Origin of the sequence: Phenylobacterium sp. (assembly GCF_035276905.1) — a bacterium.
Classification (GTDB): domain Bacteria; phylum Pseudomonadota; class Alphaproteobacteria; order Caulobacterales; family Caulobacteraceae; genus Phenylobacterium.
In genome coordinates, this window is the sequence record NZ_DATELG010000246.1 from 1 (window position 1) to 52530 (window position 52530).

53 protein-coding genes and 1 tRNA gene are annotated in these 52530 nt (G+C 68.8%); 19 read left to right on the top strand and 35 right to left on the bottom strand.

Translation table 11 applies throughout. The features are described from left to right. The 6 genes from glf to VJS38_RS11405 all read left to right on the top strand — a co-directional run bounded on the left by glf (position 1) and on the right by VJS38_RS11405 (position 3663). Positions 1-1239, top strand: a complete 1239-nt coding sequence (gene glf / locus VJS38_RS11380) for a UDP-galactopyranose mutase (RefSeq protein ID WP_324088263.1) — start codon at positions 1-3, stop codon at positions 1237-1239. Between the two features lie 93 nt (positions 1240-1332). Further along, positions 1333-1545: a hypothetical protein gene (locus VJS38_RS11385; protein WP_324088264.1), complete on the top strand. Its 213-nt coding sequence runs from the start codon at positions 1333-1335 to the stop codon at positions 1543-1545. A gap of 27 nt (positions 1546-1572) precedes the next feature. After that, positions 1573-1965, top strand: coding sequence for a helix-turn-helix transcriptional regulator (locus VJS38_RS11390; RefSeq protein ID WP_324088265.1), 393 nt, complete (start codon positions 1573-1575; stop codon positions 1963-1965). Positions 1966-2060: 95 nt separating this feature from the next. Beyond that, positions 2061-2480: a hypothetical protein gene (locus tag VJS38_RS11395; protein WP_324088266.1), complete on the top strand. Its 420-nt coding sequence runs from the start codon at positions 2061-2063 to the stop codon at positions 2478-2480. A gap of 135 nt (positions 2481-2615) precedes the next feature. Continuing rightward, entirely contained in the window at positions 2616-2876 is a 261-nt protein-coding gene (locus VJS38_RS11400; RefSeq protein ID WP_324088267.1) for an SWIB/MDM2 domain-containing protein, read from the top strand. 235 nt (positions 2877-3111) lie between these two features. Then, positions 3112-3663, top strand: a complete 552-nt coding sequence (locus VJS38_RS11405) for a DUF882 domain-containing protein (RefSeq protein WP_324088268.1) — start codon at positions 3112-3114, stop codon at positions 3661-3663. A 132-nt stretch (positions 3664-3795) separates the two neighbouring features. On the opposite strand, the gene VJS38_RS11410 is transcribed toward VJS38_RS11405, so the two are convergent. Beyond that, positions 3796-4170, bottom strand: coding sequence for a hypothetical protein (locus VJS38_RS11410; RefSeq protein WP_324088269.1), 375 nt, complete (start codon positions 4168-4170; stop codon positions 3796-3798). A gap of 12 nt (positions 4171-4182) precedes the next feature. Continuing rightward, positions 4183-5652, bottom strand: a complete 1470-nt coding sequence (locus VJS38_RS11415) for a L,D-transpeptidase family protein (RefSeq protein ID WP_324088270.1) — start codon at positions 5650-5652, stop codon at positions 4183-4185. Positions 5653-5900: 248 nt separating this feature from the next. On the opposite strand from VJS38_RS11415, the gene VJS38_RS11420 reads away from it, so the two are divergent. From VJS38_RS11420 to VJS38_RS11430, 3 genes are all read left to right on the top strand, one after another. Next, on the top strand, positions 5901-6491 hold the full coding sequence (locus VJS38_RS11420; RefSeq protein WP_324088271.1) for a malonic semialdehyde reductase: 591 nt from the start codon (positions 5901-5903) through the stop codon (positions 6489-6491). 93 nt (positions 6492-6584) lie between these two features. Next, entirely contained in the window at positions 6585-7109 is a 525-nt protein-coding gene (locus tag VJS38_RS11425; protein WP_324088272.1) for a sigma-70 family RNA polymerase sigma factor, read from the top strand. Further along, complete coding sequence (locus tag VJS38_RS11430) at positions 7096-7854, top strand: anti-sigma factor family protein (RefSeq protein WP_324088273.1); 759 nt, start codon at positions 7096-7098, stop codon at positions 7852-7854. Before VJS38_RS11425 ends, VJS38_RS11430 begins: the two co-directional genes overlap by 14 nt. Positions 7855-7862: 8 nt before the next feature. Here the strand turns inward: VJS38_RS11430 and VJS38_RS11435 are convergent, their stop codons facing one another. Genes VJS38_RS11435 through VJS38_RS11475 form a run of 9 tightly spaced genes read right to left on the bottom strand, consistent with a single transcriptional unit; the run spans position 7863 to position 16928 of the window. Beyond that, positions 7863-8813: a glycosyltransferase family 2 protein gene (locus tag VJS38_RS11435; protein ID WP_324088274.1), complete on the bottom strand. Its 951-nt coding sequence runs from the start codon at positions 8811-8813 to the stop codon at positions 7863-7865. Between the two features lie 30 nt (positions 8814-8843). Further along, complete coding sequence (locus VJS38_RS11440; protein WP_324088275.1) at positions 8844-9983, bottom strand: glycosyltransferase family A protein; 1140 nt, start codon at positions 9981-9983, stop codon at positions 8844-8846. Beyond that, positions 9980-11221, bottom strand: coding sequence for an ABC transporter ATP-binding protein (locus tag VJS38_RS11445; protein ID WP_324088276.1), 1242 nt, complete (start codon positions 11219-11221; stop codon positions 9980-9982). Before VJS38_RS11445 ends, VJS38_RS11440 begins: the two co-directional genes overlap by 4 nt. Then, entirely contained in the window at positions 11221-12096 is an 876-nt protein-coding gene (locus tag VJS38_RS11450; RefSeq protein ID WP_324088277.1) for an ABC transporter permease, read from the bottom strand. Before VJS38_RS11450 ends, VJS38_RS11445 begins: the two co-directional genes overlap by 1 nt. Beyond that, positions 12093-13235 (bottom strand): DegT/DnrJ/EryC1/StrS family aminotransferase, encoded by a 1143-nt coding sequence (locus VJS38_RS11455; RefSeq protein ID WP_324088278.1) that lies wholly within the window; start codon positions 13233-13235, stop codon positions 12093-12095. Before VJS38_RS11455 ends, VJS38_RS11450 begins: the two co-directional genes overlap by 4 nt. After that, on the bottom strand, positions 13232-14203 hold the full coding sequence (locus tag VJS38_RS11460; RefSeq protein WP_324088279.1) for an NAD-dependent epimerase/dehydratase family protein: 972 nt from the start codon (positions 14201-14203) through the stop codon (positions 13232-13234). Before VJS38_RS11460 ends, VJS38_RS11455 begins: the two co-directional genes overlap by 4 nt. Positions 14204-14207: 4 nt before the next feature. After that, positions 14208-15353 carry a DegT/DnrJ/EryC1/StrS family aminotransferase gene (locus VJS38_RS11465; RefSeq protein WP_324088280.1) on the bottom strand — a complete coding sequence of 382 codons (1146 nt, stop codon included), beginning with the start codon at positions 15351-15353 and terminating at the stop codon, positions 14208-14210. Next, positions 15350-16378 (bottom strand): Gfo/Idh/MocA family oxidoreductase, encoded by a 1029-nt coding sequence (locus tag VJS38_RS11470; RefSeq protein ID WP_324088281.1) that lies wholly within the window; start codon positions 16376-16378, stop codon positions 15350-15352. Before VJS38_RS11470 ends, VJS38_RS11465 begins: the two co-directional genes overlap by 4 nt. Before the next feature lie 58 nt (positions 16379-16436). After that, positions 16437-16928 (bottom strand): acyltransferase, encoded by a 492-nt coding sequence (locus VJS38_RS11475; RefSeq protein WP_324088282.1) that lies wholly within the window; start codon positions 16926-16928, stop codon positions 16437-16439. Positions 16929-17034: 106 nt separating this feature from the next. Here VJS38_RS11475 and VJS38_RS11480 point away from each other — a divergent pair, with 106 nt between their 5' ends. Beyond that, positions 17035-18192, top strand: a complete 1158-nt coding sequence (locus VJS38_RS11480; RefSeq protein ID WP_324088283.1) for an acyltransferase — start codon at positions 17035-17037, stop codon at positions 18190-18192. 27 nt (positions 18193-18219) lie between these two features. Here VJS38_RS11480 and VJS38_RS11485 read toward each other — a convergent pair whose 3' ends face one another. From VJS38_RS11485 to VJS38_RS11525, 9 genes are all read right to left on the bottom strand, one after another. After that, positions 18220-18642, bottom strand: a complete 423-nt coding sequence (locus VJS38_RS11485) for an SRPBCC family protein (RefSeq protein WP_324088284.1) — start codon at positions 18640-18642, stop codon at positions 18220-18222. 104 nt (positions 18643-18746) lie between these two features. Next, positions 18747-21983 (bottom strand): CusA/CzcA family heavy metal efflux RND transporter, encoded by a 3237-nt coding sequence (locus VJS38_RS11490; RefSeq protein WP_324088285.1) that lies wholly within the window; start codon positions 21981-21983, stop codon positions 18747-18749. Positions 21984-21985: 2 nt separating this feature from the next. Next, on the bottom strand, positions 21986-23143 hold the full coding sequence (locus VJS38_RS11495; protein ID WP_324088286.1) for an efflux RND transporter periplasmic adaptor subunit: 1158 nt from the start codon (positions 23141-23143) through the stop codon (positions 21986-21988). After that, entirely contained in the window at positions 23140-24399 is a 1260-nt protein-coding gene (locus VJS38_RS11500; protein ID WP_324088287.1) for a TolC family protein, read from the bottom strand. Before VJS38_RS11500 ends, VJS38_RS11495 begins: the two co-directional genes overlap by 4 nt. A gap of 51 nt (positions 24400-24450) precedes the next feature. Continuing rightward, positions 24451-24819: a hypothetical protein gene (locus VJS38_RS11505; RefSeq protein WP_324088288.1), complete on the bottom strand. Its 369-nt coding sequence runs from the start codon at positions 24817-24819 to the stop codon at positions 24451-24453. A gap of 48 nt (positions 24820-24867) precedes the next feature. Continuing rightward, a complete protein-coding gene (locus VJS38_RS11510; RefSeq protein ID WP_324088289.1) occupies positions 24868-27894 on the bottom strand; it encodes an AAA family ATPase in 3027 nt (1008 codons plus the stop codon). Next, positions 27891-29171: a cytochrome P450 gene (locus VJS38_RS11515; RefSeq protein WP_324088290.1), complete on the bottom strand. Its 1281-nt coding sequence runs from the start codon at positions 29169-29171 to the stop codon at positions 27891-27893. The genes VJS38_RS11510 and VJS38_RS11515 overlap by 4 nt, the downstream gene beginning before the upstream one ends. Beyond that, the gene (locus VJS38_RS11520; protein WP_324088291.1) at positions 29168-30829 is read right to left on the bottom strand and encodes a peroxidase family protein; all 1662 of its coding nucleotides are present in this window, start codon (positions 30827-30829) and stop codon (positions 29168-29170) included. Before VJS38_RS11520 ends, VJS38_RS11515 begins: the two co-directional genes overlap by 4 nt. Beyond that, positions 30829-31521: a Crp/Fnr family transcriptional regulator gene (locus VJS38_RS11525; protein ID WP_324088292.1), complete on the bottom strand. Its 693-nt coding sequence runs from the start codon at positions 31519-31521 to the stop codon at positions 30829-30831. The genes VJS38_RS11520 and VJS38_RS11525 overlap by 1 nt, the downstream gene beginning before the upstream one ends. Before the next feature lie 498 nt (positions 31522-32019). Between VJS38_RS11525 and VJS38_RS11530 the strand changes: the two genes are divergently transcribed. Beyond that, positions 32020-32223 (top strand): hypothetical protein, encoded by a 204-nt coding sequence (locus VJS38_RS11530; protein WP_324088293.1) that lies wholly within the window; start codon positions 32020-32022, stop codon positions 32221-32223. Positions 32224-32240: 17 nt separating this feature from the next. Here the strand turns inward: VJS38_RS11530 and VJS38_RS11535 are convergent, their stop codons facing one another. The 4 genes from VJS38_RS11535 to VJS38_RS11550 all read right to left on the bottom strand — a co-directional run bounded on the left by VJS38_RS11535 (position 32241) and on the right by VJS38_RS11550 (position 34798). Beyond that, entirely contained in the window at positions 32241-32810 is a 570-nt protein-coding gene (locus VJS38_RS11535; protein ID WP_324088294.1) for a YceI family protein, read from the bottom strand. A 2-nt stretch (positions 32811-32812) separates the two neighbouring features. Further along, positions 32813-33394 (bottom strand): cytochrome b, encoded by a 582-nt coding sequence (locus tag VJS38_RS11540; RefSeq protein ID WP_324088295.1) that lies wholly within the window; start codon positions 33392-33394, stop codon positions 32813-32815. Between the two features lie 54 nt (positions 33395-33448). Continuing rightward, positions 33449-34066: a YceI family protein gene (locus VJS38_RS11545; protein ID WP_324088296.1), complete on the bottom strand. Its 618-nt coding sequence runs from the start codon at positions 34064-34066 to the stop codon at positions 33449-33451. A 120-nt stretch (positions 34067-34186) separates the two neighbouring features. After that, positions 34187-34798 (bottom strand): FMN-dependent NADH-azoreductase, encoded by a 612-nt coding sequence (locus VJS38_RS11550; protein ID WP_324088297.1) that lies wholly within the window; start codon positions 34796-34798, stop codon positions 34187-34189. 85 nt (positions 34799-34883) lie between these two features. Between VJS38_RS11550 and VJS38_RS11555 the strand changes: the two genes are divergently transcribed. Further along, positions 34884-35276 carry a helix-turn-helix domain-containing protein gene (locus tag VJS38_RS11555; RefSeq protein ID WP_324088298.1) on the top strand — a complete coding sequence of 131 codons (393 nt, stop codon included), beginning with the start codon at positions 34884-34886 and terminating at the stop codon, positions 35274-35276. On the opposite strand, the gene VJS38_RS11560 is transcribed toward VJS38_RS11555, so the two are convergent. The 3 genes from VJS38_RS11560 to VJS38_RS11570 all read right to left on the bottom strand — a co-directional run bounded on the left by VJS38_RS11560 (position 35267) and on the right by VJS38_RS11570 (position 36986). Further along, entirely contained in the window at positions 35267-35692 is a 426-nt protein-coding gene (locus VJS38_RS11560; RefSeq protein ID WP_324088299.1) for a DUF1636 domain-containing protein, read from the bottom strand. The two genes, VJS38_RS11555 and VJS38_RS11560, sit on opposite strands and share 10 nt — an antisense overlap. Then, positions 35689-36327, bottom strand: a complete 639-nt coding sequence (gene cobO, locus VJS38_RS11565) for a cob(I)yrinic acid a,c-diamide adenosyltransferase (protein WP_324088300.1) — start codon at positions 36325-36327, stop codon at positions 35689-35691. Before cobO ends, VJS38_RS11560 begins: the two co-directional genes overlap by 4 nt. 80 nt (positions 36328-36407) lie before the next feature. Next, a complete protein-coding gene (locus VJS38_RS11570) occupies positions 36408-36986 on the bottom strand; it encodes a MucR family transcriptional regulator (RefSeq protein ID WP_324088301.1) in 579 nt (192 codons plus the stop codon). Between the two features lie 711 nt (positions 36987-37697). Between VJS38_RS11570 and VJS38_RS11575 the strand changes: the two genes are divergently transcribed. The 7 genes from VJS38_RS11575 to VJS38_RS11605 all read left to right on the top strand — a co-directional run bounded on the left by VJS38_RS11575 (position 37698) and on the right by VJS38_RS11605 (position 44780). Beyond that, positions 37698-40028, top strand: coding sequence for a TonB-dependent receptor (locus tag VJS38_RS11575; RefSeq protein WP_324088302.1), 2331 nt, complete (start codon positions 37698-37700; stop codon positions 40026-40028). Between the two features lie 11 nt (positions 40029-40039). Further along, on the top strand, positions 40040-41257 hold the full coding sequence (locus VJS38_RS11580; protein ID WP_324088303.1) for a serine hydrolase: 1218 nt from the start codon (positions 40040-40042) through the stop codon (positions 41255-41257). Between the two features lie 65 nt (positions 41258-41322). Then, a complete protein-coding gene (locus VJS38_RS11585; RefSeq protein WP_324088304.1) occupies positions 41323-41745 on the top strand; it encodes a nuclear transport factor 2 family protein in 423 nt (140 codons plus the stop codon). 4 nt (positions 41746-41749) lie between these two features. Beyond that, positions 41750-42199 carry a nuclear transport factor 2 family protein gene (locus VJS38_RS11590; protein WP_324088305.1) on the top strand — a complete coding sequence of 150 codons (450 nt, stop codon included), beginning with the start codon at positions 41750-41752 and terminating at the stop codon, positions 42197-42199. A 67-nt stretch (positions 42200-42266) separates the two neighbouring features. After that, entirely contained in the window at positions 42267-42677 is a 411-nt protein-coding gene (locus VJS38_RS11595; RefSeq protein WP_324088306.1) for a nuclear transport factor 2 family protein, read from the top strand. After that, positions 42674-43756, top strand: a complete 1083-nt coding sequence (locus VJS38_RS11600; protein WP_324088307.1) for an NAD/NADP-dependent octopine/nopaline dehydrogenase family protein — start codon at positions 42674-42676, stop codon at positions 43754-43756. Before VJS38_RS11595 ends, VJS38_RS11600 begins: the two co-directional genes overlap by 4 nt. Continuing rightward, complete coding sequence (locus VJS38_RS11605) at positions 43746-44780, top strand: 3-hydroxybutyryl-CoA dehydrogenase (protein ID WP_324088308.1); 1035 nt, start codon at positions 43746-43748, stop codon at positions 44778-44780. Before VJS38_RS11600 ends, VJS38_RS11605 begins: the two co-directional genes overlap by 11 nt. Before the next feature lie 84 nt (positions 44781-44864). Here the strand turns inward: VJS38_RS11605 and VJS38_RS11610 are convergent, their stop codons facing one another. The 8 genes from VJS38_RS11610 to VJS38_RS11645 all read right to left on the bottom strand — a co-directional run bounded on the left by VJS38_RS11610 (position 44865) and on the right by VJS38_RS11645 (position 52437). Next, positions 44865-45608, bottom strand: a complete 744-nt coding sequence (locus VJS38_RS11610; protein ID WP_324088309.1) for a CatB-related O-acetyltransferase — start codon at positions 45606-45608, stop codon at positions 44865-44867. A gap of 101 nt (positions 45609-45709) precedes the next feature. Further along, positions 45710-46198, bottom strand: coding sequence for a VOC family protein (locus VJS38_RS11615; protein ID WP_324088310.1), 489 nt, complete (start codon positions 46196-46198; stop codon positions 45710-45712). 384 nt (positions 46199-46582) lie between these two features. Continuing rightward, positions 46583-47881: a nitrate/sulfonate/bicarbonate ABC transporter ATP-binding protein gene (locus tag VJS38_RS11620; RefSeq protein ID WP_324088311.1), complete on the bottom strand. Its 1299-nt coding sequence runs from the start codon at positions 47879-47881 to the stop codon at positions 46583-46585. Positions 47882-47892: 11 nt separating this feature from the next. Next, positions 47893-49644 (bottom strand): ABC transporter permease, encoded by a 1752-nt coding sequence (locus VJS38_RS11625; RefSeq protein ID WP_414692438.1) that lies wholly within the window; start codon positions 49642-49644, stop codon positions 47893-47895. 291 nt (positions 49645-49935) lie between these two features. Next, entirely contained in the window at positions 49936-50583 is a 648-nt protein-coding gene (locus VJS38_RS11630; RefSeq protein ID WP_324088313.1) for a response regulator transcription factor, read from the bottom strand. Beyond that, positions 50570-51646: a sensor histidine kinase gene (locus VJS38_RS11635; RefSeq protein ID WP_324088314.1), complete on the bottom strand. Its 1077-nt coding sequence runs from the start codon at positions 51644-51646 to the stop codon at positions 50570-50572. Before VJS38_RS11635 ends, VJS38_RS11630 begins: the two co-directional genes overlap by 14 nt. A gap of 164 nt (positions 51647-51810) precedes the next feature. Continuing rightward, complete coding sequence (locus VJS38_RS11640) at positions 51811-52146, bottom strand: hypothetical protein (protein WP_324088315.1); 336 nt, start codon at positions 52144-52146, stop codon at positions 51811-51813. A gap of 215 nt (positions 52147-52361) precedes the next feature. Beyond that, positions 52362-52437: transfer RNA gene (locus VJS38_RS11645), tRNA-Lys, on the bottom strand. Positions 52438-52530: the final 93 nt, after the last annotated feature.

Sequence of the window (52530 nt, forward strand, 5' to 3'; positions counted from 1 at the left end):
ATCCCGGCGCGGACCAGGCTGGCCGGGGCCGGTCCCGCGAGCGGAGTCGCCGGCCCGGCGGTGCGCCCGGCGTCGCGCAACAAGCCGTTCGACTATCTGATCGTGGGGGCCGGCTTCGCGGGCTCGGTGCTGGCGGAGCGACTTGCGAGCCAGCTCGGCAAGCGGGTGCTGGTGATCGACCGGCGCCTGCACATCGGCGGCAACGCCTACGACGAGAAGGACGCGGCGGGCGTGCTGATGCACCGCTACGGGCCGCATATCTTTCACACAAATTCCGACGAGGTGGCCGGCTATCTGTCGCAGTTCACGCGCTGGCGGCCTTACGAGCATCGGGTGCTGGCGGCGCTGAAGAGCGGCCTGCACGTGCCGATCCCGATCAACCGCACGACGCTCAACACCCTCTACGGCCTCGAGCTGGCCGGCGACGACGACGCCCGGGCCTGGCTCGCCAGCCGCGCCGAGCCGGTGGAGCGGATCAGAAGCTCCGAGGACGTGGTCGTGTCGGCCGTCGGTCGCGAGCTCTACGAGACCTTCTTCCGCGGCTACAGCCGCAAGCAGTGGGGCATGGACCCCACCGAGCTCGACAAGTCGGTCACCGCGCGCGTGCCCACGCGGACCAACACCGACGACCGCTACTTCACCGACAAGTTCCAGAACATGCCGGCGGACGGCTATACGCGGATGTTCGAGAACATGCTCGACCAGAATGGCGTCCAGCTGGAGCTTGGCGTCGACTTCGATGACGCTCGCGAGGAGAAGGTCTACGACCGGCTGATCTTCACCGGCCCCGTCGACGAATATTTCGACTACCGCTACGGCAAGCTGCCCTACCGCAGCCTGAAGTTTCGCCACCAGACCCTGGACCAGGAGTGGTTCCAGCCGGTCGGCACGGTCAACTACCCCGACGAGGCCACGCCGCACACCCGGATCAGCGAATACAAGCACATGACCGGTCAGTCGGCGCGCAGGACGACCATCACCCACGAATATCCGAGCGCCGAGGGCGACCCCTACTATCCGGTGCCGCGTCCCGAGAACCAGGCGCTCTACAAGCGCTACGAGGCGCTGGCGCTCGAGACGCCCAATGTCCACTTCGTCGGCCGGCTGGCGACCTATCGCTACTACAACATGGACCAGGTGGTCGGGCAGGCGCTGGCGACGTTCCGACGCATCGCCGAGCGGGAGGGGCGCGCCGCCATCTCCGCCCAGAGCGCGGGCCGGGCGATCGCCGCCAACTGAACCGGCGCATTCGCCTGCGGCCGACGCGCGCCGGTTGTTCCGCAACCGGACCAGTGATATGCGGCCGACCGAGCTTCGCGGCGAGCGGGTCCGATGAGCGATTCCGACACTTCGCGCGCGAGGGAAGCCGCCGAGGACCTCGTCGACCTCCTGAGCGCCTACGAAATGGAGTTGAGCGCGCTGGAGCAGGAGGCTCCCGGCGTGGCGCCCCTGCGCGAGGCGGTTGGCCTGGCGCTTGCACGTGTGACGTTCTGGATCTCAGATCGGGACGCCGAGGATGGCTCGGCCTCCGAGACGAGGCATTAGAGCAGAACGTCAGGACAGGACGACACCATGACTCGCAATCCGGAGGCGCTCGCCGATCCGATCGACGTGGCCGTGGGCGCGCGCATCCGCCTGCTGCGCAAGCTGCGGGGCCTGTCGCAGCAGGCCCTGGCGGAGGCCGCAGGCGTGACCTTCCAGCAAATCCAGAAATATGAGCGCGGCGCCAACCGGGTGAGCGCCTCGATGCTCTCGCGCATCGCCGGCGCCCTCGATACGCCGGTGGCCGAGATGTTCGGCGAGACCAGCTCGGCCAGCGGGGCGATCGACGAGGTCGCTGCGCTGCTCGCCGAGCCGGGCGCCCTGGAGCTGCTGCGCGCCTACACGATTCTGCCGCGAGGCCCCGCGCGGGCCGCCCTGGTCGACTTCGTCCGGGCGCTGAACGCGCCGACCGTCGAGGCCTGACGGCAGCGCCGCAAGGAACCTCGCTCTTTTCGGAGGGTTGCTCCCCTAAGGGCGCCCGGCGTCGCCGGCGCGAAAAAATCACGGGAGAAACCCTTATGGCCACGACGCCGCGAGACGGCCGCACCCACGCTGACGCCCACCACCGGCCCGCCGCGCGAGAGCGCAGCCTGGGCGAGCACATTTTCATCTGGATCGCCTGGGCGCTGGCCGCCGCCTTCTGGGGCGCGACCCTGACGACGATGGTGGAGATCTTCCGGACGGCCGCTCAGCCAGGGCCCGCTGTCGCCGCCGCGCCCGGCGCGCCTGGCGGTTCGGCCTATCTGGTCTTCGTGATCGTGGCCTTCCTGGTGATGGCGGTGGCCCTGGCCTGGGCCGAGATCCGCGCGGCGAGCGGCTCCGGCGGCCGCGGCGAGCGCGCGACCGCGGCGCTCTACAACTCCATCGAACGTCAGGGCGGAGAGGAATTGACCGCTCATGCGTCCGACCGACGGCGCGCGGACCGCGAAAACCGCTGATTCCGCCCGTTCCGAGGGGAAAAGCTCTCTCGTCGCTGTGGCGTGCCGCGCAGGAGGCGCCTAGGATGTCCCAGCGACTCAGCCCTGCTTGCAACTTGAAGGGGCGGACGCCTCATTTCCAGCTGGGGGAACACCATGGCCGACACCAAGAAGACCAACGCCCTGCAAAAGCCGCTCACCCCGTCGTCGGAACTCGCCGCCGTCGTCGGTTCGGCGCAGCTTTCGCGCGGTGAAGTGGTCTCGAAGATCTGGGACTACATCAAGAAGAACAACCTCCAGAACCCGGAGAACAAGCGCGAGATCGTCGCGGACGCGAAGCTGAAGCCCGTGTTCGGCGGCAAGGACCGCGTCTCCATGTTCGAGATGAACAAGCATCTCGCGCAGCACCTGAAGTAGGGTTCGCGCGTCCGTTCGGGCGCACTCGCAGACCGCGGATATGAAACCCCGCAGGCCGCCGGCCTCGCGGGGTTTCTTATGGCCCGCATCTTGCAGCGATTGGTCGCACCGGCGCGCGGCCGAGCGTGGCCAGACGTCGCAGTGACCATTTGATTAGGTTGACCTTAAGCGTTTCAGGCCAAATCTTTGCCGCGGCCTGGGGCCTAGTCAGTCAGAGTCGGGGTTGCAGCTGCCGATGCGGACCAATCTGGGACGGCGTGGAGTGTTGGCGGGCGCGTGCGCCCTGATGGCGAGCGTCGCCGCCCCGGCGGTCGTGTGTGCGCAAGGTCTTCCCGGCGTCAGGCGCGCGGTGCTGTACAACCTGCATACCGGCGACAGCTTCAACGAGGTGTTCTACGCCAATGGCCAGTACATGCCCGACGCCCTGGCCGAGGCCATGCGCGTGCTGAGGGACTGGCGCAACGGCGAGGAACACCCGATGGATCCGCGCCTGTTCGACGCGCTCCATGAGATCAGCGCGCGGCTCGACACCGGCAAGGCCTTCCAGGTGATCTCCGGCTACCGCTCGCCCAGCACCAACGCGATGCTCCACGCCCGCAGTTCGGGCGTCGCCGAGCATAGCCAGCACATGCTGGGCAAGGCTTGCGACGTGCGCGTCGAAGGCGTCTCGCTGCGCGACCTGCGCAACGCCGCGCTGGATGTCGGCGCCGGCGGCGTCGGCTTCTATCCCGTCTCGAACTTCGTGCACGTCGACGTGGCCCGCGTCCGCCAGTGGACGGGGGTCTAGAGCGTTCGGCGGTTCGAACGAACCGCCAATGCTCATAAGTCTTTGAAGTAAGACCATTCGCTACGCCGAACCGGCATCCACTTCGGCTGCGAATGGTCTAGCCTAGCGATCAGGCGTCGGGGTTCTTCGCGCTCAGTTCGCCTGCGGCTGACTGTCGCCGGCGGCCGCCGAGGCGGTCTTTGACACCGGCGAGACGGGAGCGGCCGCCGGACCCGCCTCGGCCGGGCTTTGGTCGGCCCCGTCGCGGGTGGTCATGCCGACGGCCGCGGCGTCCTCCTGGACCTGCAGATCGGGGGCGAGCTTCTTCACGGCGACGGGCTGCGGCGGCTGCACCGGCGCCGGCAGCGGCGTGGGAGCAGGCGCCATCGGCGCGGTGGTGGTGATCTGCACCGCCGCGGCGTTGCCCTCGGTGGGCGTGACGCGCTGGCCGCGACCGATCAGCAGGCCGACAAGCAGCGCAAGCACCAGCGCGCCGACCAGCAGCAAGGTGCGGCTCAGTTTGTTCATCGCGAAGCCTCCTCAGGCCTTGGGCGCGTCCAGCACCCCGATTCGCTGCAGCAGCAGCCGGTCCCAATTATAAGGGTCCGACCGGAAATTCATCGAGCCGTCCGGCGAGGCGAAGGCGGTCCAGTAGAAGATGAATACCGGGATCTGGTCTGTGAGGCGTACGCGCAAAGTGTCGCCCTTGTCGATCGCCGCGGCGATCGCGTCCGGCGTCCACTTCGGGTCTGTGGCCAGCAGGGCCTCGGCCAGCGCCTTGGGCTTCTCCAGCCGCACGCAGCCGTGGCTCGCCTGGCGGCCGTAGCGGTTGAAGGTGCTCTGGGTCGGGGTGTCGTGCAGATAGACGCCGTAGGGGTTGTCGAAGTCGAACTTGTAGTGGCCCAGCGCGCTCTTCGACGGCTTCTGCTGCAGCCGCACGCCGCCTTCGGTCTTGATCACCACGAAGCCGTTTCGCGCGAGGTAGCCGGGACTCTTCTTCTCCTTCGGCCACAACTCCTTGGTGGCGATGGTGGTCGGCACGTTCCACGGCGGATTGAGCACCACCGAGTGGATCTTGGAAAACAGCATAGGAGTCTCGTCGCCGGGCTTGCCGGAGACGGCTTTCATCGACAGCACCGGCCGGTCGTCCTGGAACAGGGTGACGATGGCCGCGCCGGAGTTCACCTGCACGCGGGTGGAGGGCATGGTCGGCGGCAGCCAGCGCCAGCGCTCGAGGTTGGCGATGATCTGCAGCACGCGCTGTCCGACGGGCTGGTTGAGCGCGGCGAGGGTCTCGGCGGTGACCAGGGCGTCCGGCTTCAGGCCGAGGCGACGCTGGGCGCGGGCGATCGCCTGCTGCAGGTCGGCGTCGACGACCGCCGGTCCGGCGGCGTCGACGGCCGGATCCTCGGCCGCCAGCCGCGCGCGCAGCGCCGCCGCCCGTGGACCCTTTTCGCCGAGACCGAAGTCGGGGCCTGCGGGAATGGGCTTCCAGCCGCCCTTGGCGGCGATCTCCCGGTAGGCGCCGAGCCCGCGGCGCAGGGCGGCGTAGCCGGAGTAGGGCGGCGGCAGGCTGTCCAGCCAGGCGCCGAGCCGGTCGCTGGCGACCGCCGCGGCCATGTCGGGCCGCGGGTCGTAGGGCGGCGGGCGCACGCCCCACTCGTTGAGGAAGTCGCCGTTCGCCAGGCGCCCGACGTGCACCATGCGGGCATAGCGCAGCAGGGCCTCCGTCACCCGGTCGGAGCCGTCCTCCACGCCGAAGTGCTGCTTGGGCAGGCCGTGGGTGTCGGCGGCGTTCAGGATCCGCACCGCCAGCGCCAGCTGGGAGGCGCTGAGCGGCGGGATCGGAACCGGCGGCGGAGGTGGGGGCGCCGGGGCGATCGGCGGCAGCAGCGGCGCCGTCTGAGCGAGCGCGGAACGGGCGAAGACGGAGCCGGCGGCGGCGAGGGCGGAAACAGCGGTCAGCAGCGCCCGGCGGTGAACGGTCGGGCGGGCGGCAGGGGAGGACATCGGAAGCTTCACGCCCAAACAACGCGGCCAAAATGAGTCCGCGTGCTTGAGATATGGCATTCGCCCACAGCTCTTCCAGCGTCCCGCGGCGGAACTGTGCAACTGTGGCCGAATGGCCGCGGGCGGTTGAAACGCCGACGCGTTGGCCGCAAGGACGCGGCAGGCTTTTTCCCGCCTCCGGGCCCGCTTGCGGGGCGCGTGCGAAAGGCCTAGGTGCGTGTGATCCTTCGCACCCCGAGGCTTTCGCCATGCGCCAGAGATTCTCCGACGCCGAGCTTGACCAGCTGTTTCGCACGGCGCGCACGCGCAACGCCTGGAAGCCGGAGCCCGTGCCACAGAGCCTGCTGCGCGAGCTCTACGACCTGGCGAAATGGGGGCCGACCTCGGCGAACCTCTCGCCGGGGCGCTTCGTCTTCCTGACGACGGAAGCGGCCAAGCAGCGGATCGGGCCCTACCTGTCGGCCAACAACCGTGCGAAGTCGATGGCGGCGCCGGTGGTGGCGATCGTCGCCTACGACCTGGCCTTCGCCGAGCACGCGCCGCACCTGTTCCCGCACAATCCCGGCGTCGGCGCCTGGTTCGCCGATCCGGCGACGGCTCAGGAGACGGCGTTCCGCAACGGCAGCCTGCAGGGCGCCTATCTGATGCTGGCCGCCCGGGCGCTAGGCCTCGACTGCGGGCCGATGTCCGGCTTCGACGCCAAGGGCGTGGACGCGGAGTTCTTCGCCGGCACGACCTGGAGGTCGAACTTCGTCTGCAACCTGGGCTACGGATCCGACGAGAACCTGTTCGAGCGCCTGCCCAGGCTCCCGTTCGAAGAGGCGTGCAAGGTCCTCTGAGGCCACGGCCGCCAGGCCCATCGAACCGCGATCTTGGGCGGACAGGTCACTGGCGGGGGGAATAAGATCGCCCCGCCGAAGGTCTGATGATCGATGGACGATCACCGTCAGAGGTTCGAGGCGCTGGCGCTGCCGCACCTGGATGCGGCCTACAACCTTGCCCGCTGGCTGACGCGCTCGCCCGTGGAGGCCGACGACGTGGTGCAGGACGCCATGCTGCGTGCGTTTCGCGCTTTCGACGGCTTTCGCGGCGACAGCGTCCGGCCCTGGCTGCTGGCGATCGTGCGCAACTGCTGGCGCACGCGGGCCGCCGACGTCCGCCGCCGCGGCCACACGGCCCTCCCGTCGGACGAGGAGTGGCCAATCGCCTGCGACGGCCCCGATCCGGAAGCCGAGGCCGCGCGCGCCAGCGACCGGCGGCGCTTGGACGCGGTGATCGCCGCCCTGCCGGAGGACTTCCGTGAGGTGCTGATCCTGCGCGAGATGGAGGACATGAGCTACCGAGAGATCGCCGAGACGACGGGGGCGCCGATCGGCACCGTGATGTCGAGGCTGGCCCGGGCCCGGGCGATGCTGAAGGACCAATGGCTGGCGGAGGCGCGCGATGTCGTGCCCTGACCGCCTCCGCACCCAAGCCTTCATCGACGGCGAGGTCCCCGAGGCCGAGGCGGCGGCGGTCGAGCGTCACATCGACGCTTGCGCGGACTGCCAGGCCTTCGTCGAGGACGCCGCCGAGGCGAGCGATGCGATCCGCACCAGGGCGAGCCGGTACGCGGCCCCGCCTGAGCTGCGCCGGCGTGTGAGCGCCATGCTCGACGCCGAAGCGACCAGGCCGCGGGATCTCGGCGAGGCGCGGGCCCGGCGCAGTTTCTGGCGCGGGGCGTTCAGCGGCGCTGGGATCACCGGCCTCGCCGCCAGCCTCGCCATCCTGGCCGTCCAACCGCCGTCGCCCGCCACCCTCGTCGACCAGGTGACGACGGCCCACACCCGCGCGCTGATCGACGGTCGGACCATCGCCGTGGCCTCCAGCGACCACCACACGGTCAAGCCCTGGTTCGCCGGTAAGATCGATCTGTCGCCGCCGGTCCGCGACTTCGCCGCCCAAGGGTTCAAGCTGACGGGCGGCCGGCTCGACAAGGTCGGCCGTACGCCCGCGGCGGTGCTGGTCTATCAGCACGGCCGCCACGAGGTGGCGCTGTTCGTCTGGAGCGACCGCGGCGCAAGCCTGCCGGGCGAGGGCGTGCGCCACGGCTACCACGCGATGTTCTGGAGGTCGGGCGACCTGGACTTCGCCGCCGTCTCCGACACCGCGCCTGGGGAACTCGCCAATTTCGTGCAGCTGGTCCGCGCGGGACCGGAATAGCTTATCCGTCAGGCCACCCGGGCCGGCGTCTTGACCAGCTCGACATCGACCGGCTCGCGCCACGGCGACGCCCGGCGGGCCTTGGCCAGCAGGAAGAGGCAGGCGCCGACGATGTTGTACGCAATGATCGGCGCATGCGACATGCCGAGTTCGGGAGCGAACGGGGGGCCGCCGAACATCTCCTTCATGGCGTTGCGCAGGGTCCAATAGCGCGTGCGCCACAGCCACGGGGCGCTGAAGGTATGCTTCATGGCGAGCGCGCCGTTGCCGATGCAATAGTTGTGATGAACGCGTCCGACCTGCTGGGCGGTGCGTCGGCCGTGGTGGTGGTAGACGGTCATGTCGGGCACGTACTCGACGCGGAAGCCGGCGAGACTGGCGCGGAGCATGTAGTCGGTGTCCTCCGCCGATTTCAGCGGGGCGCCGGCGCCGAACCGCTCGTCGAACAGGCCCACCTTGGCGAGCACCACGCGCGGCATCGCCATGTTGCAGCCGAGGATGAAGCCGCCGGGATCGGCGCGGTCGGCCAGCCGCTCCATGTAGGGCGAGGTCTTGATGGTCAGCGGCGCGTCGGCCGGATCACCGAGGACCACGCGCCCGCCGCGGAACACCGGCTGGTCGTCGGCCGCGAAACGGGCCGTCAGCTCGCGGAAATAGTTCGGCGAGACCACGCAGTCGTCGTCGAGGAAAACGATCAGGTCGCCGCGGACCTCGCGCAGGCCGCGGTTGCGGGCGGCGGCCAGGCCGCGGCCGGGCTGCTGCACCAGCAGGTGGACCGGAAAGTCGACGCAGGCGGCGAAGCGCTTGACGGTGACGCCGGTGGCGTCCTTCGAACCGTCATCGACGACCACCAACTCCAGGTCCATGCCCGCGACCGGCTTGGCCGCGGCCACGGACGCCAGCAGCGCCTCGAGCCGGGCGCATCGATCGCGTGTGCACACAATGACGCTGGCTTTCACCGCAAACTCCCCCGCGTGCGCGTGAATCCACTAGGCATGGGTTGAGGAGGCCAGTTCCGCGTCTCGCGTACCTGAGCTTTTGATAATCGGCGAGGTGTCTGCTGCGGCACATTCGGGCTCCGGTTGCCAGCCCCACAGTTGACCCGGCTTCAGTTCGATCCCGGGCACCAGCTGGTCGGCGTCGACGGGGGGCGCCGGGCGTCCCGCCAGCCGCCGCATCTGCTTGATCGCGCCTGCCCCTAACGCCCGCTTGGCCGAAGCGCTCCAGAAACCAGGCGCCGAATGCGGCGAAGGGTCGGTCGCCGCGGCGAAGCGCAGATAGACGTCGCCGAGCGCCTGTTCTCCCGCTTCAAAGGCGAGGCCGGCGCGCCAGAAGGCCCGGTCCGCCTCGATCCGCCGCATCGTCTGCAGGATCTGCGGAAACTCCGGCACGCGTGAACCCACCGCCGCGAGAGCCTCTTCCGCCGCCTTGAGCCGTTGCTCGGCGTCGCGCGTGGCCTGGGCGAAGTAGAGACCGCTCATGTTCGAGCCATGCACTCGGTAATAGCCCTGGGCCGCCTGGATCACGCCGACCTTGGCGTAGGCCGCAATCCGCAGCCACATTTCCATATCGCTGGCATGCGGCGTCGCCGGGTTGTAGCCGCCGACGCGCTTCTGCAACTCGGTGCGGACCACGGCGGTGGGCGTCGGCACGTCGTTGGTGTGGTGGCAGATGTGCTCGATCAGCCACGGCCCGTCCACGATCGCGTGCCGCACCGGCCCGGGCGCGGCGGGAACCGCGGGCGGCGGATCGTCGTCGAACACCACCGCCGGGCCGAAGACGAATCCGGCCTCGGGATGGCGCTCGAGGACGTCGGCGGCACGCGCCAGAGCGCCCGGGGTCAGCGCGTCGTCGGCTGAGATCAGCAGGGCATAGGGCGCCTGGGCCCACTCCAGCAGGCCGCGGTTGGCGGTGCCGATCAGGCCCAGGTTGACCTCGTTGCGAACGACGGCGACCCGGCTGTCCTGCGCGGCCAAGGCCGCGGCCGCCTGGGGCGTGTCGTCGGTCGAGCAGTCGTCGACGATCAGCACCCGGACCTCGACCCCGGTCTGGCCGAGGATGCTCGACACGCAGGTCCCCAGGTAGTGGGCATAGTTGTAGCAGGGGACCACAACGTCGACCGCGGTCATGCGCGCGCCCTTTCGTCGTTGACGGCGGCGACGGCGTGGTGGCGCCAGTCCGCCGGGTCGTGGAAGACCCCGAAACCGACCCGCTCGTAGATCGGATGGCGCACGTGGAAACGCCCGGCGACCTGCGCCTGCAGGATCTCGTCGAAGCGGTTCTCCCGCACCAGGATGGTGATCCAGTAGTTGTCGGCGGTCAGCCGCAGCGGCGGCGTGGTCATCTCCAGCACGCCGTAGCCCTCGACGCCCGGCAGATCGACGTCGTCGGCCATGGTGGAAAAGTTGCAGCAGACCACGTTGTCGGCGCGGGTCACGCAGACCATGAAGTTCGGCCGCCGGATCGAACGCCGGGCGTGGTAGGCGATCCGCACCTTCATCCGCTCTTCGAAGTCGTACATGCCGCGCGGCGCGCCGTCGGCGGACAGAAGCTCGACGTTGGTGAATTCGATCGCCGCCTCGCCGCCCTGGTTGAACCAGGCCGGCGCCTGCAGGTGCTGGTCGTCCTCGTAGAGCTTGAGGCCCTGGTCGGTGGCGCCGTCGAAGGCCACCGCGCCCTTGCGCAGGTAGATCACCCGCTCGCACAGGCTCTTGATGGAGAACATGTTGTGCGACACGAAGAGGGTCGTCGCGCCGCGGCCCTCCAGCGAGCGGGCGAACTCCATGCACTTGTTCTGGAAGCTGAAGTCGCCGACCGCCAGCACCTCGTCCAGCAGCAGGATGTCCGGGTCGAGGTGGGCGGCGACGGCGAACGCCAGCCGCACGTACATGCCGCTGGAGTAGCGCTTCACCGGCGTGTCGATGAAGCTCTCGATCTCGGCGAAGGCGACGATCGCGTCGAACTTTTCGGCGACCTCGGCCTGGGTCATGCCGAGGATCGAGCCGTAGAGGAAGACGTTCTCGCGACCGGTGAGCTCCTGGTGGAAGCCGGTGCCGACCTCCAGCAGCGCCCCCAGCCGGCCGGCGACCGTCGCGTGGCCTTCCGTCGGGGTGACGATCTGCGACAGCACCTTCAAGAGCGTCGACTTGCCGGCTCCGTTCAGGCCGATGATCCCGACGTTCTCGCCGCGCCGGATCTCGAAACTGGCGTCCCGGAGCGCCCAGAACTCCCGCGGCGCGCCGTGGCGCTGGCCGAGCCTCCTCAGCGCGCCGTCGAGGGCGTCCCGCAGGGAGTTGCTTCGACCTGTCCGCGCGCCCAATCGGTAGCGCTTGCCCAGCCCCACGGCCTTGATCGCGATGTCGTTCATCAGATCAGGTCCGCGAAGGAGCGTTCCATGCGCTTGAAGAAGACGAGGCCGCCGAACAGCAGAACGCAGATGATCACGGCGCCGATGGCCATGGCGCCCAGGTCGGGCTGGCCCTGGCCGAGCACCGCCCAGCGGAAGCCCTCGATCACGCCGACCATCGGGTTCAGCGCGTAGAGCGGCTTCCACCGGTCGGGGATCATGCTGAAGGCGTAGACGACCGGGGAGGCGTACATCCAGATCTGCAGCAGGAAGGGCAGGGTGTGCTTGACATCCCGGAAGCGGACGTTCACCGGCCCGAACCACAGCGACACCGCCAGGCCCATCAGACCCGCGATCAGGCTCAGCGGAACCACCGCGAGCAGCCGCCAGGTCGGGGTCACGCCGTAGATCAGCATCGCGACCAGCAGCACCCCGAAGCCGATCGCCAGGTCCACCAGCGGGGCGATCGCCGCGGAGAGCGGCAGGAGGATCCGCGGGAAGTAGACCTTGCGGATCAGCTCCGCCTCGGTGACCAGGCCCAGGCCCCCGCGCCGCACGCACTCGGCGAAGTAATTCCACGGCAGGACCGCGGCGAAGGCGAAGACGGGATAGGGCGCCCCGCCCGTCGGGAACTTGGCGATGCGCCCGAAGATGAAGGTGAAGATGGCGATCGCGAACACCGGCTGGATCACCGCCCAGGCGGCGCCCAGCGCGGCCTGGCGGTAGAGCACCATCACGTCGCGCTTCACCAGCGTCGCCAGCAGGTCGCGGTAGCGCCAGACCGCCTCGAGCTCGAGGTCGAACAGGCCCCGTTCCGGGCGGATCTGCGTGACCCGCTCGCTGGTGCGCGGCGGCATGGCGCGGCCGCCGCCGGACTCGGCGCCGGCGAGGTTCATGACGCCACCGCCGCCGCGAGCGCGGCCGTGACCCGGGCGAGCTCCGCCTCGGCCATCTGCGGGTAGAGCGGAAGGATGATGCAGTTGTCCTGGGCGGCCTCCGACTCCGGCAGCGGGAAGCGCCGCTCGGCTTCAATGTAAGGTCTTTCGCGGTGCGCGCACATCACGCCGCGCCGGGTGGCGACGCCTGCGTCGAGCATGGCCTGCATGACGGTGCGCTGGTCGCGGCCCTCGGGCAGCCGCACGCAGTAGCTCTGCCAGTTGCTGCGGGCGTAGCCCGGCTCCTCGGGCAGGCGAAGGCCCGGCACGGTGTTCGACAGCACCGCGCGGTAACGGTCGGCCAGGGCGCGCCGGGCGCCGATGATCTGCGGCAGGCGCTTCAGCTGTTCGCGCCCGACGGCCGCCTGGATGTCGGTCATCCGGTAGTTGAAGCCGATCACCGGATGGCTCTCGAAGATCACCTGCGGCGAGGCGTGGCGCACCGTGTCGGGGACGCTCATGCCGTGCTGGCGCAAGAGGCGGAACCGGGCGTCCCAGTCGGCGTGGCGCGTCGTCAACATGCCGCCGTCGCCGGTGCTCATGACCTTGCGCGGGTGGAACGAGAAGCAGGCGACGTCGCCGTGCGGAGCGCCGATCCGCTCCCAGCGGCCGTCCCAGAGGAGCTCGCTGCCGCTGGCGCAGGCGGCGTCCTCGATCAGCGGCACGCCGCGGCGGCGACCGATCTCGACCAGGGCCGCCAGATCGCAGGGCATGCCCAGCTGATGGACGGCCAGGATCGCCCGCGTCCGCGGGGTGATCGCGGCCTCGACCAGGGCCGGGTCGATGTTGAACGTGCCCGGCTCCACGTCGACGAACACCGGCTTCGCGCCGCAGTAGGTCACCACATTGGCGGTGGCGATGTAGGAGTGGCTGACCGTCACCACCTCGTCCCCGGCGCCGACGCCGGCGGTCAGCAGGGCCAGGTGCAGGGCGGTCGTGCAGTTGGAGACCGCGCACGCATAGGGCGCGCCGACGAAGGCGGCGAACTCCTGTTCGAAGGCGGCGACCTCCGGCCCCTGCGTGACCCAGCCGCTCAGGATGACGCGGCGCGCGGCGTCGGCCTCGCGCTCGTCCATCACCGGGCGGGTGATCGGGATCATCGGATCACCCCGCGGTTGTCGCGCCACCAGTCGACCAGCCGATGCAGTCCTTCCTCCAGGTCGACGCTGGCGCGGAAGCCCAGCAACTGCTCGGCCTTGGCGGTGTCGGCGAGCCGGCGCCGCACCGGATTGACGTTGCGCTCGGGGCCGTACTCGGGCTGCAGCTTGGAGTTCATCACCCGCAGCAGGGTCGCGGCGAGCTCGTTCAGGTTGGTCTCCACGCCGCTCGCGACATTGAACGCCTCGTCGCTGACGTCGGAGGCCAGCGCCAGGACGTTCGCCCGCGCGATGTCCTCGACATAGACGAAGTCCATGCTGGTCAGGCCGTCGCCGAGGATCAGCGGCGGCTCGCCCGCGGCGATGCGGTCCATCCAGCGGATCAGGACCTCGGTGTACTTGCCATGCAGGTCCATCCGCGGGCCATAGACGTTGAAGTAGCGCAGGACGACGTAGGGCAGGCCGTACATGTCGTTGAACGACCTGAGCAGGCCCTCCAGCATCACCTTGCTCGCGCCGTACCAGGTGCGGTTGTTGTAGGGGTGGTGGTCCTCCCGCGTCGGGAAGACGTCGGCGAGGCCGTAGACCGAGGCCGAGGAGGCGGTGACGACCTTCTTCACGCCGCAGGCCTGGGCGGCCTCGAGCACGTTGTAGCTGCCGTCGCACATCACCTCGAGGGCTTCGCGCGGCTCGGCGGCGCAGGCGGTGATCCGCAAGGTGGCCATGTGGATCACCGCATCCATGCCCTCGGTCACCCGGTGCGTGGCGGCGACGTCGCGGATGTCGCCCTCGACCAGCCTGACCCGAGGGTCCTTCAGCGCCGCCTGGACATTGTGCAGCGTGCCGCGCACCAGGTTGTCGAAGATGACGATCTCCTTCGGCGCGTGCTCGCGCAGCAGGAGGTCGATGGTGGTGGAGCCGATGAGCCCGCACCCGCCGGTGACGAGGATTCGGGAGCCCGCAATGTCCATGGCGTCAGGCCCTCTGCGGCGTGGCGGGGGAAGCGTGGCCGTTGCGACTCAGGTCCGCCGTGATTTCGCCAAGCGCGTCGGCGACCTGGGCCTGCGCTTCGCTGGTAAGCTCGGGATACATCGGCAAGGAAAGCTCCTGGGCGGCGGCGAGTTCCGCGTGGGGGAAGGCGCCGGCCGCGTAGCCGAGGTCGGCGTAGGCGGGCAGCAGGTGGATCGGGAAGGGGTAATGCACCCCGGTGTGGATCCCCCGCGCCGCCAGCGCGGCCTGCACCTGGGCGCGGGCGTCGGTGCGGATGGCGTAAACGTGATAGACGTGGCGTCCGTCGCTGCGTTCGAGGGGGGGCGTGATCGGGCCGCCGGCGAACAGCTCGGCGTAGCGGCGGGCCGCCTGGCGCCGCGCCTCCGTCCAGGCCTCCAGCCGCTTGAGCTTGACCCGCAGCACCGCCGCCTGCAGGGCCTCGAGCCGATAGTTGTAGCCCTTCAGGACGTGGTGGTACTTCGTCTCGGCGCCCCAGTCGCGGTACATGCGTAAGGATCGGGCCAGGTCCGGGTCGTCGGTCACCACCATCCCGCCTTCGCCATAGGCCCCGAGGTTCTTGCCGGGGTAGAAGCTGAAGCAGCCCATCTCGCCCATGGCGCCGGCTCGGGCGCCGCGATATTCCGCGCCGTGCGCCTGGCAGGCGTCCTCGATCACCGCCAGCCCACGGCGCCGGGCGATCTCCAGGATCGGCGCCATGTCGGCGGTCTGGCCGTAGAGGTGGATGGGGATGACGGCCTTCGTCCGCGGCGTGATCGCCGCTTCCAGGCGCGCCGGATCGAGCGTGTAGAGCTCCGGGTCGATGTCGACGAACACCGTCCGCGCGCCGGCGTAGTGGATGGCCGCCACGGTCGCCACGAAGGTGAAGGGCGAGGTGATCACCTCGTCGCCAGGGCCGATCCCTGCGGCCAGCAGCGACAGATGCAGGGCGCTGGTCCCGGTGTTGACGCCGATCCCGTAGCGGCGGCCGCAGAAGGCCGCGAACTCGTTCTCGAAGGCCTCGACCTCCGGGCCAAGGGTGAACTGGCACGAGTCCAGCACCCGGTGGACGGCTTCGTCCACCTCGGCCTTGATCGACTGATACTGCGCGCGCAGGTCCACGAAGGGGATCACGCGTGCACCTCGACGGGCTCGATCCGCACCGCGCGGCCGCGGCCGCGCATGGAGAGGGTCGCCGCCTCGATGATCTCGACGATCCTCAGGCCCGCCTCGCCGGACGTCAGCGTAGGTCGTCGGCTGGTCGCGCACTCGACGAAGTGCTGGGCCGCGAAGCTCAGCGCCTCGCCGCCGTCGAGCTTCGGGGCGCACATGTCGCCGGTGCGGTAGCCGACCCGCATCTGGTGGATCTGGGTCGGGTCGGTGGCGAAGCTGACGCCGGTGTCGTAGACCTTGACCTTCTCGCTGGGCTGCAGGTCGTCGTAGACGATCATCTTCTTGCTGCCGCCCACCAGCACCTGGCGGACCTTCACCGGCGCCAGCCAGTTGACGCCGATGTGCGCGATGGCCCCGGAGTCGTAATAGAGCGTGATATGGGCGAGGTTCTCCGGCGTGCCCGGATAATGGCTCGTGCCGCTCGCGGTCACCGAAGCCGGCGCTTCGTCCAGCAGGTAGTCGAGGATCGCGAAGTCGTGGACCGCCAGGTCCGAGATGACGTTCACGTCGTGCTGGAAGAGGCCCAGATTCACGCGCGTGGCGTCGTAGTAGAGCATCTGGCCGAGATCGCCGCCGGCGATGATCTCGCGCATCTTCCTGACCGCGCCGGTGTAGACGAAGGTGTGGTCGACGTGCAGCAGCCGCCCGCGGCGCTCGGCCTCGTCGACCAGACGGCGGGCCTGGTCGGCGGTCTCGGTCATCGGCTTCTCGAGCCAGACGTCCTTGCCATGCCGCAGGGCCTGCATCGCCAGCGAATAGTGGGTCCGGACCGGGGTGGCGATCACCACGGCGTCGATGTCGGGCGCGGCCAGCACCTCCTCGATGTCGGTCGTGGCGTGGAGGGTGGGATAGCGCCGCTTGACGAGGGCGATCTTCGCCGGATCCAGATCTGCGACCGCCGTCACCTGGCAGCCGTCCAACTCCGAAAAGTTCCGAACCAGGTTCGGGCCCCAGTAGCCATAACCGATTACGCCGATATTCAGCATCTATGCTCTGTCCGCGACCGACCTGCCGCCCCTCGGCAAGGTCCGATCCCTTAATCGCTCAAGGTGGCGAATGGTTTCGCTGTTCGAGCATGCGAACGACGCGGGCTGGCGATCCGGCCACAACCGCATAGGGCGGAACATCGCGCGTGACGACGGCGCCTGCGCCCACCAGCGCGCCCTCGCCGACGGTGAGGCCCGAGAGGATGGTGGCGTTGGATCCGATCGAGGCGCGCCGGCAGATCCGCGTCGGCTCGACGGTCCAGTCCTCTTCGCCCTGGGGGGAGCCGTCCGGGTTGGTCGCCCGCGGCATGCGGTCGTTGACGAACATCACTCCGTGGCCGACGAACACCTCGTCCTCGATGACCACGCCTTCGCAGATGAAGCTGTGGGACGAGATCTTGCAGCGCGCGCCGACCGTCGCGTTCTTCTGGATCTCTACGAAGGCGCCCACGCGCGAGCCGTCGCCGATGATGCATCCGTAGAGGTTGACGAGTTCGGGGTGATGGATCCGGACGTCGCCGTCGAGGATGACGCTGTCGGCGATGGGCATGGGTGAAAGCTCCGGTCTGATCGCGCTGGCTACACCGAAGCGGAACAATTCAGCGCGTCAAACGATCATTCCCCCAGGCGCAAACAAGGTGCTGCAGGCGATGACGTTGACCGAAGCGGCACGGCCGCGCACCGCCAGCCGAAAGCCGCCTGCGCCGTCGCCGGCGCGCATCGCGGGGTTCGACGGCCTGCGGGCGCTGGCCTTCCTGGCCGTCTTCGCCAATCACAAGCTCACCGTTCCACAGCGCGACGCGCTCGGGTCCGTGGGCGTCTGGACCTTCTTCGTCCTGAGCGGCTTTCTGATCACCCGCATCCTGGCGCAGTCGCGCGCGCAGGTGGAGGCCAGGGGCGCGCCGGTCGGTCCGGCGCTGAGGCGCTTCTACCTACGGCGTACGGCCCGCATCTTTCCCGTCTATTACGCCCTGCTCAGCGGGGCGCTGATCCTGTCGGCGTTCATCTATGTGGACGACTTCTGGGCGCGGGAAAAGTTCGCCTACATCTTCTACGTCACCAACTTCCTGGTCGGCGCGCGCGACGGCTGGATCGGCGACTTCGGCCATCTCTGGAGCCTGGCCGTCGAGGAGCAGTACTACCTGCTGTTCGCGCCGTTGGTCCTGATGCTGCCGCGCGGGCGCACGGCGGCGGTCTGCCTGGCCATGGTCGGAGCCGCGGTGGTCGTCGACCTTGCCCTGCACGCCATGCGCGCGCCGCCATTGACGATCTACGTCAATTCGCTGGTCAACTTCGGCATGCTGGGCTTCGGCGGCCTGGTCGGGCTCTCGGCCGGGCGGCGGTCGCCGGGATGGACGACCTGCGGCGCGGCTCAGGCCGCCGTCCTCGCCGTCCTGGCGGCCGCGCCGCTGGCCTTCGGCGCCGAGGTCGCGCCGTGGAGGACCTACGGCCCGCTGATCTCCCTGGCGTCCGGCCTCCTGCTGTTCCAGGTCTTCAACCGCCAGGACTCGTGGCTGGTCGCCGTGCTCGAGGCTGCGCCGCTGCGGCTGACCGGGCGCGTCAGCTACGCCGCCTACCTGTTCCACCCGTTCATCCACTTCTCGACCCTGAACCGCTTGCTCGGCCTGGCCGGCGTCACGCTGGCGGCTCCGCGGCCGGTGCAGATCCTGGTGGAGCTGGCGGCGACCCTGCTGCTGTGCGCGCTCTCCTGGCGGCTGCTGGAGGCCCCGGTCATGCGCTGGGCCCGCCGCGTGAGCGGCCCGGCCGCGGCCCAGTCACGCACCTTGACCTCCGACGCGCCGCGGGCCGCCTGAAGCGGCCTCACACGACCTACGTCCGGATCAGATGTGGCCGTGGGTGACCAGGTTCGCCAGCCGGTGGAGGTTCTCCTGCGCCTGCTGCTTGCGGGCCCAGGTCGAGACCGGGCGCGGCCCGTGCTCGTCGTCGCGCACGTGCATGGTGGCGATGCTGCCGCCGGCGGTCGGGACCACCTGGTAGACGATCGTGCCGCGGCGGGCGGAATCGACGACCTCGAGCTCCAGCCGGCGATCGGGCTCGAACGAGCGCACCTCGGTGACGAACGCCGCCGGCCAGCCGTGCACGCCGGCGCTGTGCTGAATGCGGGATCCGACGTTCAACGGGCCGGGCGTCAGCTGCTCGGCGGCGCCGTGCGCCATCCATTCGGCCTCGCGCGCCGGATCGAACATCACCCGTGCGACCTGTTCCGGCGCGGCGTGGATCGTCTGCTCGATGTAGAAGTCCATGATGGGCGGCTCCTCGTTTGCGTGTCACGCCGACAAGGTCGAGCTCCCGGGCCCGTCCTGCCTTGACAGCGCTCAAGCCGAGCGCCCGGTTCCTTGCGCCGGCCTCATTCGGCGGGCGCGACGACGGGCGCCTCGTCCGGGCGCGTTCGCCCTTTCAGGCTCCATCCCAGGACCACGCGCGAGATCGCCGGCAGCACCAGCAGCGTCAGCAGCGTCGCGGTGACGAGGCCGCCGATGACGACGGTGGCCAGCGGGCGCTGGACCTCCGCGCCGGGCCCCTGGGCGATCGCCATGGGGACGAAGCCGATGGCCGGCACCAGACCGGTCATCAGCACCGGCCGTACGCGCTCGGACATGCCCTCGACGATCGCGCACGTGAGCTCGACGCCCGCTTCGAGCCGTTCGCGGATGCTGGTCATCACCACCAGCCCGTTCAGCACGGTCACCCCCGAGAGGCAGATGAAGCCGACCGCCGCCGAAACGGAGAAGGCGATGCCGGTGAGCGCCAGGGCGAAGACCCCGCCGGCGAGGCCCAGGGGCACGGCGGTGAACACCGCGAGCGCGCGCCGGAAGCCGCCGAGCGCGAGATGGAGCAGCGCGAAGATGGCCGCGAAGCAGAGCGGCACGACGAGCGCCAGGCGTTGTGAGGCGGCCTTGAGGTTCTGGAACTGTCCGCCCCATTCCAGATAGCTCCCCGGCGGCAGCGGAACCGCCTCCACCGCGCGGCGGGCCTCGGCGACGAACGAGCCGAGGTCGCGGCCGCGCACATTGGCCTGGACGACCACCCGACGCTTGCCGTTCTCGCGGCTCACCTGGTTCAGCCCCTCGGTGAGGCGGAAGCGGGCGACGGCGCTCAAGGGAACCGACCTGCGGGGACGGCCCGCGTCGTCCGGCAGCATCACCGGCAGGGCGCCGATGGCGGCGAGGTCGGCGCGCACCGCCGCCGGAACCCGAACCACCACGTCGAAGCGCCGGTCGCCCTCGAAGACCAGCCCGGCCTCGCGCCCGCCCATCGCCGCCGCAACGGTGTCGGCCACGTCCTCGACGGTCAGGCCGAGCCGGGCGATGGCGTCGCGGTCGAAGGCGACGTCGAGGATCGGCGCGCCGCCGGTCTGCTCGACCTTCACGTCCGCCGCCCCCATGCGCCGCAGGGCCGCAGCGATCTTCGCGCCGGTCGCGCTCATCGCCTCCAGGTCGTCGCCGTAGAGCTTCACCGCCACGTCGCCCCGGACGCCGGCGATCAGCTCGTTGAAGCGAAGCTGGATGGGCTGGTTGAACTCGAAGCTGTTGCCGAGCTGCGGCTTGAGGCGCGCTTCGATCTTTTCCAGCAGCTCCGCCTTGGAGAGCGACGGATCCGGCCACTTTTTGCGCGGCTTGACCAGGATGAAGGTGTCGGACGCGTTCGGCGGCATGGGGTCGCTGGCGACCTCGGCCGTACCGGTCTTGGAGAAGACCTCGCGCACCTCCGGCACGGTGGCCAGCACGCGCTCCACCTGCGACTGCATCGCCTGGGACTGCTCCAGCGAGACCGAGGGGACGCGCCGGCCTTCGGTGGCGATATCCCCCTCGTCCAGCGTGGGGATGAACTCCCGGCCGAGCTGGCTGAAGGTCAGGGCCGCAGCCGCGAAGACCGCGACGCCGACAGCGATGAACGGCCCGGGTCGCGCCACCGATCGCGCCAGCCAGGGCGCGTAGGCCTGCTTGAAGCGGGCGATCAGCCAGACCTCCTTCTCGGCGACCCGGCCACGGACGAGCAGCGCCAGCAGGGCCGGCACGAAGGTCAGCGACAGGATCAGCGCCGCGGCCAGCGCCAGCATCAGGGTGATCGCCATCGGCGCAAAGGTCTTGCCCTCGACGCCGGTGAAGGTGAGCAGCGGGGCGAAGACCAGGAAGATGATCGCCTGGCCGAAGACCGTCGGCCGGATCATCTCGCGGCCGGCCTGGATGGTCACCGCCAGCCGCTCGGGCAGGGTGAGCAGCCGGCCCTCGCGGTGCTGGCGCTCGGCCAGGCGCCTCAGGCCGTTCTCGATGATGATCACCGCGCCGTCGACGATCAGGCCGAAGTCGAGAGCGCCCAGGCTCATCAAATTGCCCGAGACTTTGAGGCCGTTCATGCCGATCGCCATCATCAGGAACGACAGCGGGATCACCAGGACCGCGATCAGCGCCGCCCGGGCGTTGCCGAGCAACAGGAAGAGCGCTGCCGCGGTCAGCAGCGCGCCTTCGGTCAGGTTGCGCTCCACCGTGCCGATGGTCGCGTTCACCAGCCTGGAGCGGTCGAGCATCGGCGTCGCCGTCACCGCCGGCGGCAGCGAGCGCTCGACGCTTTTCAGCCGTTCGCCGACGGCCCGGGCCACGGCGCGGCTGTTTTCGCCCAGGCGCATCAGGGCGGTGCCGATCACCACTTCGTGGCCGTTGCGGCTCGCCGAGCCGGTGCGCAGGTCCCCGCCCAGCCGGACGCTGGCCACGTCGCGCACGGCCACTGGACGGCCGCCGCGAACCGCCACGACCGCCTGGGCGATTTCGTCGAGGCTGCGGACCCGGGCGTCGGCGCGCACGAGGTAGGCCTCGCCGCCGCGGTTGTAGAAGTTGGCGCCGACCGCGAGGTTGGCCGCTTCCAGCGCCTTGGCCAGTTCCGAATAGGAGACGCCTACGGCCGCGAGCCGGGCCGGGTCGGGTTCGACCACGTACTGTTTCTCGTAGCCGCCGATGGTGTCGAGCCCGGCCACGCCGGCGACGCTGCGCAGCTGCGGGGTGATGATCCAGTCCTGCACGGTCCGCAGGTAGGCCGCGCGCGCGACCGCATCGGTCAGCCGCTCGCCCTCCGGGGTCAGGTAGGCGCCGTCCGACTGCCAGCCGGGTCGGCCGTCGCGCACTTCTGCGCCGGCCTTGCCGGGCGGGACGAAGTCGATGGCGTACATGAAGACCTCGCCCAGCCCGGTCGTGACCGGTCCGAGCTGCGGCTGCACGCCGGCCGGCAGGCTCTCACGCGCCTGGGCCAGGCGTTCGCTCACCTGCTGGCGCATGAAGTAGAGGTCGGCGCTGTCCTTGAACACCGCCGTCACCTGGGAGAAGCCGTTGCGCGACAGCGAACGGGTGCTCTCCAGGCCGGGCAGGCCGGCCAGCGCCGTTTCGATCGGGAAAGTGACCCGCTTCTCCATCTCCGCCGGCGAGAGGCCGGGCTCGACGGTGTTGATCTGCACCTGCTTGTTGGTGATGTCCGGCACGGCGTCGATCGGCAGGCGCGTGAGCTGCCAGGCGCCGAAGCCGGCGATGAGCAGCACGAGGGCGACGACCGCCCAGCGGGCGCGGACGGAAAGCTCGATCAGTCCAGCAATCATGGCTATTCCTCCTCGCCTTCGCCCTTGCCGAGCTCGGCCTTGAGCAGGAAGGCGTTGCGCGTGGCGATCTGCTGACCGGGGGCCAGACCGGTTCGGATCTCGGCGCGGCCGGCGCTTCGGCCCGTCACCTGGACCGGCTGGGCGCGGAAGCCCTGGGCGTTGCGGACGAACACCACGTCACGCCCGCCGAGCGTTTGCACCGCCTCGTCCGGCACGACGATCGCGGCGGCTGTCGGGCGGCTCTTGGGGAGAATCCTGGCTCGGGCGGTCTGCCCGGCCTGCAGGCCGTCAGCCGCGACGTCGAGCACCGCCGTGGCCGCCCGAGTGCTCGCGTCGAGCGAGGGCGTGAGGGCCCGAACGCGCCCTTCGACCGCCCGGCGGCCGTCCAGTTCGAGGATCGCCCGGTCGCCCGGCTCTACGCGGCGCGCATCGGCGGCGTCGATCCAGGCCTCCACCTGCAGGCGCGCAGGATCGGCGACGCGGAAGAGCTCCGTCTCCGGCTGGACGAAGGCGCCGAGGCTCGCGCTCGTCGCCGTCACACGGCCGGTGATCGGGCTCCTTACGATCACGCCGCGCCCGTCCTTGGTGACGTGGGCGGCGCTCGCCGCCGCCTGCGCGCGCCGGGCCTCCGCGGCGGCTTCGGCAGCCTGGGCCTGCGCCTGCTCATAGTCGGCGCGCGGCGACACGCGGTCGTCGTAAAGCGATTTCTCGCGGGCCAGGTTGCGCTGGGCGAGCAGCGCCTTGGCGGCCGCGGCGCTGCGCTCGGCGGCGATCTGCGCCGCCTCGCGGCTTTCCACCATGGCGAGGGGCTCTCCGGCGCGCACGGGGTCGCCCAGCCGCTTGTAGATGCGGATGACGGCGCCGGGCGCGGGCGCGGTGAGCACGGCCTGGCCTGACGGGGCGGCCGCCACGGTCGCCTGCGCCAGGACCTCGCCAAAGAGGCCGCCGGTCTCGACCTGCTGCACGACGATCTGCGCTGCGGCGATCGCCTGCGGGGTTATGGCGAGTTCCTCGGCCAGGCGCTCGGGCGCGCCGTGGTTTTCCGCCGCGTGCGCCGCGGGTTTCGCTGCGGTGCATCTCGCCAGGGCGAAGCCGCCCAGGCCCGCGATGACGGCGGCGGCGGCGATCCCGCCCATGAGGCGGACGCGGTCGGGTGTCATGGTTGGTCTCCGAAGGGGACGGCGCCGGCGAGCCGGGCCAGTTCGGCCTCGGCGCTCAGGCGCTCGAGCTGGGCGTCGAGGGTCTGGGTGCGGGCGTCCGTCAGGGCGCGGCGGGCGACCAGCAGTTCGCCGAGCGGCAGCTTGCCGCCCTGGTAGCCGAGCCGGGTCAGGCGATAGGCCTCCTCGGCGGCGGTCTCGCCTTCATGCGCCGCACGGATGCGGCTCTGGGCCGCCGCCATGCGGACGAGGCCGGCGCGGGCGTCGGCCTGGGCGTCCAGCCGCGCTGCGTCCAGCCGGGCCTCCGCGGCGCGAAGCTCCGCCTGGGCCGCCGAGACGCCGCCGCGATTGCGGTCGAACACCGGCAGCGGCACGGAGACGCCGCCCACCATGGCCGTCGCGTCCTCGCCGGCCAATCGCCGCAGGCCGAGCGAGACGGTGAGGTCGGGCGCGCTGCGGGTCTGCTCCACCTTCACGCGGCGCGCAGCGGCGTTGCGCGCGGTCTCGGCGGAGGCGACTGTCGGGCTGGCCGCCGGCGCGGGCGTCCTGAACGGCTCGTCACGGTCGGCGCGCGCCAAGAGGCTCGAGGCGAGGGACGTGAAGGCCTCGGAGACGCCGGCGAGCGCCGAGAGCTTTTCCAGTGCGTTGGCGCGGCCGGCGACCGCGGCGTCGACGTCGGCTTGAGCGCCCTTGAGCGCGGCCCGGGCCTGGACCGCGCGGACGTCCGCCTCCTTGCCCGCCCGCACCAGGGCGGCGGCGATGCGGGCGTCCTCCTGCGCCAGGCCCAGCGAGTCCCTCGCCAGCGTCAGCCGCCGGTCGGCGGCCTCGGCCCGGGCGTAGGCGTCGGCGAGATCGAAGGCGAAGTCCGCGCGGGCCTGGGCGCTGCGCGCCTCGGCGGCGACCACATCCGCGCGCCCGGCGGCGATGCGCGCGGCGCGCTTGCCGCCAAGCTCCAGCGTCTGCTGCAGCGAGGCCGTGGTCTCGGCCGCCTTGGTTCCCTGGAAGGGACCGGTCCCTGCGAAGTTCTCGACCTCGACGCCGACGACCGGATTGGGCCGCGCGGCGGCCTGGCGCGCCAGGCCGCGGGCCTGGTCGACGGCGGCGTCTGCCTCGGCCAGCCGTGGCGCGCGCTCGGCTTGTCGCAGCAGGACGGAGTAGGGCGGCGCTGGCGCGGCCGCCGTCGCCCCGGCGGCGAGCGCCAGGGCGGATGTGCTGAGCCAGACCGCGCAACGCGGCCGCCAGCGTGATGGCGATGACATGATCTTCCTCGTGCGTTGACGGTTCCGGCGCGCGATGTGCGCGCGCAGCCGTCAGGCGCGAGGCGGTCGGTCGAGGTCGAAGCTGAGGCGCGGCCTGGGCAGGTCGACCTGCAGGACCGCGATCCGGTCGCGGCGCGTCAGCGTGGTCAAAGCTTCCACACCGTCTTCGAGCGTCGACGGCGCGGCGTGGTGGCAATGACCGTGCGAACAGGCGTCGGCGCGTTCAGCGTGACGGGCCGGATCGAGGTGGCTTACCGCAGAGACCGCCGCGGACTCGACGGTCGGCCGGCCGCCGGCGGAGGCGATGTCCTCGCCGCCGCAGAGGGCCGCATCGACCGCGGGCCCCAACGCGAGCACCGCAAGCACGACGGCGGCCACCAGGCCTCCGAGCCGTCGCACCAATGTCGCAAGCCGCAGCATGGCCGGCTCTATATCGGGTCTGGGCGCCGGCGTGAACGCGTTACAGTATTACGTCCGACCGAGCCATGAGGGGCTGTCGGCGGCCTTCAGGGCGGCCAGGCCGTCCAGCGCGCGGGGAACGATCGCATGGGCCGTGGCCTTGCGGGCCGTGGCGGCGGCCAGTCTGAAGGCGCGCCTCGCCGGCTGAAGCTCACCGAGTGCGGCCAGGCAGCGCGCGCGCATCAGCAGGATCCCAGGCTCGAAGAAGCGCTGGCCGGTGTCGGTCGCCTCCCGAAGGGCGCCTTCGGCTTCGTCGAGGGCGGCTTCACGGCGGCCGTCGAGCAGCAGAATCTCGGCCAGCACGAGCTGGAAGAGGCAAATTCCCAGGCGATTGCCGCTCGCCGCCATCGCGATCAGCTCCCGCACCTGCTGGGCGTGGTCTCCCGGCCGCCCGAGCCGGGCCGAGGCCCAGGCGCGAAACAGCCGGCAGTGCGCGCCCCAGGACGCCACGTCGTGAGAGCGGCAGTACTCGGCGCCCGCCTCGGCCAGCTCCAGCGCGCCCTGCGGATCGTCGCCGTAGTAGCCGACATAGGCGGCCGCGGCGTAGGCCCAGCCGATCGACGCCGGATGTCCCAGGCTCTCGGCGAAGGCGAGGTTCTGTCTCGCCCGTTGCACCGCCGGCCCATACGGCCCCCGCACGCTCTCGATGACCGCCTGGAAGCCGCGCCCGCCGACCAGGCAGTCCGCGCCATAGGCATAGGCCGCCGCGCCATGGTCCTCGGGCCGGTAGGCTCGCGCGAGCGCCTCGAAATGCTCGATCGCCTGATCATGGCGGCCGCGGAAGAAGGCGACGTAGCCCAGCATGCGATGCGCCTGGCAAAAGTCGCCCGGGCGGTTCTCCTCCATCGCAAGCGCCAGCATGCGCCGCGCCGGCGCCTCGGCGAGATCGAACTTCGAGGCGAAGTGATAGCCGGAGAAGATGCCATAGAGCGTCTGCCCGCGCTGCGCGGGGTCGCGCACCGCCTCGACCAGCGTCTGGGCGCGCGCGTAGGCCGCCACGGTCCGGGCATGGGCAGGGCCCAGCAAGACGTAGGCCGCCTGACCCAGGCCCAGCTGCAGGCGGAACTCGAGCTCCGCCTCGGCGGCGGCCAGGCCGCTGCGGCTCAAGGCGTCCAGTCCGCGCTGGAAGTGGCCGGCGGCTTCGGCGTTGGCGGCGCTGAGCTGCGCCCGCTGGCCGGCTCGCAGCCAATGGTGGGCCGCCTCCAGCGTCTCGCCGCCTTCGTCGCAATGGTGGGCGAGGATCTCCGGCTCGGTCGACGCCGCTTGCGGGTGGAGCCGCAGAATGGCCTCGGCGCAGCGGCGGTGCAGCCGGCGGCGGGGCTCGCGGAGCAGGCTGTCATAGGCCGTCTGCTGCACGAGCGCGTGGGTGAAGGCGTATTCGCCGGGCGCGCTATGTCGTCCTTCGACGACCCCGGCCGACCGCAGCCGTTCGAGGTCGGCCGCCTGGCTCTCGTAGCGTCCGAACACCTCGGCGAGCAGCGCGAGCGTGAAGTTGCGGCCGAACACGGCGGCGACCTGCGCCGCCAGCTTGGCCGATCCCAGCCGGTCGAGGCGCGCCATCAGGCCATCGTGCAGGGTCATGGGGATGACCGGCGCAGCCCCGCCTCCCTCGACGCTCGCCTCCAGGCCGGCGCGCGCCAGCTCCTTGAGGTAGAGCGGGACCCCGTCCGCTCGGCGCAGGATGTCCGCCACGCTGGAGGCGGGAAGCCCACCGGCCGTCGTCTGTTCGACCAGCGCCTTGGCGTCGGGCTCGCCGAGGCGGGCCAGGCGCACGATGTGGTGGTCGGGGCCGACCGTCCAGGGCGGGGCGTATTCCGGCCTTCCGGAGACGACCACCAACGCCGGCGCGGACGCCTGAGCCACCACATGGTCGAGCAGCTCGAGCGTCGTGGCGTCGGCCCAATGGGCGTCCTCGAGGATGAACAGCAGCGGCGCGCGCGCGGCGGCGCGCGCGATGAGGTGGTCGAGAAGGTCGACGATCTCGCGTTTGCGCCCTTGCGCCGCCTGGGGCGGATGCAGCCCGGGCTCGTCGCTGATGATCAGGCGGGCGGCGAGGATTTCGGCTTCCTCTTCGAGCCCGAAAGCCTGGAGAAGCCTGCGCAGCTTGCCCAGGCGCGCGTCCCGATCGTCCTCGTCGCGCCATCCGGCCCGGCGCTGCAGGAAGCGGAGCACAGGATGGAGCGGCGTGTCCGTGCGCTGCGGCGAGCATTGGAAGATGGCGACGCCGCCGCCGCTCGCCGCGGCCGTGGTCCGCAACGCGCCCAAGAGAGCCGACTTGCCGATGCCCGCTTCGCCGCTGAGCAGGACAGCCTGCGGCGCGCCGGACGCCGCGTGGCGCCAGGTCTCGCGCAGGATCTGCAGCTCGGCGTTGCGGCCGATCAGGTCCTCGTAGCGGCCGCCATGGGCGGCGTCGAAGCGCGAGTCGAAGTGGCGCTCCGGCCCGATCGCCCACAGGCGCACGACCTCGTCGACGCCTTTCAGCCGCTGGGCACCAAGGTCGGCGTAGTCGAACGCGTCGCCGAGCAGGCGGCGCAGCGAGTCCGGCGCGACGACGGCGCCTGCAGGCGCGGCCGCCTGGATGCGGCTCGCCAGAACCGCCACGCGCCCGGTGACGGCCGCCTGCTCCGCCGGGCCGCTCCCCAGGGTGTCGCCGATCACCGCCGTCCCGGTGGCGACGCCGGCGCGCGCCTGGAGCGCCCCCGCCGGCGCGGGCGTTCGCAGCTCGGGCGTTCGGCGGACGATCTCAAGCCCGGCGCGGATCGCCTGTTCCGCCGCGTCCTCGCAGGCGACCGGATGGCCGAAGTAGGCGACCACGCCGTCGCCCTGGTACTGGCCGACATAGCCGCCGCGGGCCTCGATGCAATCCACGCAGCAGGCCTGATAGGCGCGCAGGACCTCTCGCAGGTCTTCCGGGTCGAGCTCCGCGGCGAGGCCGCTGAACCCGACGAGGTCGCAGAACAGCACCGTTACCTGCCGCCGCTCCTCGACGAGCCGGGCGGCGGTGTGACCCCCGACGCCGTCCCGCGGCGCCTTCATCCTGCCGCTTCGAACTTGCGGACCTGCAGCTTGCCGACGGGCGCTGCGACATTGAGCCCGTAGGCGCGACGGGTCCAGCGGGGCGGCTCGCCGAGACGCCAGCGGTAGCCCTGCGCCAGCCGCGCGCAGAAGAGCCGGGCGATCAGCAGCGCCGGATCCTTGCCGGGACAGGTCCTGTCGGCAGGCTGCACGGTTTGGTCCTGCACGCCCCGGCTCCAGATCAGTCCGAGCCGGCGTGCGGGTTCGTCATAGCGCGACGGATCGAAGCGGTCGGGATCCGGATAGAGATTCGCGTCGCGCTGCGCGAACGGGATGACGCCCATCACCAGCTCCCCGGCCCGGATGCTGAACCGGCCCGAGGCGGTGTCCAACTCCCGCGCGCGCACGGCGCGGCCGAAGATGAAGAACACCGGCGGATGCAGCCGAAGCGTCTCCCACACGAAGCGGTCGATCAGCTCCGGCTCGCCGCCCGCGCCGGTGCGGATCGCCTCGCACAGGGCGGGGTTGCGGCTCAGTTCGCCGACGATGGACTTGAAGGTGGATTGCAGCCCCAGGAAGCCGTTCATGCCGAGAAGGAACGCCAGCCGATGGGGCAGGGCCGCCTCGTCGATCCCGAAGCGCGCCGCCAGCCGAGCCACTTCTCCATAGCGCGGCGCGGTCCGGATCGTCTCGATCAGGGCGGCGTAGGTCTTCCTCGAGCGGGCGTAGACGGAGTTCGGCCGCAGGCGTTCCAGCCAGGGCGCAAAGTGCAGGAAGATGTTGTTGTAAAGCTCTCGGACCGCCGGGACGTCCGGCCGCGCCCCCAGGATCCACTCGAAGACGAAGCCGAGCGCCAGGTTCTCCAGGTCGTCGGCCCAGTCGAAGGCGCCTGCGGCGGTCCAGCGCTGGAAGAACGGCTCCGCGACGGCGGCGAAGGTATTCGCCAGGTCCGGAGACCTTTCCCGAAGCAGGGCCAGGATGAAGGCCTTGGGCTCGTCGTGCGCCGGGCCGTGCTCGAAGATGCTCGGCACGACGCCGCCCACGAGGTCGAGCGGCGGCTTGGCCCAGCTGAAGCCGTAGTCCTGGATCAGGTCGGGATCGCCGAACAGCGGCGCGATCCCCTGGCGGTCGAGGACGGCGATCGTCGGCTGGAACAGGTTCACCTTGAAGACGGTGCTGCCGTGCCGGCGCCGGCGGCGGGCGAAATAGCCCTCCCAGCCGAACAGGAAGAACTCCAGCGTGCCGAACAGCGCGCCCAGGAGCGGGGGGCCGTAAGAGCCGGGCGGTTGCTTCGTCATAGCGGTGCTCCTGGCCGCCGGAAGCTCAGCCGCCGGCCGCCGAGCTGGAGCGTGCGGCGGGCGATGTCGTCCAGGCTGGAGGTCTGCTCGAGCGAGCGCAGGCCGACCTCGGTGAAGGCGGCGGATCCGTAGATATTCTCCGACAGCAGGGGATTGGTGAGCGCCTGGGTGAAGGCGTCGACCCCCACCATGAGCTGCATGAGCTCGCCCAGCACCGCGCCTTCGCCGTGCGCTTCGGCCAGAAGGCCGACCATCAGCTCGACCTTGTCGACGTGTCCGTAGAGTTTCTCCAGCTGTGCGGCGGTCGCGGGATCGCGGGCAAGCTGCAGCGTGGAGTGAAGACGCGGCAGGCCGAACGCCTCCCGGTAGTCGTTGTAGCTCCTGAGCCGCCAGGCGCGGGATTTCTCGATCGCCGCCAAGTCGAAGGGCTGCAGGAAGCTCGGCGTATTGCCAAGGCCGATGCGGCCGGCCGGCTGCTGGGCGGCGTCGGCCAGCACGGTTTCCACGCCCACCTGCTCCAGCAGCGCGTTGTTATAGAGGAACTGCGAATCCGCGAGGCTCTGGCCCTGCACCGTCACCTTGTCCGGCGTCATCGAGTGCCAGCGGTACAAGAGGTCGAATTCCGCGCTGATCCGGTTCGTGCGGTACCAGCGCCGACGCTCGGCCTTGCCCACGTCCACGAAGAATCTGAGGGGCGCGGAGGACAGGTGGTTGATGTAGTCCTCGATGATGATCTTCAGCAGCTGCGCCAGATTGGTGCTGCGGGCGTGCTCGAACACGCGGTCGTCGTCGAACTCGGGGTGACGTTGCGAGATCTCCCGCGCCAGACGATTGTGCTCGCGCAGGAAGAGCGTGTTCAGGGCGCTGTAGAAGATGGTCGAGTTTCCGCGCTCCAGGCCGGCCGCGAAGAGGCGCGCGCGCCGCTCCGGCGTGTCGAGGCCGGGCGGGATCACCGGATTGCGATAAGCGCCATTGTCGATGTAGCCGAGATTGAGGAAGGGCTCGGCCACGCGCTGGCCGTCCGGGTTGAAGAGCAGGGCGGGGAAATCGCCGTTGGGCGTCGCCCTGTGCTTCAGCCGGCCTCCGACCTTTTCCCGCAACAGCTCAGTATCGGCCTGGACGAGGCCGTAGATCTGGCAAAGGTCGATCTCGTGATTCGAGGTGTTGCGGCGGTAATCCCTGAAGTCGGTTCGCAGGAAGCTGTCGGTGAACCACTGGGCGAAGAAGCAGAACAGGGCCGAGCTGCGGGTCGACTCGATCATGGTCGGCCCGCGCTGGAACAGGTGCAGCAGGGCCTTCGACGGCGGCAGGTCGGCCGCATAGGCGTCGCTGCAGACCGGAAGATGGCGCCCGCTATAGCTGCGGTCCACCAGCCCTGGCCAGGCGATGTAGTCGGCCGACTTGCCGGCCAAGGCGCTAGCCGGGGGACAGGGCTTGGGCCCCCATAGGGAATAGGGCAGGGGTCGAGGCTTCGCCGACGAGGCCACAAGGTTGATGAGCAGGTCGTTCAGCAAGGCCCCCACGCCCGGGAGCTTGGCCAGCAGGGCGATGGCGCGGCCCAGCCAGCTGGGGCTGGCCAGGGTGGTCCGCGCCGCGGGTCCCCCGAGCGCCACCGCGCCGCGGCGTTTCCCCCGCGCGGAATTCACAGCTGTCGTCATCACCATCCCCCCTCCAGCTCCGTGGGCGCGCCCAGGCCGGTCACGACAATCGCTTCGAGCGCCGGCGCATCCACCACCTCCAGGCGCCGCCGCCCGCTTCGGATGATGTTCTGATCGGCCAGGGCCTTCAGTTCGCGTGTCACCGCCTCGCGGTGCGTGCCGATGCGGCTCGCCAGCTCGGCGTGAGTGAGTTCGTGCCTGACGCCGCTCATCTGAGCCCGGGCCATCCGCAGGAGTTCGCAATGCACCCGGGCGCGCACGTTCAGCGCGCTCAGTTCGAACACGCGGTCCGTCAGGCCCCGGATCTGCCAGGTCAGGCGGCTGACGAGCCAGAGCGCAGCTTCCGGCGAGCCCAGGACCACCTTGCGGAAGCTCTCCCGGCTGATCGCGAGCAGCCGCCCGTCCGCCGCCGCGACCACCCCGGCCGAACGGGCGGCGCCGTCGATCGCCCCAAGCTCGCCGAACAGCTCTCCCTCGCGCAGGTCGCGCAAGGAGACCTCGCGGCCGTCGGTGCTGTAGAGCACGACCTGCAGGCGGCCCTCGAGGATGACGAATATCTCGTTCGACGGCTCGCCGCGCGAAAGCACCGCCTGGCCCTTGCGCACCTTCAAGGTGCGGGCGCGACCTATCAGCTCCTGGCGCGACGGCGCGTCCAGAACCTTTTGCAGCCCGCTCCAGTTGCGGTCCAGCATCCCTCGTCCCCCGGACCCTGAACAAAGCACTACACGGATATGTGGCGCAATCGCGTTTGACTCAGCCTTAGCTTTCATTGCGCTGGGTGAGAAAACTCACCGACCCAGTGTGACGATCCGGGCGGTCGGTCTCAGCGAAAGGCGGGACATTCCCTCGCGCGCCGTCGTCGTCGAAGGCGCGAGCCGTGGCGCCGCGCGTCCCCGCTGTCACAGTCTTTAACGTCCGCGAAAGGCGCCAGCATTGTCCGAGCGACTGTCCATGGACGCCCAGGACGAGCGGCGCGAGAGTCTGTCGAACCGGCAGAAGGGCGCCTCGTCCGGTTGGGTTCGCCGGCGCCAGGGGGGGCGGCCGGGCGCGGTTCAGCAGGAGGTTGGGGCCCTCCGCGCCGCACCGCCGCCGGGGCGCGGCCGGTTCGCAGACCCGCTGGGTGGGGCGCAGCGTGGTGTTGCGGGCCGGCCGCTGTCCGCAGGCCGCCACAGCTCCTGACGGGGGCGTCCATGCATGTCTATTTCTGCACCGTCACCTGCGAGGACGCGGCTCTAGCCAGCGTCTCGGTGATCATCGCCCGAAGCGCGGAGCGCGCGCGAGAGCTGGCCCGCCGGGAGCTGGTGGGCGCGGCGCGCAGCTGTTCGATCGAGATCCGGGAGTTTGCGCATCCGAGTCTCGAAGGCCGCGGCCGGACGGTGTGCGGCGGGGATTAGCCGCGAGCGGTCACGCCTCAGGGCGACCGCCTGGCCGTGATCGCGACGTCGACCTGCACCTTCAGCGATACGGGCTCGCCGCCCTTCCACTGGCCCTGGCCCACGCCGAAGGCGCTGCGGTCCAGCACCACCGAGCCGGTCATCTTCGCGGCGTCGCCGGTGATGGTCAGCGTGAAGGGCAGGCTCACCGGACGAGTGACGCCGCGGACCGTCAGGTCGCCCTGGGCGACGTAGCGGCCGGGCCCCGCCGCCGTGATCTTGCGGCTGACGAAGCTGGCCTTGGGGTAGGCCTTCGCCGAAAACCAGTCTGCGGTGGGCAGGGCCTCGTCGCGGGTCCGGTCGCCGGTGCGCGCCGAGGCCATGTCGATCGTCGCCGTGACGTGGGAGCCGGCCAGATCCTTGGGGTCGAAGGCGATCTGGGCGTCCCAGCGGCCGAAGGCGCCCTTGAACGCCTGGCCGTTCATGGCCCCGGTGAAGCCCAGCCTGGAGGCGGCCATGTCGGCGCGCCACGCAGGCGCGGCGGCGGAGGCCTGTCCGGCGGAAGCGACGACGGCGGCGGCGGCGATGGCGATGGCGAACGGGCGCATGGTCAGGGCTCCAGGCGGGAGGCGCCGCCGACGAAGGGCAGCATGCGGGGCAGCACGGGCTTGCGGTCGACGAACTGGTGCTTGGCGACCGCGCCCAGGTGCAGGGCCAAAAGCACCAGCGTACCGAACGCCAGCGTCACATGGGTGATGTCGAAGGCCCGGTTGACGGCCTTGCGCGCCGGGTCGGCGAGGTCGTGGACGCCGGGAAAGTGCGGCCACGGCACGAGGTGGTAGAGCAGGGTCGGGATGTTGAGCGGGCTGGTGGAGACCACGATCCAGCCGCTGAGGGGCATGCCGATCATGATCCCATAGAAAGCCCAGTGCACGGCGGTGGACGCGGCCTTCTCCCAGGGCGCGAGCGACGGCGGCGGCGCCGGCGGCGGGCTGGCCAGCCGCCAGGCCAGGCGAAGGACGCTGAGCAGCAGGATGGTGACGCCGATCGACTTGTGCAGCTGGAAAAGGTTGAACTGGGCCAGCCCCTTGAGGAAGCCCATCCGCCAGCCGAGGTAGAGGTTGGCGACGATCAGGGCGGCGATCGCCCAGTGCAGGACGATGGCGACGGTCGTGTAGCGCGTTCGCGTCATGGATGCCTCTCGACCTCGCCCGGCGCGGGGGACGCGCCGGGCTGGGCCACTCTATTACGGCGCCTTGTGGAAGGCGGCGTTGATGGTCAACTCCACCTCGTCGCTGATCATCGGCACATAGGTCGTCACGCCGAACTCGCTGCGCTTGATGACGCCGGAGACGAGGAAGCCGGTCGTATAGCTCTTGTCGAGCGGATTGACCCCGGCGCCGACGAACTTCGCCTTCAGCACCACCGGCCGGGTGACGCCATGCAGCGTCAGGTCGCCGGCGACCGTCGCCGTGCCCGGGCCGGTGCGGGTGATCTTGGTGGAGCGGAAACGCATGGTCGGGAACTTTCCGGCGTCCAGCCACTGGTCGCCCTTCAGCTCGCCGTCGAGCTTGGCGCTGGTGGTTTGAACCGTGTCCACCGGGACGGTCACGTCCAGCGACGTGGCTTGCAGCGTCTTCGGATCGAGCTTCAGCTGGCCGGAGGCATTGGAGAAGACCCCGTCATATCGCGTGAAGCCCAGGTGCAGCACGCTGAAGCCGACCTGGGTGTGGTAGGGCTCTACGGTATAATCCCCGCCCTGAGCCGCGGCGGGATCAGCGCTGGCCGGGCTCTGGGCGTGGGCGACGGCCACGATCGAGACGCCGGCCGTGACGGCGGCCAGCGACATGAGAAACTTGCGCATCTTGGGGTCCTGTCATGTGGATCGCAGCTGGCGGCATGCTTCCGGCGGCGCGCTGCGGACGCCGCCGGGATCGGGGCGCGCCTCGGAGCTCTAGTGAGAGCTTCCAAAGCGCTCCGCGGTTCAGGCGGTGAGGGATTCGGCGATGTAGCGGCCGGCGGCGGTCAGCGCCGCCTCGCGGTGCGCCGGCCCCGTATTCAGGCCCTCGGCGACGATCGCCTCGAGGTCGGTGACGCCGCTGAAGCCGAAGAGCGCCCGCAGGTAGGTCTCGGCGTGCTCCGCCGCGGCCGCCGGCGAGTTCGGGCCGTAGAACCCGCCCCGGGCGATCGCCAGGATCACCCGTTTGCCGCCGCAAAGGCCTTCAGGGCCATTCTCCGTGTAGCGGAAGGTCTTGCCGGGCACGGCGATCCGGTCGATCCAGGCCTTGAGCTGGCTGGTGATGGTGAAGTTGTAGAAGGCGACGCCGATCACCACCACGTCCGCGGCCAGGAACTCCTCCAGCACCGCCTGGCCCTGCGCGAGGTCGTGGGCGAGGGCGGGGTCCGGCGCGGCGCCGAAATGCGTGACCGCGATGTGGCCGCCGCTCAGGTGGGGCAGCGGGTCGGCGGCGAGGTCGCGGTAGGTGACCTTTGCGTCGGGCTGGGCCGCCTTCAGCTTGGCGACGATATCAGCCGAAAGCGTCCGGCTGACCGATTGAGGCCCCAAGATGCTCGAATCGAGGTGCAGGATATTCACGCGATAGTCTCCGGCGATTACCTGGTATAAAACCAATACCAAGGCTAGATAGCTTGCCGGCCAAGGCGCGCAAGGAGGCACATTTTTGATCCCCGGTTCCCTGCCTGTGACCGAGTACGAGGAAGCTCAGATGATCGGACACTGCGCGACGGCGTCGGCCGTCCTGTCGCGCATCGGCGACAAATGGAGCGTCCTGACCGTGATGCTCCTGGCCGACGGTCCCAGGCGGTTCAACGAGCTCAAGCGGCTGACCGGCGGCATCTCGCAGCGCATGCTGACCTTGACGCTGCGCGGTCTGGAGCGCGACGGCCTGGTGACCCGCACCCAGTTTGCCACCATACCGCCGCGGGTCGACTACGAACTTACCGCCCTCGGCCATTCCCTGCGCGAGCCGGTGCGGACCCTCGGCGTCTGGGCTTTCCAGAACTCCCAGACGATCGCCTCGGCGCGGGAGGCGTTCGACGCCCGTCAGGACTGACAGCTCCCCACCACCTTGCCCGCCGGCGGCGTGCGGACGATGAAGCGGCCCTTCACGCCCTCCGGCCACTGGCGGTAGGGCACGACGCCCTCCGCGCTAGACAGATAGGCGGCGGCGTAGTCGAGCAGCGCCTGGGCCGACGCCGCCGTAGGCTCGAAGCGGCCGAGCACATAGCCCATCTTGCCCGGCGCGCGCAGGTGCACCGAGCAGTGCTGAGTGCAATTGAAGAGGCAGGGCATTTCCTCGATCGCCAGGTCGTCGACCCGTTGATCGCCGGCCTTCGCCTGCCGGAGCGCCGCGACGAGCCGTGCGCCGCCGCGCATGCCGTCAGCGTCCTCCCGCGCCTCGGCCGAGAAGCGGCAGGTGTTGCAGACAATCAGGCTCGGACCTTCGGCGGCGGGCTCGAGGATGCTCAAAACTCCACCCCGGCCTGCGCCTTAACGCCGCTGCGGAAGGGGTGTTTGACCTGGGTCATCTCGGTGACCAGGTCCGCCAGCTCGATCAGCTCCGGCGCGGCGTTGCGGCCGGTGACGACGACGTGCTTATGCGCCGGCTTGGCGCGCAGCACCTCCAGCACCTCGGCCAGCGGCAGGTAGTCGTAGCGCAGCACGATGTTGAGCTCGTCGCAGACCACCATGTCCCAGTCCTCGGGATCGAGGATCCGCGCCTTGCAGGCCTCCCACGCCTGGCGAGCCACGGCGATGTCGCGGGCGCGGTCCTGGGTGTCCCAGGTGAAGCCTTCGCCCATCCGCCGGAACTCGACATTGTCGGGAAAGGCGTCGAACACGACCTTTTCGCCGGTCTGCAGCGCCCCCTTCAGGAACTGGATGACGCTGACCCGGTGGCCGTGGCCGATGCCGCGGATCACCATTCCGAGCGCGGCCGTCGTCTTGCCCTTGCCGGGGCCGGTGTGGACGATGACCAGGCCCTTCTCCAGCTGGCGCTCGGCCATCATCTTCTCGCGGGCGGCCTTGATCTTGACCATCTTGGCGTTGTGGCGCGCGTTCAGCTCCGCATCGTCAAGGCCAGCTTCGTCCATCGGCGTCGTCAATCGGGGCTCCTGCGATCAGCCGACGCGCGGCAGCCGGCATGGTGCGGAGGCGCTCGGCTGATCCCGAGCGCCTCGTCTAATCAAGCGTTCGGCTCGGACGTATTGCCGGCCTTCTTGTTCACCGCGCGGCGGCGCGCTGGCGATTTGCCGCCACCGGTCGCAGCCTTTTTCGTGGTCGCCGCGCGTTGGACGCGCTCGGCGGCGACGGCCGGCGCGGCTGAGGGCTGCGACGAGGTCGGCGCGGCGGTCGCGGGACGACTTCCAAAGCCCCTGGCCTTGGCCATGCTCGAGCGGGCTTCGCTGTAGGCCGGCGCAACCATCGGATAGTCCTTGGGCAGGCCCCACTTGCTCCGGTAGTCATCTGGCGTCAGGCCCTTGGCGGCCAGGTGCCGGCGAAGCGTCTTGTAGCCTTTTCCGTCCTCGAAGCTGATCAGCTTGTCCTGCGTAATGGACTTGCGGATCTGCGACGCAGTCAGCTTGGGCTGTTCGAGCTCTTGCGAGGGCGCTTCCAGCGCCGCGGGCGCCGCGCCGACGGAGGCGAGGCTCGCGGCGATATTGCTGATCACGACCGGAATTTCCACCGGCGTCACGTGATTGTTGTTGAAATAGGCCGCAGCGACCTGGCCGATGATCTGTTGCAGTTCGATCTGGTCTGACACGTCTTGGCTCCTATGCCCCGTCAGCTATGCATTCGCCTGCGGTCAGACAGAAGGCGGCAAGACATGTCAACTCCCCAGCCGATGATTTTGTCGAAACGGGCCTGAGCGCTGTGCGTCTTCGCGCGGACTAATGCTCGCCGCCTCCATCTCGACGGGAGGGGCGACCGATCAGACAACCTTTACCTGCTCGACCGCTGATCGACGAACCTCAATAGCCGCGGAAAGGTCTGTCCCACAACTTATGGAGCGGGGAAGATCGCCGTTGTTGGCGCGGCCCCCGCCCTCCGGCGACGCGGGAGGCGCAGGAGCTGCGGGCCGCAGGCATCTCGGCCACACGAAGCAGCGCTTGGCGCAGCTGCCCGACCGCCGCGAAGCCGTTTCCTCTGGCGTGGCCCATATGACCGGGCCGTGGCGCGCGCCGCCGCTCGCGCACCGCTTGAAGGACAGGAAAAAAAATTTCCTATCAGGCACGATTGCCTCTTGCTCGGGGTGTGGGGGTGGTGGCAGAACTTTGTTCGTAGAACGGTGAGATCGTGAGGAAATAGGGTAAAGGACGAAGATCTGGTCTAAATTTTCGTTCCGAATTCGCGAGGAGCATTCGCCCGGAGCTTGTTTCAGAGCGGTGAATGCGCGCGGTCGAAATATTGAGTTTGAAATCGGCAAAACTGCCGAACGGGTCATGTCGTCCTAAATCACCAGGGATGCACGGAGATGTCGCCTGACGACATCCATAGGCGTAAAAAAATAAGGGGCGAAATGGGGGATTTTATTGCCATGAGCAAACTAGCCAAAACGAGCTTAGTCATACTTGGCGTTGCTGCGGCGTCACCCGTCCTTGCGGCCGAAAATCCGCGCGCAAATCAGGGCAAGGCCGAGGGCGTACTCGAGGAAGTTGTCGTCACCGCGCGAAAGCGGAGCGAAAACCTTCAGGATACGCCGATCGCCGTCACCGCTCTGACCCAGGCAGCGCTCGAGCAGCGGCAGGTGACCAATATCGCGGCCGTCGACCGATTTTCGCCCAACATCGTCTTCAACACCTCGTCGCCCATCTCGGGCACCCGGTCCTCGGCCTCGGTCTTCATTCGCGGGGTCGGCCAGACGGATTTCACCCTCACCACCGACCCCGGTGTCGGGATCTATCTCGACGGCGTCTACATCGCCCGATCGATCGGATCGGTGCTCGACATTCTGGACGTGGATCGGGTTGAAGTGCTTCGCGGCCCGCAGGGCACGTTATTCGGCCGCAACACCATCGGCGGAGCCATAAGCCTCACCTCCCGCAAGCCGGGGAACACCTTTTCCGGAAATGCGAGCGTAACGACCGGATCTTATGAGCGATTCAATGCAAAGGTGTCGGCGGATATTCCAATCACCGAAACGCTGTTGTCATCCGTCACTGTCGCTCGTTTCGGCAGTGAAGGCTATATCTCCCGGCCTTATATCGGCGACAAGACCGGAGGAGACAATCGCTGGGCGGGTCGAATCGCACTGGCTTGGACGCCTACCAACACGTTCCGACTTGATTTGAGCGTCGACGGGACGCGAGTGCGTGAGAAGTCCTGCTGCGGCGAATTGGTCGCGGTTTATGATACTGGTCTTTTCGCGCAATTTCATAACGCTGTGATCGCTCCGAGCCTGGTTCCGACGCTTGGCCCGGCGGCGTTCTTCAATCAGCAGAGCCTGCCGACCAAGAAGTTCCAGGACAATTCCGACTTCGCCGTGCCTTCCACGCTCGATTTGTGGGGCGTCTCAGCCTCGGCCGAGTGGCAGGCGACGGACGCCGTCGCGGTGAAATCCATTACCGCCTATCGCGACCTCGACAGCACCAACGGCCGTGATGCGGACCATTCGCCCGTTCTGCTCGGACATACCATCGACGTCTATAACAGCCATCAGTTCAGCCAGGAATTCCAGCTTCTCGGCAAGATGTTCGACAACCGGCTGAAGTGGATCCTCGGCGCATATTATTTCGACGAAAAAGGCCTCAACATCGACGACGTGCATTTCGCGATCGCGCACGTGATCAGTGGCGGGCGCGTGCACAACAGTTCTTTGGCCTTCTTCGGCCAGACGACGCTGGACATCACTTCCAGGCTCAGCCTGACCGGCGGCTTGCGCTGGACCCAGGACACCAAGCGGTTCCTCGTGTCCGACGACGTCCAATATGTCATCGAAAATCTCGTCGGCATTCCGTCGACGGTCCATCCCGGTCCGCTTGTGCCCGGCGATCGTCTCCTGCCGGTCGGCGAGGTCACCAACCGGACCGACAAGGCCACGCCTTATGTGAACCTGGCCTACAAATGGACTCCGGACGTGATGACCTATGTGTCCTATTCGGAAGGGTTCAAGGGCGGCGGCTTCGTTCAGCGGGTGTTTCCCGATCGCCGCGCCGTTCCAGAGTTCCAGCCGGAGTCGGTCAAGGTCTACGAGGCCGGTTTCAAGATCGAGGCGCTCGACCGGCGCGTCAGGCTCAACGGCGCTGCGTTCCATACGAAATATACGAACCTGCAGGTCACCGTCATCGACGCCATTGCGCCCGTCACGCAGAACGCGGCGGCGGCTCGGATAGACGGCGCCGAACTCGAATTCAACGCCGTGCCCATGGAAGGCCTTGGCCTGGACGTCGGGCTAGGCTACCTCGATGCAAGATATACCGAAGTCAACCCGAACGCGACCGAGGTCTCCCTCGACAAGCACCTCGTCTATGCACCCAAATGGAGCGTCAACGTCGGCGCTTCCTACGAGTTCGAACTCGGCGATAAGGGATCGATCACGCTCCGAAGCGATTGGGCGCATCGCTCCACGGTCTACAATGACGCTATCAACACCCCGGCGTTGGTGCAGCCTTCCTATTCGACGCTCAGCGCCAGCATCACCTGGGCGTCCAAGGCCAAGGATTGGCATGTGACCCTGGCCGGCACGAACATCACCAACACGCGGTACATCATCTCCGGCTTTGCGGATCAACCGCTTCAGTCGTTCGCCGAGGCGTCATTCGGCCGTCCGGCCGAGTGGTCCCTCACCGTCAAGCGCGGGTTTTAGAAGAGAGCGTCATGAGCCCGTCCCAAGCGTCAGTGGATGTCGTTCCAGATCCACATCGGATGTTGATGTGGGATGTCTCGGAAAAAGTGGCGGGCAACCGCAACATGACTTCCATGTTTGCGGTCGAGGAATTTACAAACGATCCGCGTAACATAAGGCGCTTGGCGTACGGACCGCCGTTGACCGACGTCGCCTATAGATTGGGGGGGCGACCCTATTCGTTGAATGACTACGTTCGACGGCAGAACGTGACGGGATTGCTGGTCGTAAAAGACCGCTCAGTCGTCTTGGAGCATTACGGGTTCGGGAACACCGAAGAGACGCGTTGGACCTCTTGGTCCGTCGGCAAGTCCGTCATGTCGACGTTGGTCGGCGTCGCCCTGCAGGAGGGGCGCATTCCCAGCCTTGATGCGCTGGTCACCGACCATGTCGCAGAACTGCGTGGCGGCGCCTATGACGGCGTCACCATGCGCCACATGCTGCAGATGTCCTCGGGCGTCAGATGGAGCGAGAACCCGGGCGATCCGGCGCCCAACGTCGCCGATTTCGCGCGATGCCTCGCCGAGCAGAGGCCAGGGAGCATCCTGGCGATCGCCAAACAGCTGCCGAGGGCGATCGATCCTGCGACCGGCATGGCCGCGAAGCCCGGCGTCATCTGGAATTACAGCAATGTCGACGCGTTTGTCACAGGGGTCGCTCTTCAGCGCGCGATCGGCCGATCTTTAGCCAAATACCTGGAAGAAAAAATCTGGAAGCCGTGCGGCATGGAGAGGTCGGGTTTTTGGATGTCGGAAAGCCCCGGGGGATTGAATTCCGGCGCCGGCGACTTCAGCGCGACCTTGCGCGACTACGGACGGCTGGCCCAGTTTATTCTCGATGACGGAGTTCTCGCCGACGGAACGAGAAGTCTGCCGCAGGGGTGGATGAGCGAGGCGACGACCTGGCGTCCGCGATCGGCCGACGGGGCTTCTCCAGGGACCTCGTCCGGCGGTTATGGATATCTTTGGTGGCGCCTTCCGGTTCCACCGGGTCTTGGCGTTGCGCCGGAAACGACGTCGACCTCCAGCGCGACCTTCACGGCTGTCGGTCTTTTCGGCCAGTACATCTTCATCAATCCGGTCGAGAAATTGATAATGATCCAATGGTCGGCCTATCCGGAGCCTGAAATATATGCTCCCGCCGTCGAATCCGCGGCCTTCTTCAATGCGATTTCGGACGCTTTGAATTGAAGGTTGCGCGCGGAGGAGCGCCCGCCGTGACAAGTCCAACCAAGCCGCGGGAGATCGTAAGCGCGTTGATCGCGCGGTTCAGCGCCGGTGACATCGATGGGTCGCTCGAGCTTTACGCCGACGACGCGGTGGTGTCACAGGAGTTCGCGCTGCCTGGGCCGGTCACGGCCGAGAAGGCGGTCCTGGCGGCGTCGCTGGAGGCGTGGCGCGGCGATCCGCCACGCATGTACGCCGAGATCGAGGTGCGCGATCTGATGATCCACGAGACCGCCGATCCGAATGTGGTGATCGCCGAGTGGACTTATATCTCCCGAGTCCATGGGGTGGCGGTCAGGAACGGGAACATTATCGTCGTGGAGTGCCGCGACGGGAAGATCGTGCGAGCGCGGGACTACCATAATCATGCCACACGGGCCGTCGCCGACGGGACTGTGCCGAGCTTCGTTGAGCTCCTCGAGAGCATGATCCTGCCCCAAGACGACAGGTGACGGCATGCGCGGCGGCGTCGACTTCGAAGTGCGTCTGAAGGAGCTTGCCGATCGCGCCGAGTTGCTGGCGCTGTTCGATCGCTACTTGCGTGTGCCGGACGAGGGGCGATGGGAGCGGAGCTGGCTCGAGACGATCTTCACCGAGGACGTGTCGCTCGACTACACGCTCGCGACCCACGAAGGGCTCGACGGACTCGCGGAGTTCGGCAGGGCGGTGCATGCCCAGTTCGAGCTTTCGCACCACTTCGGCGCGAACTGCCTTGTCAAGCTCGACGGCGATCGGGCGAGCGTTCGAGCGAACATGATCGCGACGCACGTGCCCGACGTCTCGCTCGGCGGCCATTACCTCTTTGAGGCGGTGCGGACGCGTGGCGGCTGGCGATGCCGGCGGCTGAAGATGAACATCGTATGGAGCGCAAGCGGCGGGCGTCAGGCGGATCAAAGCGCTTTTTGACCAGCCGAGGGATCAATTTACGCAAGGACTGCCGATGCCCCATGAGGTCCCCCAGATTCCGCAGGCGATGCTCGACCTGATCGACCGGGCGGAGATCACCGATCTGCTCAGCCGTCTCGGCGTTTGCTTCGACGAAGGTCGATTCGATGAACTCGGCGATATTTTCACCGAGGACGTGACCGGCGATCTGTTCGGCGGGCCGCTTCTGGGCCGCGCTCATCTCGAGGAGAAGGCGCGCGAGGCCCTGGGGCGCTGCGAGCGCCACCAACACGTGATTGCAAATGTGATCGTCGACTTGCGCGCCGACCAGGCGGGCGTGCGCGCAAATCTGATCTCGACGCACGTGGCGGTCGCTGCGGAGCCGACCGCCTTCCGGCAGACCGGCAGCGCTTATGAATTCGACGCCCGTCGCACGCCTGACGGGTGGCGCCTGTCGAAGGCGGCGATGCATAGCCTCTGGACCAAGGACCAGCGATGAAAGTTGCAGTATTGGGCGGCGGCCACGGTTGCTATGCGGCCGCGGCGGAATTGAGCCGCAACGGGCATGAGGTGTGGTTCTGGCGCCGGGACGCCGCCGCGTTCGCGGCCCTGCGCGAAAGCGGGGGAATTCTGGTGCGCGATCATGGCGGTGAACGCCTCGTCCCGGTGGCCCATCCCACCGCGTCGCTCGAGGAGGCCGTCAGCTCCTCGCAAGTGATCGTCATCCCGTTGCCGGCGCTCGCGCATGAGGATCTGGCGAAGGCGTGCGCGCGCCATTGGCGAGACGGACAAGTGGTGTTTTTGCCGCCCGGAACCCTCGGCTCCCTGATGTTCGCCAAGGCGGCGCGGGGCGCGGGAAACATGGCCGACGTGAGTTTCGCCGAGACGGGCACCTTGCCCTATCTGGTCCGCAAGCACGGGCCGGCCTCGATCGTCGTGAGCGCGACGGCGACGCGGCTTCCCACCGGCGTCTTTCCGGCTCGCAACAGCGACGCGGCGTTCACGCTGCTTCGGCAGGCGTACGCCGCCGTGGAGCCGATCGAGGATGTCCTGTCCGCAGCGCTGATGAACGCCGGCCCTGTCATCCACCCACCGCTGATCCTCATGAATGCGGGGCCGCTCGAGCATTTCCCGGCCTGGGATATTCATAACGAAGGGACGCAGCCCTCCATCCGCGCCGTCACGACGGCGCTCGATGCGGAACGCATCGCGACGCGCAAGGCTATCGGCTACGCCGCGCCGCACTTCCCGCTCGCGGATCACTACAGTTTGGATGGCGAGGAGTGGATGTACGGCCGAGCCGCGCATGAGCGGCTCACGGACAGCGGCGATTGGCGGGAAAAGATCGATTTGCGAACCCATCGCTACATGCGCGAGGATACGGCGCTCGGCCTGAGCTTGCTGGTCTCCATCGCCCGCTGGGCCGGCGCGCCGGCGCCCGTGGCGCAAGGTCTGCTTGCAATTGCTTCAGCGTTGCTCGGAGAGGATCTCTACGCCGCGGGACGCACGCTCGAGCATCTCGGTCTCGCCCGGTTGAAGCGCAGCGAGATGCGGGAGTTTCTGCACGATGGCTACTGAAGCTCCGCGCATCGGCGCCGTCGGCGCCGGACGAATGGGCAGGGGCATCGCCACGGCGTTCGCGATCGCCGGCCGCCCGGTCACCTTGATCGACCTGCGCCCGCGAGACACGGCGAGCGCAGCGGCGCTGGAGGCTGCGGCGCTTGGCGCCGTCGTCCAGGACATCGCCTTTTTGGTCCGGCTCGGACTGATGGACGATGCGGCGGCGAAGCGGGCCGCGGGCCGCGTCGCCTTCGCTCCGCTGGCCAAGGCCGGCGATGCGATCGCTGCGTGCGAGGTTCTGTTCGAAGGGGTCGCCGAAACCGTCGAGGCGAAGGCGGGGTGTTTCGCGGTCATCGCAGAGCATGCGCAAGCCGACGCCATCATCGCCTCGACCACCTCGACGATTGACGCCGAGACGCTGGCGCCGCTCGTCCCCGGCAGGGAGCGGTTCCTCAATGCGCACTGGCTCAATCCTGCGCATCTGATGCCGCTTGTCGAGGTGAGCCCCGCCGCGTCGACGTCCGCCTCGGTGGTCGACGCCATGCGCGAGCTGCTCGTGTCGATCGGCAAGGTGCCGGTCGTCTGCAAATCATCCCCCGGTTACATCGTCCCCCGGATCCAGGCGTTGGCGATGAACGAAGCGGCGCGGATGGTCGAGGAAGGCGTCGGGAGTGCGGAGGATATCGATACGGCCGTCCGCGTCGGCTTCGGTCTCCGCTTCGCCGTGCTGGGGCTGCTCGAGTTCATCGACTGGGGCGGGGGAGACATACTCCACCACGCGAGCACGTTTCTTTCCAAATCGCTTGATCCGGCGCGCTTTGCAGCGCCGGCGATCATCGATCGCAACATGAAGGAGGCGCGACGCGGACTTCAAGACGGGGTCGGCTTCTACGCCTATGATGGCGTGGATCTGGACGCCTACCGCGCCGCGCGAATGAGCGACTTCGTAGGCATGCTGCGCCAGCGTGACCTCTTGCCCCGGATCGAGTCTGCAGGGGGCGGCGAGGCGCCCGCTTCCAGTACCGCTGCGCCGAGGAATTGACGGGCTGGGCGAGCAGGGCGCCCGGGGCGGTATCGCGCTCTTCGTCCGCGCTGACTTCACCGCGCTGGAAACCTACGCCGCCGGTTACGCAGCCAGGATCATCTCTCCGGTGAGCGGCGACGCTGGCGCCATCTGCTCTGGGGGTGAGGCTTCAATCTGGCGGAGAAACGCTTCCGGGTTTCGCATGTCATATGCGCTCAGCGCGTCTGGCCCGGATCGCCACCATTGCGAGGCCTCCAGTCGCGATGCGATCCCGTCGCCAAACCGATTGCGAATGATCCGCGCAGGGCTGCCGGCCACAATGGTGTAGGGCTCGACGTCTCGGGTCACGACGGCGCGCGCGGCGACAACCGACCCGTTTCCAACCGTCACGCCCTTGGTGAACATGGCGCCCTGCCCAATCCAGACATCATGACCGATGGTCACAGGCCCGGTGCGGTCGGCGAAGCGGCGGGACTCGTAGCGCTCCACGCCCCGGTCCCGCAGGTAGTTCATCAATCCATCGTGGCCGCGCGGCGTGAAAAACGCTGACGCTGTCGAGACCCATTCACTCGGGTGCGTGCTTTGAATGAACTCGACGTCGACACCGATCGAGCAATATCGGCCGATCCGAGTGTTCGGAAGCATCGGGCTGCCTGTGTAGGAGAAAGCCCCCATACGCGCCGGAATGACCGCGCCCGCGAATATTTCGCAGTAGGGCTCGAGTTCGCAATCGGGATTAATGTAAACACGCTGCCCAATTCGCCACCGCTCCGCGCCGAATGGGTGCAACGCAATCCGGTGGGCTCGGAGGAGGTCAAGAATGGCCTTGGTGATTTCTAGGATCATTCCGGCAAGCACTTAGCGGGCGCCGAAGGGTGCTGACAAGCTGTGGCGCCTTTGGCCCGCGTTCGCTCCGCTGGATCCTCTTCGCCCGCTGCTGTTGAGGTTCAGCCCACGCCGCGGCGCGCCGCCTCGATCTTCGCCACGTCGATCTTCTTCATCGTCATCATCGCCTCGAAGACGCGCTTGGCGACGGCCGGATCGGGGTCGGTCATGCCCGCCAACAGCTGGCGAGGCGTGATCTGCCAGGAAAAGCCCCAACGATCCTTGCACCAGCCACAGGCGCTTTCGGCGCCGCCCTCGCCGACAATGGCGTCCCAGTACCGGTCGGTCTCGGCCTGGTCCTCAGTCTCGACCATGAACGAGACCGCCTCGTTGGCCTTGAAGTTCGGCCCTCCGTTGAGCCCGACGAACGGCGCGCCGAGGATCGTGAACCCGACCGTCAGTTCGGCGCCTTGCCGCCCGTCGGGGAAGTCCGCGGGCGCGGCCATCGCCGCGTCGACATGGCTGTCGGGGAAGACGCGGGCGTAGAACTCGGCGGCCTTGCGGGCCTCCCCGTGGTCGAACCAGAGGCAGGTGGTCATCTTGCGGCCCATCGATCCGTCTCCTTGTTTGGGGCTTCGGAACTCTTACTCGGTCAGACGCCTCCGGGGGCATCCTAAGCCGAGGACGCAGGCGCAGGGCGCGCGCCGACAAGGGGGCGATAATTCTCGCAGCGAGCGGCCTCAGCGGCGAGGTCGGCGATGCATTGCTGGAATGGAGGCTCCGCCGGGTCCAACCCGATGTCTGCGCACGCGGCCGGAAAGCTCGATCTTCTCGGCCTGTTCCGGGACGGGAGGTTGCATGGCGGACGCGGGAGCGGATGCGAACGACGTGCGCGCCGCGGCTTCGGAGGCGCTCAGTTCACACAGGCTGAGGGGGGCGCCCACCGCGTCGCCGACGGCAAGGCAGTCGTGCCGGGCTTGCGGTCCGTCGGCGCCCTAGGCGGGATCGTCGAGCGAGAACAGGTCCGCGCCCTCGTCGTAGGCGAAAGCCTCACCGTAACGGGCCCAGTTGATCACCGCCTTGAGGGTCTGATCGGCGTCCTTTTCCGACATCAGGTCTTCCAGCTCGTCGCGGAAGCGCCCGGCCGGCGCCTGGTGGGAGGACCGCTCGTTCAGCACCCGGCGGATGTGGTTGGCCAGGGGCACGTAAGAGATCAGATGCTGGGCGAAGAGCTGCTTGCGGCCGTCGACATCGGCGTCGGCGTACTTGCGCGCGGCCGAGGTCAGGCGCAGGTCGCCGCCGTCCAGCTCGGCCAGACGCAGGAGTTGCAGGACTTCGGCGATGGGGAAGAGCTCGTCCGCCTCGTACTGCAGCGCCGTCGCCAGGTCCGGAAGGTGAGCCTGGCCGCCAAACGCCGGCCCGCTCACCGCCTCGATCAGACCGGCCATGATATTGGTCGAGACCCGCGGCAGCACCATGCCGATCCCCATGCCGGGAAACAGGCCGTCGCGGCTCTTGTCGTCGGCGGAGGTCGGGCGTTGCGTCATGCGCGCATAGATGTCGTCGACCATCCGGCGGAACGCCGGGTGCAGGCGGTTGCGCGGCTGCGGCAGATCGACCTTGATCTCGGCGACGATCCGGCCCGGGTTGGAGGAGAACACCAGAATGCGGTCGCACATCAGCACCGCCTCCTCGATGTTGTGCGTCACCATCAGGATCGACTTGATCCCCATGCGCCCCTCGCACCACAGGTCGAGCAGGTCGGTGCGCAGGGTCTCCGCCGTCAGCACGTCCAGGGCCGAGAAAGGCTCGTCCATGAGCAGGACGGTGGGATCGACGACCAGGGCGCGGGCCAGGCCCACGCGCTGGCGCATCCCGCCGGACAGCTCCTTGGGATAGGCGTTCTCGAATCCGTCGAGTCCGATCAGGTCGATGGCCGCAAGCGCCCGCCGCCTCCGCTGCTCGGGGGACACGCGCTTGGCCTCAAGGCCCACCTCTACGTTCTGCTGCACGGTCAGCCAGGGGAAGAGCGCGAAGGTCTGGAAGACCATGCTGACGGTTGTCGGCCGTCCGTCCGAGGTGCGCGGGAATTTCACCTCGCCGGAGGTCGGATGGATCAAGCCGGCGATGGAGCGCAGCAAGGTGGACTTGCCCGAGCCCGAGCGGCCGAGCAGGCCCACGATCTCGTTGTCGAACAGCGTCAGGTCGACGTCGTCGAGCACAAGATGTTCTCCGCCGTAAAGGTGGCGGACATTCTTGACGTCCACGAGGTGGCGATCGTCGATGGCGGTCACGGCGACCTCCCTTAAGCAAGACGCAGGCGACGCTCGGCGAACCGGTACATCGGCCGCCAGAGCATGCGGTTGAAAGCGATGACGAAGATCGACATGACGGCGACGCCCAGGGCGACGCGGGCCCCGTCGCCATCCGCCGTCGCCTTGGCGATGAATGCGCCCAGGCCCGCGGCTTCCAGATGCTTGTCGCCCCAGGTCACCGCCTCGGCGACGATGCTGGCGTTCCACGAGCCGCCCGAGGCGGTCAGCGCACCGGTGACGTAGTAGGGGAAGATCGCGGGCAGGGCGACCTGGCGCCACCATTGCCAGCCGCGGATGCCGAAGATGCCGGCGGCCTCCTTCATGTCGCTGGGGATGGCGCTGGCGCCGGCGATCACATTGAACAGGATGTACCACTGGGTCCCGAGCACCATCAGTGGCGAGAGCCAGATGTTGGGATCGGCGTGCAGCGCCACGATCGCCACCACCACGAACGGGAACAGCACGTTGGCCGGGAAGGCGGCGAGGAACTGGGCGATGGGCTGCAGCCGCTCGGCCCAGGCCGGACGCAGGCCGATCCAGACACCGATCGGCGCCCAGATCAGGCTGGTGAGCGCGATCAGCACCACGACCCGGGCCAGGGTCGCCAGGCCCAGGCCGAAGACGACCAGCACGTCGTTCCAGTGCAGGGTGCGGCTGACGAAGGTCCAGATCCACCAGACCGCTGCGGCGACCGCGACCGCGATCACCGCGAGCCAGAGTCCGTCGAGCGCCCGCGCGGCCTTGGGCCCGAGGCGGACCGGTTCCACCCGGACCGTCGGCCAGTCGACGGCCGCCATGGCGCGCGCCGGCCAGTTCAACGGCGCGGCGGCCAACCGCAGCCAGCGGGTGCGGCGGACGAGGTCGTAGACCCAGGAGCCGGGACGATCCTGCGAGGCGGTCTGCTCGAACCGGAACTTGTCGGCCCAGGCGACGATCGGCCGGAACACCAACTGGTCGTAGAGCAGGATGACCACGGCCATGGCGCCCACGCCGATGGAGACCGCCTTCATGTCCTGGCGGTCGATCGCCAGCGACAGCCAGGATCCGATTCCGGGCAGGGCGATGGTGGTCTTGCCGACCGTGATGGCTTCGGAGGCGACGACGAAGAACCAGCCGCCCGACATGGACATCATCACGTTCCACACCAGCCCGGGCGTGGCGAACGGCAGTTCCAGGCGCACGAACCGGCGCCAGGGCGAGAAGCCGAACTGCTGGCTGACCTCATCCAGGTCGGTCGGGATGGTCCGCAGCGACTGATAGAAGCTGAACGCCATGTTCCAGGCCTGGCTGGTGAAGATCGCGAAGATCGCCGCGCACTCCACGCCCAGTTCGCGCCCCGGAAACAGGCCCATGAAGAAGGTGACCGTGAAGGTCAGGAACCCCAGCACCGGCACCGACTGCAGGATGTCGAGCGCCGGCACGATCACCAGTTCGGCCTTGCGGCTCTTCGCGGCCAGGGTGGCGACGGTGAAGGTGAACAGCAGGGACGCCCCGAGCGCCGCGAACATCCGCAGCGTGGTGAGCAGGGCGTATTCCGGCAGGCGCGCCGGATCGAGCGTCACCGGCGTTGTGTGCAGCCGCGACAGCGGCTCGCTCATTTCGCCGGCGCCCCGCAACACCAGCACGGCTGTGGCGGCCAGCAGCAGGAAGGCGATGAGATCGGCCCAGGAGGGCGCAGGTCCGACGCGCAAAAACCGCGCGAGCGGCCGGGCTCCAAGGCGATCTCCGGATAGAAAGACCATGGCTCACCTCGTCTGACGCCGCAGAGGCCGCCACGGGTCGAGCCTGATCCCAGGCCCTAGCTGGACGTCCTCAGCGGCGCGTTAGATCGACCGTTACTGTCGCTAGGCATTGATTTGAGTTCCTGGGGCGTCAGACGCGCTGCAGCCTACGCGGCGACGGGCGGGGATTAGCATCGCGGGTTCCGCCCGGCCAGCGACCCCACGGTCCAGCTCAGCTATATTTGCGAATAGGCAGGATATACTTTGGTATATGCCGCCGCGACACGCATCAGGCGGCGGCCGTCGGTTCGGCTAGTGAAGCTCGGGATCGAGCTGAAGGCGGTCAGAGAGCCTGACGAGGTCGGCGAGCGAGTCCGCCTGCATCTTGCGCATCACGTGCCCGCGCCGAACCTTGACAGTGATTTCGCTCACCGACAGGTGCGCCGCGATCTGCTTGTTGAGCAGGCCCTGGACGACAAGGCGCATCACCTCCTGCTCGCCGCGCGAGAGGCTTTTCCATCGCTCGCGCAGTTCGGCGAGGGCGCGCGCCTCGCATCGACGGGAACGATCAGCGTCTATTCCCTGCTGGATCGCATCGAGCAGCTCCTGGTCATTGAACGGCTTGGTCAGGAACTCGATGGCGCCGTTCTTCATGGCCTTGACGGACATGGCGATGTCGCCATGGCCGGTGATGAAGATGACGGGACGCTCGATGCCGAGGCCGGCCATCTGGCGCTGGAAGTCGAGGCCGCTCTGCCCGGGCATGCGGACATCGAGCACCAGGCAGCCCGGCGTGTCGGCGACGCCGGTCCGGAGAAGCTCCTGGGTCGAGCCGAAGCACCGCACGTCGAGCCCTACCGACGCCAGCAGATCCGCCAGGGCGTCTCGGACCGAGCGGTCGTCGTCAACCACATAGACAGTGGCTTGTTCTGGCTCGCCGGCCAAGTCACGCGCGCTCATGCCTCACCTCTTCGGCCGGCAGGCTTACCTGAAAGACCGCGCCGCCGCGAAGCCGGGGGGCCGCGGCGATGTGGCCGCCGTGGGATTCGACGATCGACTGGCAGATCGCCAGGCCCATGCCCATGCCGCCCGGCTTTGTGGTCCAGAAGGCCTCGAACAGGTGCGCCTGCATCTCCGCCGGCAGGCCGACGCCGGAGTCTTCCACGGCGAAGGCCACCCGTCCGGAACCCTCCTGGAACGACCTCACCTCGAGACCGCGGCGCGCAACAGGCACGGCCTCCATCGCCTCGATGGCGTTGAGGAGAAGGTTGCCCAGCACCTGCTGCATCTGGATCCGGTCGGCCAGGACCGGCGGCACGTCGGTGGCGAGGTCAAGCTGGAGCGAAATGCCGTTGCGGCCCAGCTCCTGCCGCGCCAGCGTGACGGCCTCGGCGATCACCTCGTTGAGGTTGATCCGCTCGCGTCGCGGCGGTTCCCGGCGGGCGAGCCCGCGGAGGCGGGCGATCACGGCGCTCGCCCGGTTGGCGTCAGCGATGATCCGGTCCACCGAACGGCGCGCCCTGTCGAGGTTGGGCGGGTCTTGATCGAGCCAGCGCAGGCTTGCATTGGCGCTGGTGACGACCGCCGCCAACGGTTGGTTGACCTCATGAGCGATGGACGCCGTGAACGCGCCCAGGTTCGTCATCCGCGCCATGCGGACCAGCTGCGAGCGCGCCTCGTAGGCCGCCGCTTCAGCCGCCGCGCGCTTGACGCCCAAGTAGGCCGTGATGCCGATCGCTGCGATGCTGATGGCCGAATTGGCCAGGCCTGCGCCGCGCGCGCCCGACGGCGTCAGGGCGAAGCTGACCAGGGTGAGGAGAACGCAGAACGCCGCCAGCGCCACGACGCCACGCGTCGAGAGCAGGCCGATCGCCAGCAGGATGACGACGACGTAGAAGACGGCGCCGGCGATCTCGAGGTTGGTCCCGGTGTCGAAGACGAAGATGCCGACCAGCAGCGCAGCGATCGCCGCCGCCCGCATCCTGGGACGGGCCACCCAACTGGAACGCGACGGGTTCTTCATGGCCGCCCGTCCTCCCTCTCCTTGGCGGTGCTCAAACCGTGACCCCTGGTCGGGCTGCATTCGACCGCAGGCGCAACTGTCATCACCGCCGTTCCGGGAGCAAGGCGCCTGCTCGTGCCGCTCAGCCCAGCCGCCGCATCTAGGTTTTTCCCTCCGCCACCACCTCACGACGAGGGCCGATCCCGACCAGACCGCGTTCGAGCGGTAGCCAAGCGAAGCAGCCCGCCGTCCGCATCGAACCCAAAAACCTGGCCCGCCGCGACCAGCTCAAATGCGTTTTCCTCGCCGCGGAACACGAGCCGCTCGCCGACGCGGCCGTCCACTCGATAGACGAGGTTCAGCGCGTCGGCGCCGAATTTCGCTGCTTGCACCACCTCGGCTATGCCGCCGGCATCCAGGCCTTTGACCCGCGCACCAGGCTTCAGCTCTTCGAACGCAACCCCCACCGACACCCCCACGCGGTCACGATAGTGAATGCGCCACAACTCAAGCGGGCGCACGATAAGATGTGTGTGTGCGACAGGAATGGACGCAGGCCGGCGAGACCGCGTGCGACCAGGGTGGAGAGCAATTGAGCTGAAAGGACCCGTTATGAGGCCGGGCGACGGTCACCAGCGCCACATTCGCGTGATGAGGGGCGGGTCCAGGCCCTGTTCCCCATATGATGCCCGCGGCCTTCGCTGTGGGGATCAAGAGACGTTAAGTATTTGAAAAGTGGTGGGTGTAGTAGGATTCGAACCTACGACCCGCTGATTAAGAGTCAGCTGCTCTACCAACTGAGCTATACACCCGTCCCGGCTCCGGATCCTCGTTGAGAGGCCCGGCGGCGAGGGCGCGGAAAATACGCGAAAACGCGGCCTTGGCAAGCGCCCTTGCGAGACAAG

What these genes read in the sequence shown, in the direction of transcription:
- VJS38_RS11520 (WP_324088291.1), bottom strand. Translation starts at nt 30,829, where the DNA reads ATGACGACAGCTGTGAATTCCGCGCGGGGGAAACGCCGCGGCGCGGTG.
- VJS38_RS11615 (WP_324088310.1), bottom strand. Translation starts at nt 46,198, where the DNA reads ATGGGCCGCAAGATGACCACCTGCCTCTGGTTCGACCACGGGGAGGCC.
- VJS38_RS11515 (WP_324088290.1), bottom strand. Translation starts at nt 29,171, where the DNA reads ATGACGAAGCAACCGCCCGGCTCTTACGGCCCCCCGCTCCTGGGCGCG.
- VJS38_RS11475 (WP_324088282.1), bottom strand. Translation starts at nt 16,928, where the DNA reads ATGCCCATCGCCGACAGCGTCATCCTCGACGGCGACGTCCGGATCCAT.
- VJS38_RS11485 (WP_324088284.1), bottom strand. Translation starts at nt 18,642, where the DNA reads ATGGACTTCTACATCGAGCAGACGATCCACGCCGCGCCGGAACAGGTC.
- VJS38_RS11530 (WP_324088293.1), top strand. Translation starts at nt 32,020, where the DNA reads ATGCATGTCTATTTCTGCACCGTCACCTGCGAGGACGCGGCTCTAGCC.
- VJS38_RS11445 (WP_324088276.1), bottom strand. Translation starts at nt 11,221, where the DNA reads ATGAACGACATCGCGATCAAGGCCGTGGGGCTGGGCAAGCGCTACCGA.
- VJS38_RS11395 (WP_324088266.1), top strand. Translation starts at nt 2,061, where the DNA reads ATGGCCACGACGCCGCGAGACGGCCGCACCCACGCTGACGCCCACCAC.
- VJS38_RS11470 (WP_324088281.1), bottom strand. Translation starts at nt 16,378, where the DNA reads ATGCTGAATATCGGCGTAATCGGTTATGGCTACTGGGGCCCGAACCTG.
- VJS38_RS11490 (WP_324088285.1), bottom strand. Translation starts at nt 21,983, where the DNA reads ATGATTGCTGGACTGATCGAGCTTTCCGTCCGCGCCCGCTGGGCGGTC.
- VJS38_RS11635 (WP_324088314.1), bottom strand. Translation starts at nt 51,646, where the DNA reads ATGAAGAACCCGTCGCGTTCCAGTTGGGTGGCCCGTCCCAGGATGCGG.
- VJS38_RS11385 (WP_324088264.1), top strand. Translation starts at nt 1,333, where the DNA reads ATGAGCGATTCCGACACTTCGCGCGCGAGGGAAGCCGCCGAGGACCTC.
- VJS38_RS11600 (WP_324088307.1), top strand. Translation starts at nt 42,674, where the DNA reads ATGAAAGTTGCAGTATTGGGCGGCGGCCACGGTTGCTATGCGGCCGCG.
- VJS38_RS11410 (WP_324088269.1), bottom strand. Translation starts at nt 4,170, where the DNA reads ATGAACAAACTGAGCCGCACCTTGCTGCTGGTCGGCGCGCTGGTGCTT.
- VJS38_RS11405 (WP_324088268.1), top strand. Translation starts at nt 3,112, where the DNA reads ATGCGGACCAATCTGGGACGGCGTGGAGTGTTGGCGGGCGCGTGCGCC.
- VJS38_RS11605 (WP_324088308.1), top strand. Translation starts at nt 43,746, where the DNA reads ATGGCTACTGAAGCTCCGCGCATCGGCGCCGTCGGCGCCGGACGAATG.
- VJS38_RS11610 (WP_324088309.1), bottom strand. Translation starts at nt 45,608, where the DNA reads ATGATCCTAGAAATCACCAAGGCCATTCTTGACCTCCTCCGAGCCCAC.
- VJS38_RS11595 (WP_324088306.1), top strand. Translation starts at nt 42,267, where the DNA reads ATGCTCGACCTGATCGACCGGGCGGAGATCACCGATCTGCTCAGCCGT.
- VJS38_RS11580 (WP_324088303.1), top strand. Translation starts at nt 40,040, where the DNA reads ATGAGCCCGTCCCAAGCGTCAGTGGATGTCGTTCCAGATCCACATCGG.
- VJS38_RS11505 (WP_324088288.1), bottom strand. Translation starts at nt 24,819, where the DNA reads ATGCTGCGGCTTGCGACATTGGTGCGACGGCTCGGAGGCCTGGTGGCC.
- VJS38_RS11415 (WP_324088270.1), bottom strand. Translation starts at nt 5,652, where the DNA reads ATGTCCTCCCCTGCCGCCCGCCCGACCGTTCACCGCCGGGCGCTGCTG.
- VJS38_RS11545 (WP_324088296.1), bottom strand. Translation starts at nt 34,066, where the DNA reads ATGCGCAAGTTTCTCATGTCGCTGGCCGCCGTCACGGCCGGCGTCTCG.
- VJS38_RS11510 (WP_324088289.1), bottom strand. Translation starts at nt 27,894, where the DNA reads ATGAAGGCGCCGCGGGACGGCGTCGGGGGTCACACCGCCGCCCGGCTC.
- VJS38_RS11455 (WP_324088278.1), bottom strand. Translation starts at nt 13,235, where the DNA reads ATGATCCCGATCACCCGCCCGGTGATGGACGAGCGCGAGGCCGACGCC.
- VJS38_RS11430 (WP_324088273.1), top strand. Translation starts at nt 7,096, where the DNA reads ATGTCGTGCCCTGACCGCCTCCGCACCCAAGCCTTCATCGACGGCGAG.
- VJS38_RS11540 (WP_324088295.1), bottom strand. Translation starts at nt 33,394, where the DNA reads ATGACGCGAACGCGCTACACGACCGTCGCCATCGTCCTGCACTGGGCG.
- VJS38_RS11495 (WP_324088286.1), bottom strand. Translation starts at nt 23,143, where the DNA reads ATGACACCCGACCGCGTCCGCCTCATGGGCGGGATCGCCGCCGCCGCC.
- VJS38_RS11425 (WP_324088272.1), top strand. Translation starts at nt 6,585, where the DNA reads ATGGACGATCACCGTCAGAGGTTCGAGGCGCTGGCGCTGCCGCACCTG.
- VJS38_RS11420 (WP_324088271.1), top strand. Translation starts at nt 5,901, where the DNA reads ATGCGCCAGAGATTCTCCGACGCCGAGCTTGACCAGCTGTTTCGCACG.
- VJS38_RS11630 (WP_324088313.1), bottom strand. Translation starts at nt 50,583, where the DNA reads ATGAGCGCGCGTGACTTGGCCGGCGAGCCAGAACAAGCCACTGTCTAT.
- VJS38_RS11500 (WP_324088287.1), bottom strand. Translation starts at nt 24,399, where the DNA reads ATGTCATCGCCATCACGCTGGCGGCCGCGTTGCGCGGTCTGGCTCAGC.
- VJS38_RS11575 (WP_324088302.1), top strand. Translation starts at nt 37,698, where the DNA reads ATGTCGCCTGACGACATCCATAGGCGTAAAAAAATAAGGGGCGAAATG.
- VJS38_RS11440 (WP_324088275.1), bottom strand. Translation starts at nt 9,983, where the DNA reads ATGACCGCGGTCGACGTTGTGGTCCCCTGCTACAACTATGCCCACTAC.
- VJS38_RS11525 (WP_324088292.1), bottom strand. Translation starts at nt 31,521, where the DNA reads ATGCTGGACCGCAACTGGAGCGGGCTGCAAAAGGTTCTGGACGCGCCG.
- VJS38_RS11400 (WP_324088267.1), top strand. Translation starts at nt 2,616, where the DNA reads ATGGCCGACACCAAGAAGACCAACGCCCTGCAAAAGCCGCTCACCCCG.
- VJS38_RS11590 (WP_324088305.1), top strand. Translation starts at nt 41,750, where the DNA reads ATGCGCGGCGGCGTCGACTTCGAAGTGCGTCTGAAGGAGCTTGCCGAT.
- VJS38_RS11390 (WP_324088265.1), top strand. Translation starts at nt 1,573, where the DNA reads ATGACTCGCAATCCGGAGGCGCTCGCCGATCCGATCGACGTGGCCGTG.
- VJS38_RS11625 (WP_414692438.1), bottom strand. Translation starts at nt 49,644, where the DNA reads ATGGTCTTTCTATCCGGAGATCGCCTTGGAGCCCGGCCGCTCGCGCGG.
- VJS38_RS11460 (WP_324088279.1), bottom strand. Translation starts at nt 14,203, where the DNA reads ATGGACATTGCGGGCTCCCGAATCCTCGTCACCGGCGGGTGCGGGCTC.
- VJS38_RS11450 (WP_324088277.1), bottom strand. Translation starts at nt 12,096, where the DNA reads ATGAACCTCGCCGGCGCCGAGTCCGGCGGCGGCCGCGCCATGCCGCCG.
- VJS38_RS11535 (WP_324088294.1), bottom strand. Translation starts at nt 32,810, where the DNA reads ATGCGCCCGTTCGCCATCGCCATCGCCGCCGCCGCCGTCGTCGCTTCC.